This is a genomic window from Nocardioides sp., assembly GCF_014360585.1.
In the GTDB taxonomy this organism is placed as follows: Bacteria; Actinomycetota; Actinomycetes; order Propionibacteriales; family Nocardioidaceae; genus Nocardioides.
Map to the genome: position 1 here is coordinate 1 of NZ_JACIXG010000001.1, position 57,239 is coordinate 57,239.

General features: G+C 67.8%; 52 protein-coding genes, 1 tRNA gene and 2 pseudogenes (1 of these 55 running past the window's edge). 34 read left to right on the forward strand and 21 right to left on the reverse strand.

Annotated elements, in window-relative coordinates; translation table 11 throughout:
- Positions 1-92: 92 nt before the first annotated feature.
- The 8 genes from H5T77_RS00005 to bioB all read right to left on the reverse strand — a co-directional run bounded on the left by H5T77_RS00005 (position 93) and on the right by bioB (position 7,950).
- Positions 93-497 (reverse strand): Fur family transcriptional regulator, encoded by a 405-nt coding sequence (locus tag H5T77_RS00005; protein ID WP_292643723.1) that lies wholly within the window; start codon positions 495-497, stop codon positions 93-95.
- Positions 484-1,503, reverse strand: a complete 1,020-nt coding sequence (locus H5T77_RS00010; protein ID WP_292643725.1) for a metal ABC transporter permease — start codon at positions 1,501-1,503, stop codon at positions 484-486. The genes H5T77_RS00005 and H5T77_RS00010 overlap by 14 nt, the downstream gene beginning before the upstream one ends.
- A gap of 2 nt (positions 1,504-1,505) precedes the next feature.
- Complete coding sequence (locus H5T77_RS00015; RefSeq protein ID WP_292643727.1) at positions 1,506-2,330, reverse strand: metal ABC transporter ATP-binding protein; 825 nt, start codon at positions 2,328-2,330, stop codon at positions 1,506-1,508.
- The gene (locus H5T77_RS00020) at positions 2,327-3,349 is read right to left on the reverse strand and encodes a metal ABC transporter substrate-binding protein (RefSeq protein WP_292643729.1); all 1,023 of its coding nucleotides are present in this window, start codon (positions 3,347-3,349) and stop codon (positions 2,327-2,329) included. Before H5T77_RS00020 ends, H5T77_RS00015 begins: the two co-directional genes overlap by 4 nt.
- Positions 3,350-3,360: 11 nt before the next feature.
- A complete protein-coding gene (gene bioD, locus H5T77_RS00025; protein WP_292643731.1) occupies positions 3,361-4,008 on the reverse strand; it encodes a dethiobiotin synthase in 648 nt (215 codons plus the stop codon).
- Positions 4,009-4,123: 115 nt separating this feature from the next.
- Complete coding sequence (locus H5T77_RS00030; protein WP_292643732.1) at positions 4,124-5,188, reverse strand: 8-amino-7-oxononanoate synthase; 1,065 nt, start codon at positions 5,186-5,188, stop codon at positions 4,124-4,126.
- Positions 5,189-5,477: 289 nt separating this feature from the next.
- Positions 5,478-6,800 carry an adenosylmethionine--8-amino-7-oxononanoate transaminase gene (gene bioA, locus H5T77_RS00035; protein WP_292643734.1) on the reverse strand — a complete coding sequence of 441 codons (1,323 nt, stop codon included), beginning with the start codon at positions 6,798-6,800 and terminating at the stop codon, positions 5,478-5,480.
- The gene (gene bioB / locus H5T77_RS00040; protein ID WP_292643736.1) at positions 6,781-7,950 is read right to left on the reverse strand and encodes a biotin synthase BioB; all 1,170 of its coding nucleotides are present in this window, start codon (positions 7,948-7,950) and stop codon (positions 6,781-6,783) included. The genes bioA and bioB overlap by 20 nt, the downstream gene beginning before the upstream one ends.
- Positions 7,951-8,071: 121 nt before the next feature.
- Here bioB and H5T77_RS00045 point away from each other — a divergent pair, with 121 nt between their 5' ends.
- From H5T77_RS00045 to uppS, 5 genes and pseudogenes are all read left to right on the forward strand, one after another.
- Complete coding sequence (locus H5T77_RS00045; protein WP_292643737.1) at positions 8,072-9,310, forward strand: alpha/beta fold hydrolase; 1,239 nt, start codon at positions 8,072-8,074, stop codon at positions 9,308-9,310.
- Positions 9,311-9,376: 66 nt separating this feature from the next.
- Positions 9,377-9,847: a hypothetical protein gene (locus H5T77_RS00050; RefSeq protein ID WP_292643738.1), complete on the forward strand. Its 471-nt coding sequence runs from the start codon at positions 9,377-9,379 to the stop codon at positions 9,845-9,847.
- A 40-nt stretch (positions 9,848-9,887) separates the two neighbouring features.
- Positions 9,888-10,106 (forward strand): annotated as a pseudogene (locus H5T77_RS00055) (GrpB family protein); the annotation flags it as partial.
- Positions 10,107-10,300: 194 nt separating this feature from the next.
- Entirely contained in the window at positions 10,301-10,960 is a 660-nt protein-coding gene (locus H5T77_RS00060) for an HAD family hydrolase (protein WP_292643739.1), read from the forward strand.
- A gap of 33 nt (positions 10,961-10,993) precedes the next feature.
- Positions 10,994-11,692: a polyprenyl diphosphate synthase gene (uppS, locus tag H5T77_RS00065; RefSeq protein WP_292643740.1), complete on the forward strand. Its 699-nt coding sequence runs from the start codon at positions 10,994-10,996 to the stop codon at positions 11,690-11,692.
- 137 nt (positions 11,693-11,829) lie between these two features.
- On the opposite strand, the gene H5T77_RS00070 is transcribed toward uppS, so the two are convergent.
- Positions 11,830-12,699, reverse strand: coding sequence for an SCO6745 family protein (locus H5T77_RS00070; protein WP_292643741.1), 870 nt, complete (start codon positions 12,697-12,699; stop codon positions 11,830-11,832).
- Positions 12,700-12,872: 173 nt separating this feature from the next.
- Between H5T77_RS00070 and H5T77_RS00075 the strand changes: the two genes are divergently transcribed.
- The 4 genes from H5T77_RS00075 to H5T77_RS00090 all read left to right on the forward strand — a co-directional run bounded on the left by H5T77_RS00075 (position 12,873) and on the right by H5T77_RS00090 (position 17,397).
- Positions 12,873-14,273, forward strand: coding sequence for a glycine--tRNA ligase (locus H5T77_RS00075; protein WP_292643742.1), 1,401 nt, complete (start codon positions 12,873-12,875; stop codon positions 14,271-14,273).
- A 158-nt stretch (positions 14,274-14,431) separates the two neighbouring features.
- Positions 14,432-15,067 (forward strand): hypothetical protein, encoded by a 636-nt coding sequence (locus H5T77_RS00080; protein WP_292643743.1) that lies wholly within the window; start codon positions 14,432-14,434, stop codon positions 15,065-15,067.
- A gap of 51 nt (positions 15,068-15,118) precedes the next feature.
- Positions 15,119-16,255: a tRNA dihydrouridine synthase DusB gene (gene dusB, locus H5T77_RS00085; RefSeq protein ID WP_292643744.1), complete on the forward strand. Its 1,137-nt coding sequence runs from the start codon at positions 15,119-15,121 to the stop codon at positions 16,253-16,255.
- Between the two features lie 236 nt (positions 16,256-16,491).
- Entirely contained in the window at positions 16,492-17,397 is a 906-nt protein-coding gene (locus H5T77_RS00090) for a VldE C-terminal domain-containing protein (RefSeq protein WP_292643745.1), read from the forward strand.
- A 122-nt stretch (positions 17,398-17,519) separates the two neighbouring features.
- Here H5T77_RS00090 and H5T77_RS00095 read toward each other — a convergent pair whose 3' ends face one another.
- A complete protein-coding gene (locus H5T77_RS00095) occupies positions 17,520-17,750 on the reverse strand; it encodes a hypothetical protein (RefSeq protein WP_292643746.1) in 231 nt (76 codons plus the stop codon).
- Positions 17,751-17,903: 153 nt separating this feature from the next.
- Positions 17,904-18,746, reverse strand: a complete 843-nt coding sequence (locus H5T77_RS00100) for an SDR family oxidoreductase (RefSeq protein WP_292643747.1) — start codon at positions 18,744-18,746, stop codon at positions 17,904-17,906.
- Between the two features lie 95 nt (positions 18,747-18,841).
- Between H5T77_RS00100 and H5T77_RS00105 the strand changes: the two genes are divergently transcribed.
- Genes H5T77_RS00105 through H5T77_RS00125 form a run of 5 tightly spaced genes read left to right on the forward strand, consistent with a single transcriptional unit; the run spans position 18,842 to position 22,119 of the window.
- Positions 18,842-19,303 (forward strand): Rrf2 family transcriptional regulator, encoded by a 462-nt coding sequence (locus H5T77_RS00105; RefSeq protein ID WP_292643748.1) that lies wholly within the window; start codon positions 18,842-18,844, stop codon positions 19,301-19,303.
- 22 nt (positions 19,304-19,325) lie between these two features.
- Complete coding sequence (locus H5T77_RS00110) at positions 19,326-20,570, forward strand: deoxyguanosinetriphosphate triphosphohydrolase (protein ID WP_292643749.1); 1,245 nt, start codon at positions 19,326-19,328, stop codon at positions 20,568-20,570.
- Positions 20,571-20,612: 42 nt separating this feature from the next.
- Complete coding sequence (locus tag H5T77_RS00115) at positions 20,613-21,008, forward strand: ArsR/SmtB family transcription factor (RefSeq protein WP_292643750.1); 396 nt, start codon at positions 20,613-20,615, stop codon at positions 21,006-21,008.
- A complete protein-coding gene (locus H5T77_RS00120; protein ID WP_292643751.1) occupies positions 21,005-21,484 on the forward strand; it encodes an SRPBCC family protein in 480 nt (159 codons plus the stop codon). The genes H5T77_RS00115 and H5T77_RS00120 overlap by 4 nt, the downstream gene beginning before the upstream one ends.
- Positions 21,484-22,119, forward strand: a complete 636-nt coding sequence (locus H5T77_RS00125; protein ID WP_292643752.1) for a maleylpyruvate isomerase family mycothiol-dependent enzyme — start codon at positions 21,484-21,486, stop codon at positions 22,117-22,119. Before H5T77_RS00120 ends, H5T77_RS00125 begins: the two co-directional genes overlap by 1 nt.
- Here H5T77_RS00125 and H5T77_RS00130 read toward each other — a convergent pair.
- Complete coding sequence (locus H5T77_RS00130; RefSeq protein ID WP_292643753.1) at positions 22,116-23,504, reverse strand: GntP family permease; 1,389 nt, start codon at positions 23,502-23,504, stop codon at positions 22,116-22,118. The genes H5T77_RS00125 and H5T77_RS00130 overlap by 4 nt on opposite strands.
- A gap of 62 nt (positions 23,505-23,566) precedes the next feature.
- On the opposite strand from H5T77_RS00130, the gene H5T77_RS00135 reads away from it, so the two are divergent.
- Complete coding sequence (locus tag H5T77_RS00135; protein ID WP_292643754.1) at positions 23,567-24,499, forward strand: 2-hydroxyacid dehydrogenase; 933 nt, start codon at positions 23,567-23,569, stop codon at positions 24,497-24,499.
- A gap of 74 nt (positions 24,500-24,573) precedes the next feature.
- On the opposite strand, the gene H5T77_RS00140 is transcribed toward H5T77_RS00135, so the two are convergent.
- Positions 24,574-27,939 carry a phosphodiester glycosidase family protein gene (locus H5T77_RS00140; RefSeq protein WP_292643755.1) on the reverse strand — a complete coding sequence of 1,122 codons (3,366 nt, stop codon included), beginning with the start codon at positions 27,937-27,939 and terminating at the stop codon, positions 24,574-24,576.
- A 91-nt stretch (positions 27,940-28,030) separates the two neighbouring features.
- Here H5T77_RS00140 and H5T77_RS00145 point away from each other — a divergent pair, with 91 nt between their 5' ends.
- Positions 28,031-28,822: a carbon-nitrogen hydrolase family protein gene (locus H5T77_RS00145; protein WP_292643756.1), complete on the forward strand. Its 792-nt coding sequence runs from the start codon at positions 28,031-28,033 to the stop codon at positions 28,820-28,822.
- Between the two features lie 7 nt (positions 28,823-28,829).
- Here H5T77_RS00145 and H5T77_RS00150 read toward each other — a convergent pair whose 3' ends face one another.
- A complete protein-coding gene (locus H5T77_RS00150; protein ID WP_292643757.1) occupies positions 28,830-29,516 on the reverse strand; it encodes a class E sortase in 687 nt (228 codons plus the stop codon).
- 48 nt (positions 29,517-29,564) lie between these two features.
- On the opposite strand from H5T77_RS00150, the gene dnaG reads away from it, so the two are divergent.
- The 8 genes from dnaG (at position 29,565) to H5T77_RS00190 (ending at position 39,033) form a co-directional block, all read left to right on the forward strand.
- Positions 29,565-32,423 (forward strand): DNA primase, encoded by a 2,859-nt coding sequence (gene dnaG, locus H5T77_RS00155; RefSeq protein WP_292643758.1) that lies wholly within the window; start codon positions 29,565-29,567, stop codon positions 32,421-32,423.
- Between the two features lie 65 nt (positions 32,424-32,488).
- A tRNA-Asn gene (locus H5T77_RS00160) sits at positions 32,489-32,564 on the forward strand.
- Positions 32,565-32,764: 200 nt separating this feature from the next.
- Positions 32,765-33,007 (forward strand): hypothetical protein, encoded by a 243-nt coding sequence (locus tag H5T77_RS00165; protein ID WP_292643759.1) that lies wholly within the window; start codon positions 32,765-32,767, stop codon positions 33,005-33,007.
- A 38-nt stretch (positions 33,008-33,045) separates the two neighbouring features.
- On the forward strand, positions 33,046-33,948 hold the full coding sequence (locus H5T77_RS00170; protein ID WP_292643760.1) for a hypothetical protein: 903 nt from the start codon (positions 33,046-33,048) through the stop codon (positions 33,946-33,948).
- 375 nt (positions 33,949-34,323) lie between these two features.
- Entirely contained in the window at positions 34,324-35,526 is a 1,203-nt protein-coding gene (locus tag H5T77_RS00175) for an adenine-specific methyltransferase EcoRI family protein (protein ID WP_292643990.1), read from the forward strand.
- The gene (locus H5T77_RS00180; protein ID WP_292643761.1) at positions 35,523-36,695 is read left to right on the forward strand and encodes an HNH endonuclease family protein; all 1,173 of its coding nucleotides are present in this window, start codon (positions 35,523-35,525) and stop codon (positions 36,693-36,695) included. Before H5T77_RS00175 ends, H5T77_RS00180 begins: the two co-directional genes overlap by 4 nt.
- 6 nt (positions 36,696-36,701) lie before the next feature.
- Positions 36,702-37,925 (forward strand): hypothetical protein, encoded by a 1,224-nt coding sequence (locus tag H5T77_RS00185; RefSeq protein WP_292643762.1) that lies wholly within the window; start codon positions 36,702-36,704, stop codon positions 37,923-37,925.
- Between the two features lie 541 nt (positions 37,926-38,466).
- Complete coding sequence (locus H5T77_RS00190) at positions 38,467-39,033, forward strand: hypothetical protein (RefSeq protein ID WP_292643763.1); 567 nt, start codon at positions 38,467-38,469, stop codon at positions 39,031-39,033.
- A 78-nt stretch (positions 39,034-39,111) separates the two neighbouring features.
- Here H5T77_RS00190 and H5T77_RS00195 read toward each other — a convergent pair whose 3' ends face one another.
- The 7 genes from H5T77_RS00195 to H5T77_RS00225 all read right to left on the reverse strand — a co-directional run bounded on the left by H5T77_RS00195 (position 39,112) and on the right by H5T77_RS00225 (position 46,973).
- Positions 39,112-39,837: a hypothetical protein gene (locus tag H5T77_RS00195; protein ID WP_292643764.1), complete on the reverse strand. Its 726-nt coding sequence runs from the start codon at positions 39,835-39,837 to the stop codon at positions 39,112-39,114.
- A 668-nt stretch (positions 39,838-40,505) separates the two neighbouring features.
- A complete protein-coding gene (locus H5T77_RS00200; protein ID WP_292643992.1) occupies positions 40,506-41,693 on the reverse strand; it encodes an AlbA family DNA-binding domain-containing protein in 1,188 nt (395 codons plus the stop codon).
- 459 nt (positions 41,694-42,152) lie between these two features.
- On the reverse strand, positions 42,153-43,178 hold the full coding sequence (locus tag H5T77_RS00205; RefSeq protein ID WP_292643765.1) for a YdcF family protein: 1,026 nt from the start codon (positions 43,176-43,178) through the stop codon (positions 42,153-42,155).
- Positions 43,178-44,953, reverse strand: coding sequence for a lipase family protein (locus H5T77_RS00210; protein WP_292643766.1), 1,776 nt, complete (start codon positions 44,951-44,953; stop codon positions 43,178-43,180). The genes H5T77_RS00205 and H5T77_RS00210 overlap by 1 nt, the downstream gene beginning before the upstream one ends.
- A gap of 413 nt (positions 44,954-45,366) precedes the next feature.
- Positions 45,367-46,221, reverse strand: a complete 855-nt coding sequence (locus H5T77_RS00215; RefSeq protein ID WP_292643768.1) for a helix-turn-helix domain-containing protein — start codon at positions 46,219-46,221, stop codon at positions 45,367-45,369.
- Positions 46,202-46,720 (reverse strand): DUF6879 family protein, encoded by a 519-nt coding sequence (locus tag H5T77_RS00220; protein WP_292643770.1) that lies wholly within the window; start codon positions 46,718-46,720, stop codon positions 46,202-46,204. Before H5T77_RS00220 ends, H5T77_RS00215 begins: the two co-directional genes overlap by 20 nt.
- Positions 46,701-46,973 (reverse strand): hypothetical protein, encoded by a 273-nt coding sequence (locus H5T77_RS00225; protein WP_292643772.1) that lies wholly within the window; start codon positions 46,971-46,973, stop codon positions 46,701-46,703. The genes H5T77_RS00220 and H5T77_RS00225 overlap by 20 nt, the downstream gene beginning before the upstream one ends.
- Positions 46,974-47,163: 190 nt before the next feature.
- Between H5T77_RS00225 and H5T77_RS00230 the strand changes: the two genes are divergently transcribed.
- From H5T77_RS00230 to H5T77_RS00270, 10 genes and pseudogenes are all read left to right on the forward strand, one after another.
- On the forward strand, positions 47,164-47,829 hold the full coding sequence (locus H5T77_RS00230) for a TetR/AcrR family transcriptional regulator (protein WP_292643994.1): 666 nt from the start codon (positions 47,164-47,166) through the stop codon (positions 47,827-47,829).
- A gap of 927 nt (positions 47,830-48,756) precedes the next feature.
- Complete coding sequence (locus H5T77_RS00235; protein WP_292643774.1) at positions 48,757-50,484, forward strand: DNRLRE domain-containing protein; 1,728 nt, start codon at positions 48,757-48,759, stop codon at positions 50,482-50,484.
- A 158-nt stretch (positions 50,485-50,642) separates the two neighbouring features.
- Positions 50,643-51,038 (forward strand): annotated as a pseudogene (locus H5T77_RS25745) (golvesin C-terminal-like domain-containing protein); the annotation flags it as partial.
- A gap of 817 nt (positions 51,039-51,855) precedes the next feature.
- Positions 51,856-53,406 (forward strand): RHS repeat-associated core domain-containing protein, encoded by a 1,551-nt coding sequence (locus tag H5T77_RS00240; protein WP_292643776.1) that lies wholly within the window; start codon positions 51,856-51,858, stop codon positions 53,404-53,406.
- A gap of 1 nt (position 53,407) precedes the next feature.
- The gene (locus H5T77_RS00245) at positions 53,408-54,151 is read left to right on the forward strand and encodes a hypothetical protein (RefSeq protein WP_292643778.1); all 744 of its coding nucleotides are present in this window, start codon (positions 53,408-53,410) and stop codon (positions 54,149-54,151) included.
- A gap of 188 nt (positions 54,152-54,339) precedes the next feature.
- Entirely contained in the window at positions 54,340-54,723 is a 384-nt protein-coding gene (locus tag H5T77_RS00250) for an Imm1 family immunity protein (RefSeq protein WP_292643780.1), read from the forward strand.
- 846 nt (positions 54,724-55,569) lie between these two features.
- On the forward strand, positions 55,570-56,112 hold the full coding sequence (locus H5T77_RS00255) for a carboxymuconolactone decarboxylase family protein (RefSeq protein ID WP_292643781.1): 543 nt from the start codon (positions 55,570-55,572) through the stop codon (positions 56,110-56,112).
- A gap of 68 nt (positions 56,113-56,180) precedes the next feature.
- Positions 56,181-56,411: a putative antibiotic biosynthesis monooxygenase gene (locus H5T77_RS00260; protein ID WP_292643783.1), complete on the forward strand. Its 231-nt coding sequence runs from the start codon at positions 56,181-56,183 to the stop codon at positions 56,409-56,411.
- Positions 56,408-57,046 (forward strand): pyridoxamine 5'-phosphate oxidase family protein, encoded by a 639-nt coding sequence (locus H5T77_RS00265; RefSeq protein ID WP_292643785.1) that lies wholly within the window; start codon positions 56,408-56,410, stop codon positions 57,044-57,046. Before H5T77_RS00260 ends, H5T77_RS00265 begins: the two co-directional genes overlap by 4 nt.
- Positions 57,046-57,239, forward strand: the 5' end (the start) of a protein-coding gene (locus H5T77_RS00270; RefSeq protein ID WP_292643787.1) for a hypothetical protein. It continues 370 nt past the right edge of the window; 194 of the gene's 564 nt are visible here — the first part of the coding sequence; its start codon is at positions 57,046-57,048; the stop codon falls past the right edge of the window. The genes H5T77_RS00265 and H5T77_RS00270 overlap by 1 nt, the downstream gene beginning before the upstream one ends.

The following is a 57,239-nucleotide window of genomic DNA, read 5'->3' on the forward strand; positions in this document are numbered from 1 at the left end:
TCGAGACCAACACAGTCCTGTCGGCGCTCGATTCGACTGTGTTGGTCTCGACACGCCTCCGCCTAGCGGCTCCGGCGGCTCGACCAGCGACGTCAGCGGCAGTCGGTGCAGGTGCCGAAGATCTCCAGGGTGTGGGAGACCTCGGTGAAGCCGTTCTCATCCGCCATGGTCCTGGTCCAGCGCTCGACGGCGGGGCCTTCGACCTCGACGGTGCGGCCGCAGCGGCGGCAGACCAGGTGATGGTGGTGGGTGTCGGAGCAGCGGCGGTAGATGGTCTCGCCGTCCTCGGAGCGCATCGCGTCGACCGCGCCGGCCTCGGCCAGCGCGGTCAGGGTCCGGTAGACCGTGGCCAGGCCGACGGCACCGTCGAGGCGCGAGTGGATCTCCTGGGCCGAGTGGAAGCCGTCGTACGTCTTCAACGCCTCGGCCACGGCGCGCCGCTGCTTGGTGGGGCGCAGGCCGGAGGGGTCAGTCGCGAGAGGATCAGTGTTCGTCATAGTGCTCTCCCTCCGCGCCGACGTGCGCCGCGTGCCGGTGGCCGTCGTGGATGTAGTCGACGTGGTCGCCGTGCTCGACCGCGACGTGGCCGCACTTCTCGCCGTGGAGGTGCGGGTGTGCCTCGTCGACCGGCTTCTCCTCGGGCGAGGTCTCCGGGAACGGGGTCACGAGGGCTCGCCTGCGGCGCAGCCAGGCGCCGATCGGCCAGACCAGGAAGAACCCGGCGAGCGCGACCAGCACGATGCTGGGGCCAGGCTGGACGTTGGCGCCGGTGCGGGAGAGCGCGGCCGCCAACGCCAGGCCGCCGACCGAGGCGACCAGTCCGGCGCCCATCGCGCCGAGCAGCGTCATCCGGAACGACCGGGTCAGCTGCTGCACGATCGCGACCGGCACGACCATGAGAGCGGAGACGAGCAGCAGCCCGACGGTGCGCATCGCGATCACCACGCTCAGGGCGGCGAGCACGGCGACCAGGATCGAGTAGAACCGCACCGGCAGCCCGGCGACCTTGGCGTAGTCAGGGTCCTGGGAGACGGCGAACAGCTGCGGCGAGAGCCCGACGCAGAGCACGATCAGCACGACGGAGAGAGCCATCGTCACGAGCAGGTCGTCGACCGAGATCGTCAGGATCGAGCCGAAGAGGAACTCCTGGAGCCGGGAGGCGCCGGTGCCGGCGAGCCCGGTGACGAAGACGCCGCCGGCGAGTCCGCCGTAGAACAGCATCGCCAGGGCGACGTCGCCCTCGGCGTGGCCACGCTCGCGCACGACTTCGATGACCACGGCGCCGGCGACGGCCACGACGACTGCGGTCCAGGTCGGCGAGGTCTGGGTCCACAGACCGATCGCGACGCCGGTGACGGCGACGTGACCGATGCCGTCACCCATCAGCGCCAAGCGGCGTTGCACGATGTAGGTGCCGACCGCGGGAGCCGCGATCCCGACGAGGAACGCCGCGATCAGGGCCCGCTGCATGAACGGCACCGAGAAGAGCTCGAGGAGAGTCATGCCTAGAGCTCCTTCAGCGGGGTCGGGACCGCGGCGTTGGGCGCGGCGGTCGAGCCAGCTGAATTGAGCCCAGTGTCGCAGTGGACGTGGCCGGCGTCGAAGCCCTGGGCGTGGACGTCGGCGTCGGCGAGAGGAGCACCGTCGTACGCCTTGCGTCCGTCACGCATGACGACGGCACGATCGACCAGGGGCGCCAGCGGTCCGAGCTCGTGGGCGACCAGCACGATCGTGGCGCCGTCCTCCTTGAGGCGCCCGAGCGCGCGGGCCAGCGCCTGCTGGTTGGGCAGGTCGACGCCGGCGGTGGGCTCGTCGAGCAGCAGCAGCTCGGGGCGCCCGGCGAGCGCCCGCGCGATCAGCACGCGCTGGTGCTGGCCGCCGGAGAGCTGGGCGACCCCGCGGTGGGCGTACGCCCCCATCCCGACCACCTCGAGCGCCGCTCGGATCGCGGCCCGGTCGGCGCTGCGCAGCGGACGCAGCAGCTTGCGGTGGGTGAGTCGGCCCGAGGCGACCACCTCCCAGACCGAGGCGGGCACGCCGCCGGTGGCGGTGCTTCGCTGGGGCACGTAGCCGACCCGCGACCAGTCGTGGAAGCCGGACAGCGTGCGGCCGAACAGCTCCAGGCGGCCGGCCGAGAGCGGGTTGAGGCCGACCAGGGTGCGTACGAGCGTCGACTTTCCGGAGCCGTTGGCACCCATCAGCGCGACGAACTCGCCGCGGTTGACCGTCAGGTCCACCTCACGCAGGACGGGGCGGCCGGACAGGGCGACGTCCCCGTGCAGGAGCTGCACGGGGACATCGGCGGGAACGGTGCTCCCGGATTTGCTCACTGACAACCGTTGGCCGCCTTCAGGGCGTCGAGGTTCTGGCGCATGAGGGAAAGGTAGTCCTCTCCCTCGGTGTCCTTCGAGAGGCCCTCGATCGGGTCGAGCACTGCGGTCTTCAGCCCGAGGTCGCTGGCGAGGGTGTCGGCGAGCGCGGTGCTGACCAGGCGCTCGGAGAAGATCGTGGTCACGCCGTGCTCCTTGGCGTGCTCGCCGATCTCGGCGAGCTGCGCGGGGTTGGGCTCGGCGTCGGGGGTCAGGCCGGCGATCGGCTCGAACTCGAGGCCGTACTTGTCCAGGTAGGCGAAGGCGTCGTGGGAGACCACGACCTCCTTGATCTTGCACTGCGCCAGGCCGGTCTTGAACTCCTCGTCGACCTTGGTCAGGTCCTCGGTCAGGGACTTCGTGTTGGCGGCGTAGGTCTCGGCGTTGTCGGGGTCGGCCTTGCTGAGAGCGTCGCGTACGCCCTCGGCGTACTCGGCCATCAGCGCCGGGTCGTGCCAGAAGTGGGGGTCGATCTCGCCGTGGTCGTGCCCCTCCTCGGCGTCAGCCTCCCCTTCGGCGTGAGCCTCCTCCTCAGCGTGAGCCTCGTCTTCCGCGTGGGGCTCCCCCTCGGCGGCGTGCTCGTCCGCGTGGCCCTCGTCGGCCTTGCGGAGCTCGACGACCTTCTCGACATCGACGACATCAGCCTTGACGCCCTGCTCGGTCGCGGCGTCGACGGCGGGCTGGAAGCCGTGCTCGGTGAGGATCACGTCGGCACTCTGCAGCGCCGCGGTCTGGTTGATGCTCAGCTCGAGGTCGTGCGGCTCGACGCCCGGCTTGGTGAGTCCGGTGACGTCGGCGAGGTCACCCGCGACCCGCTCCGCGACGAACTCCAGCGGGTAGAACGCGGCTGCGATCTGGACCTTCTCCGAGTCGGAGCCGGAGGCGGAGGACCCGGAGTCGTCGGAGAGGGCGGCACAGCCGGAGGTGAGCAGGAGCGCGCCGGCAGCGAGGACACCGGCAGAGCGGAAAGTGGGGGCCATGAGAACCATTCTCAGTTAAGTTGAGAATGGTTGTCAATTCCTTTCGGGATGCCGAACAGCAGGGGTACGCCGGTCACCCGGGGCAGATCGACGCGGTTGCACCGCTCGGCGAGTCCCGGGTCGCCGGGCCAGGAGCCGATGATCAGCCCGTCGGGCTCGTACCCACGGGCGCGCAGCGCGGCCACGGTCAGCTCGGTGTGGTTGAGGGTGCCCAGGCCGGCCGCGGTGACCACGATGAACGAGGTGGCCGTGCCGTCGGCGAGGAGGGCGTCGGCCAGGTCGAGGAGCGTGCCGCCGTCGGTGTCCAGGCGCACCAGCAGGCCTCCTGCGCCCTCGACCAGGACGAGATCGTTGACATCGGTCAGGGTCGTGATCAGTGGTGCGTACGCAGCCACCGGCGGGATCTCCACCCCCGCCCGCCGGGCGGCGGTGTCGGGCGCGAGCGGCTCCTCGAGCCGAGTCAGCTCGTGGACCTCGACCCCGGTCAGCCGCTGGATCTCGGCGGCGTCGCAGTCGCCGTCGGCGGTTCCGGTCTGGACCGGCTTCACGACCGCGACCTTCTCGCCGTTCGTGCGCGCCCGGGAGGCCAGCGTCGCCGTCGCGACGGTCTTGCCGACTCCGGTGCTGGTGCCGGTGACGATCACCACCCGCCCACTCATGCTGCGCCCCGGGATGCTGACCGAGGTACCTCGGTGTCGATCCACTTCCTTCGTGGAGTTCCACGAAGGAACCGGGCGCTGACCGAGTTACCTCGGTCAGCATTCATCGGCGTCCTCATTCGACTTCACCCACGATCGCATCGATGGCCTTGACAGCCCGGTCCCAGTTCTCGTCGGTGACGCCGGCGCCGGCGGTGACTCGCAACCGGGAGATCCCGTCGGGGACCGACGGCGGGCGGAAGCAGCCGACGCGTACGCCCTCGGCGACCAGGCTCGCCTGTGCCGCGACCGCAGCCTCGGGGGACGGCATCGGCACCGACAGCACCGCGCCGGCGGGGGCCGGGACGCCCAGGGTCTGGGCCAGCCCGGTGACGCGAGCGCGGATGGTGGCGGAGAGGTCCGGGCGCGACCGTGCGATCCGCGCCGCGGCCAGTGCGGCGGCCGTGGAGGCCGGTGCCAGCCCGGTGTCGAAGATGAACGGGCGGGCGGTGTTGACCAGATGGTCGAGGACGGCACGCGGACCCAGCACCGCGCCACCCTGGCTGCCCAGGCTCTTGGAGAGCGTCGCGGTGACCAGCACGTCGGGCCGGCCGGCGAGTCCGTGTCGGTGGACGAGCCCCGGCCCGTGCACGCCGACACCATGGGCCTCGTCGACGACGAGCAGCGCGCCGTGCTCCGCGCACGCCTCGGCCAGCTCCGTCAGCGGCGCCTCATCGCCCAGGACGGAGTAGACCGACTCGGCCAGCACGAGCGTGCGTACGCCGGGCCGTGCCGCGAGCGCGGCCCGGACAGCGTCCACGTCGTTGTGAGGCACGACCGTCAGCTGGGCCCGAGAGAGCCGCACGGCGTCGATCAGCGAGGCGTGGATGTGTGCGTCGGAGACGACGTGAGCGGTCCGGTCCGCCAGAGCGCCGACGATCGAGAGGTTGGCGTGGTAGCCGGTCGAGAACGTCAGCGCCCCCGGCTGGCCGAGCCAGTCGGCGAGCTCCTCCTCCAGGTCGCCGTGGAGCGTCAGAGTGCCCGTGACCAGCCGGGACGCACCCGCACCGCCGCCCCAGAGCATGGCCGCCTCCGCCGCGGCGCGGCGTACGTCCGGGTCTCCCGACAGGCCGAGGTAGTCGTTCCCGGCCAGGTCGATGACGCGGTCGTCGGGCCCGCGCGGCTTCAGGGTCCGGGTCAACCCGGCCGCCTCCCTAGCTGTGGCTGCGTCCGTGATCCAGTCATCCCACATCAGCGATCACTCCAGTCGGTCCGTCGGCCGTGTCCGGCCCCCGTCGGTCGTGCCTGGCTCCGTCGGTCGAGCCGCATTCGTGAGGAACGAACGAATCCGTGTCGAGACCAGCACAGTCGAATCGAGCGCGACGCGAACCGTGTTGGTCTCGACACGCCTCCGCCCAGGGGCTCCGGCGGCTCGACCAGCGGGTGGGCGGCTCGACCAGCGGGGACGGCTCGACCAGCGGTGGCAGTCATCAGGCCACCTCCGCTGCGGCAGCGACGGCGCGGCAGATGCGGGCGAGGTCTTCCTCGCCGGTGACGTACGGCGGCATCGTGTAGATCAGGTCGCGGAACGGCCGGATCCAGACGCCCTCCCGCAGTGCGGCGTCGGTGGCCTTCGCGCCGTCGACCGGGTGGTCGAGCTGGACGACGCCGACGGCCCCGAGGACACGGACGGCGGCGACGCCGGGCGCGCCGGCGAGAGGGGAGAGGCCGGCGGTCAGGGCGGAGGAGACCCGGCGTACGTCCTGCTCCCAGCCGCGTGCGGCCAGCAGGTCGAGCGAGGCCAGCGCCACCGCGCAGGCCAGCGGATTGCCCATGAAGGTCGGCCCGTGCATGAGCACACCCGACTCGCTCCGGGAGATCGCGTGCGCCACCTCGGTGGTGGTCAGCACGGCGGCCAGCGTCAGATAGCCGCCGGTGAGGGCCTTGCCGAGGCAGAGGATGTCGGGGGTGACCTGCGAGGACACGAAGAGATCGCCGGTGCGGCCGAGGCCGGTGGCGATCTCGTCGAAGATCAGCACGAGCCCGTGCTCGTCGGCGATCTCGCGCAGCACCACCAGGCAGCGGTCGTCGTAGACCCACATCCCGCCCGCGCCCTGGAGCCGTGGCTCGACGATGATCCCGGCGAGCTCGTCGGTGTTCTCGGCCGCCAGGCGGCGTACGCCTTCGGCCCAGGCCTCCACGTCGCCACCCGGCGCCGGCGGACGCTCGGCGAAGACCTGCGGGGCCAGGACCTCGGTGAACATCGAGTGCATCCCGCCGACCGGGTCGCACACGCTCATGCACCCGAAGGTGTCGCCGTGGTAGCCACCGCGCAGGGTCAGCAGCCGCGTACGTTCCGGCCTGCCCCGGCCGCGCTGGGTCTGCAGCGCCATCTTGATCGCGACCTCGACGCTCACCGACCCCGAGTCGGCGAGGAAGACGTGCTGCAGGGGGTCCGGGGTGATCGACACGAGCCGCTCGGCCAGCTCGACCGCGGGAGCGTGGGTCAGGCCGCCGAACATCACGTGCGCCATCCGTCCGGCCTGGTCGGCGAGGGCCGCGTCCAGCTCGGGCACCCGGTAGCCGTGGATCGCCGACCACCACGACGACATCGCGTCCACGACCGACTTCCCGGTGGTCGAGCCCGTCGAGACCTGGTCGTCGAGGTGGAGGCGTACGCCCTCGGCCCCGGTGACGAGCCGCACCGGCGCCGGGTCGGTCATCGAGGTGTAGGGGTGCCAGAGGTGCTCGCGGTCGAAGGTGAGGAGAGCCGCGCCCCGGGCTGGGTCCGGATCAGGCGTTGGCAGCGACATCCGTCCCCGCTCCGCGGCGCCGGATCACCGGACCGTCCTGCTCGTCCTGCTCGCGGTGGTCGCCACAGGCGTCGCCGCAGCCGTCACCACAGCTGCTGCCGCAGCCGCTCGCCACGCGGCCGGCGGCCCTGGCGCGATGCTCCTCGATCAGCTCGTCGAACGCGCTCGCGTCCATCCCGAGGATGACGAAGCCGTTGTCGCGCAGCATCTCCAGGTCGGCCAGCGCGTCCTGCCCCTCGGAGGTCAGGTAGTCGCCGAGGAAGATCGAGTTGGCGACCTGGAGAGCGGTGGCCTGCAGTGAGCGCAGGTGCATCTCGCGCCCGGCCGCGATCCGGATCTCCTTGTCCGGGCAGACGAACCGCGCCATCGTCAGGATCTTCACGCACCGGGTGGGGGAGAGCTCCCAGGTGTTCTCGTACGGAGTGCCGTCGAACGGCATCAGGAAATTCACCGGGATCGAGTCGGCGTCGAGCTCCTTGAGCGCGAACAGCGCCTCGACGAGCTGCTCGTCGCTCTCGCCCAGCCCCGCGATCAGGCCCGAGCACGGGGAGAGGCCGGCCTCCTTGGCCTTGCCGATCGTGTCGATGCGGTCGTCGTAGCTGTGGGTCTGGACGATGTTGTCGTGGTTGGACTCGGCGGTGTTGATGTTGTGGTTGTACGCATCCACCCCGGCCGCCTTGAGCCGCTCGGCCTGGCCGTCCTTGAGCAGGCCGAGGCAGGCGCAGACCTCGACACCCTCGTGCTCGTCCTTCAGTGCGGAGGTCATCTCGACGACCTTGTCGATGTCGCGCTCGGAGGGCCCGCGGCCGGAGGAGACCATGCAGACCCGGGTGGCGCCGCCGCGCAGCCCGGCGCCCGCCTGCTCGAGGGTCTCGTCCTTGGTCAGCCAGGAGTACTTCAGGACCGGGGCCTGCGACCCGAGCGCCTGGCTGCAGTAGTTGCAGTTCTCCGGGCACAGCCCCGACTTGAGGTTGACCAGGTAGTTCACCTTCACGGTGTTGCCGAAGTGCTCACGCCGCAGCCGCCCCGCCGCCGCGACCGCGCTCATCAGCTGCTCGTCAGGCGTACGCAGCGCCGCCAGTGCGTCGTCCACGGTGGCAGCCCCGCCGGAGAGGATCCGGTCGGCTAGCTGGTCGAAGGATGTCGTCATGCGGGGCGTCTCCTCGGGGATAACAGAACTGAACGACGTTCAGGTGAACGGTGTTCAGGTTACCTCGTCGGCCGGGCTTGTCGAGACCCCTACCAGGCGACGGTCACCTAGGATCGACTCCGTGCGCATCGAGACGATCCCCGGACTGGTCCTGATCGAGCACGAGATCGAGGTGCCGCTGGACCATCTCGGCGGAGGGTCCGAGACGCTGACCGTCTTCGCCCGCGAGGTGCGCCGGCCTGGGGATCGCGACGACCGCGACGCGCTGCTCTTCCTCCAGGGCGGCCCGGGCGGGGAGAGTCCGCGCCCGATCGGTCTCCCGGCGGTGCCGGGCTGGCTGGAGAGAGCCCTTCAGGACTATCGGGTGATCCTTCTCGACCAGCGGGGGACCGGCCGGTCGACACCGCTCACCGCGATGGCCGGGATGAGCCCGCAGGAGCAGGCCGACCATCTGGCCCACTTCCGCGCCGACTCGATCGTCGAGGACGCCGAGCTCCTCCGCGACCACCTCGGCATCTCGCGGTGGTCGCTCCTGGGTCAGTCCTTCGGCGGCTTCTGCTCGCTGCGCTACCTCTCGACCCACCCCGGCTCCCTGCGCGAGGTGCTGTTCACCGGGGGAGTGCCGCCGGTCGGCCTGCCCGTCGACGAGGTCTATGCCGCGACCTTCGCCCGTACGATCGAGCTCACCGAGCGTCACTACGCCAGGTTCCCCGGCGACCGCGACCGGATGCGGGCGCTGGTCGAGCGCTGCGATTCCGGCGAGATCCGGCTCCCGCACGGCGGCCTGCTCTCGGCGCGTCAGGCGCGCTCCATCGGCAGCCGCCTCGGGATGACCGGCGGCTCCGAGCAGATCCACTACCTGCTGGAGCGCGACCCGGCGGGCCTCGGCTTCGGTCACGAGGTCGCGTCGCTGCTGCCCTTCAGCGGCCACTCGCCCCTCTACGTACTCGTCCACGAAGCCTGCTACGCCGATGCCCAGGCCACCCGCTGGGCCTCTGCGCGCGTCCAGCCCGCGGCGTACGAAACGGACCCCACCCTCTTCACCGCCGAGCACCTCTTCCCGTGGCACGTGAGCGAGGACCCGCTCCTGGCTCCCTTCGCCGAGACAGCGGATCTGCTCGCGGGGCGTGAGTGGCCGAGCCTCTATGACCCGTCGGTGCTGGCCTCGGTCGACGTCCCGTGCGCCGCCGCCGTCTACTACGACGACCCCTACGTGCTCCGCGAGCACTCCCTCGCCACCGCCGAGCTGGTCCCCACCCTGCGCCCGTGGATCACCAACGCCCACCTGCACAACGGCGTCCAGGTGGCCCCCGAGGAGGTCCTGGACCGGCTCATCGGCATGGTCCGAGGGCATGTCTGACGACCGTTCGTCAACGAAGGGCCAACAGCCGCGGCACGGTGCGGCGGCGCCGGGCATCATGGCCGCATGAGTCTGCCCGCGACCGCTTTTCGCACCGCCTCCTTCGTCGTCACGACGGTCCTCGTCGGGCTTGCCTACCCGGTGCTCGCGGGGTTGGCCTACGTCGGTCTCCTGGTCGTGTCCGCGGCCGGCGGCCAGGGAATGGGCGGGCCGTTCGCGGGCCCGTTGCTCGTGCTGCTCGGCGCCGCCTTCGGGGCGCTCTGCGTGGCCATCGCCGCACCCGCGGCGCTCGCAGCGCGGGTCAGCGGTGGACTCGAGGGAGTCCTGGCCGGCTCGGCGGTGCTGGTGTTCCTCACCGCAGGAGCCACCTGGCTGGCCTGGTTCCTCTTCGACCCGCCCGCGAGTCCGGTGATCGCCGCGGCGGTCCTGGTGGCCGCCGCGACTCCGGCGGCGCTCGTCCTCGCGCTCTCCGAGGCCGTCGCCGGGGTGGTGGTCGGTCTGCGCCGTCGGCCGCGGCCTGTTGCTGCCGAAGCCTGATTCGACCTGCGAGGCCCTGGTTCCCGTGAGCATCGAGGTGGTGGCGTACGACCCGGCGTGGCGGGACCGGTTCGAGAAGGTTGCCGCGGTGCTGAGCGGCGCGCTGGCTGACGGCCCGGAGGCCAGCGTCGAGCACGTCGGCTCGACCTCGGTCCCGGGCCTGGCTGCGAAACCCATCCTTGGCATCGACGTGATCGTCGCGCCGGAGGACGTCGCTGCTGCGGTCGCGGCGCTCGAACGCGTCGGCTACCGCCACCGCGGAGCTCTCGGCGTCGCCGGCATGTGCGGGGAAGTGATCGACCTCGTTGCTGCCGTCCCGCCTCATGCGGCACCTCCACCCCTCGCCGAGGCGGCGACGCCTGACCCTGGGGAGGGTTGTCCGAACCTGGCTCGGAAAACCCTCCCCAGGGTGCGGTCAGTTCTTGGGTGCTGCGCACTCATAGGCTGTCGGGCGTGCTGCGCGCGATCATCTTCGACCTCGACGACACCTTGGTGGACCAGGAATCAGCGGCGCGGATGGCAGTTGTCGGATGGGCGGCTGAGCACGGGATTGCTGGAGACGACGTCGTCGCTCGGTGGGACGAGGTTTCCGAGCCGCACTACCTGAGCTACCAGCGCCGGGAGATCAGCTTTCAGGAGCAGCGGCGTGCCCGGGCTCGGGCTTTTCTTGGGGTCGACGTCACCGACGCGGAGGCCGATGAGCTATTCGCCGGTTACCTGAAGAGGTATGAGGCGGAGTGGGTGGCCTTCGGTGATGCCGTCCCTACGCTGCGCCGGGTGCGTGCGGCGGGTCTCACTGCAGTGATCCTTACGAACGGTGACGAGACCCATCAGCGCCTCAAGCTCGAGGTCACCGGTCTTGCGCCGGAGGTCGATCTGCTGGTTTCCACCTCGACGCTGCCCGCGAGCAAGCCCGACCCGCGCGTCTACGGGCTCGCCTGCGAGCGCGCTGGCGTCACGCCCAGCGAGGCGCTGATGGTCGGCAACAGCCTCACCCACGACGTACTCGGCCCCATCGCGGCCGGACTCGATGCGATCCTTCTCGACCGCGACGGCGCCCACCTCGAAGCCGATGTACGTCGGATCGCCACCCTTCACGACCTGACCTGGTGACGCACCCGGGGCTCACGACCTAAGGTCGTGCCCGTGACCGTCGATACGATCGCGCCTCATCTGCTGCCGACCCACGTCGGCATGGTGATGGACGGCAACCGTCGCTGGGCGAAGAAGGCAGGCTTCGCGAACCCGGGCGCCGGTCACGACGTCGGCGCCGACCACGTCGAGGACCTGCTGGGATGGTGCACGCACTGGGGTATCGACCACCTCACCTCCTACGTCCTCTCCGCCGACAACATCCGAAAACGACCGAAGTCGCAGGTCGACCACCTCTTCGGCATCCTGGCCGAGAAGCTCCCGCAGACAGTCGTACGCAGCGACCGCTGGGCCCTCCACGTCTCCGGCGACCTCTCGCTGCTCCCCGGTGACGCCGCCGAGGCGCTGCGCGCGGCCGAGCGTAAGACCGCCGACCGCCCGGCCCACCTCACGATGGCGATCGGCTACGACCCGCACGGCGACATCGTCGAAGGCATCCGCCGCGCCATCGCCGCGGGCGCCACCGAGATCGACGAGCAGGCCATCACCGCGGCGCTGCCCGGCGGGCCGATCAAGGAGATCGACCTCGTCATCCGCACCAGCGGAGAGCAGCGCCTCTCCGGCTTCTTCCCCTGGCAGACCGCAAAGGCCGAGATCGTCGTCAGCGAGAAGCTCTGGCCCGACTTCACCGAGGCCGACTTTGCCGAAGCGCTCAGGTCCTACGCTGTCGGACGGTCGAGCGCCGCGAGCTGACCGCCCGTCCCGGCCATGCCTGGCAACTACCGCGCATATGCATGAAAGTGACGCCTCGGATCCGCCTTCGGGGCGTCAGAACCCCACATGTGCGCGCTTCTGGCGCAGGCGGCACGTGGCCCCGGCCCCGTCGCCGGTCACCCATCGAGATCGTCGAGCTTCAAGCCCATCGGTGACTGCTGAGGGATCTCCCCGGAGGCGACGACGGCCTTGGTCAGCGGCAGCAGCAGAGTGATGAGGTCGTCGACCTCGGCCGGCTCCAGGGCGGCGTAGGCAGACGCGGCGAGCGCGTCGGTCCGTGACTCGATCCACGACTTGGTGTCTTGCCCGGCTTCGGTGAGCGAGCGGCCGTCGTCGGTGACGAGCCCGCGGGAGCGCAGCGAGGAGACGAGGGAGGTCCATTCGGTCTCGTGGATGTTGCGGGAGGTGGCGTAGACCGACGGGGAGGCGCCGATGGCGAGCGCATGGAACACGTGCGACTCACGGCCACCGATGCCGGCGGCGAGCAGCGAGGCCACGTGGCCGTCGCCGCGGTGCTCGCGAAGCAGGGTGGCTGCGTCCCAGAGAGCGGTCAGCGGGTCGTCGGCGACCGGGAGCGAGCGGAGCGCGGCGTAGAGGGCGCGTCCCTCCGGCGGAGCGGCGAGAGCCGCCCGGGAGGCGAGGCCGGCAGCCCGGGCGACCTCGTCGGAGTCGGCGAGCGGGCCGAGCTGACGGCGCAGGGCCGCGACGGCTCCGGTCTGCCGGGCGGCATGCGCGACCTCGGGCGGCGCGAAGCCCCACGCGTCGGGCAGTGCCCGCGAGACGTGGGAGAACGCGAAGTTGTAGAACACGGCGTGCACGACCTCGGCCGGAACGGCCCCCAGCGGCGCGGAGCGGGCGGCGAAGTAGCCCATCCAGTAGCCGCGGTAGCCGGCCTCCTTGAGCAGCGTGACCGGTTCGGGCGAGAAGTATCCCACCGCATGGATCGGTTCGAGCAGCTTCCACAGACGACGCGCGTTGGACTCCATGCCGAGTGACGCTATCGGCACTCGCCCGATCCGCGGAGCGATTTCGGCCCGGCGAATTGGCCCAGCGGGCGGCGTACATAACAAGATGACACCGCGGATAGGATTTCCGCAGATCCCCTAGCACCGAGGCCCGGCAGCCGGCCGGGGCTCGCATCGAGCAGAGAGCATTCATCGTGGCAAAGCCGCCAGCATCCACCCTTGACCTCGTCGTCTCCCTCGCCAAGCGGCGCGGATTCGTCTTCCCCAGCGGCGAGATCTACGGCGGCACCCGGAGTGCCTGGGACTACGGCCCCCTCGGTGTCGAGCTCAAGGAGAACATCAAGCGCCAGTGGTGGAAGGCGATGGTCCAGCAGCGCGACGACGTCGTGGGCCTCGACTCGAGCATCATCCTGCCGCGTCAGACCTGGGTCGCCTCCGGCCACGTCGAGACCTTCAACGACCCGCTGGTCGAGTGCCAGTCCTGCCACAAGCGCTACCGCTTCGACCACCTCCAGGAGGAGTACGCGGAGAAGAAGGGCATCGAAGACCCTGACACGGTCGTCATCAACGAGGTCGTCGCCTGCCCCAACTGCGGCACCCGCGGCGCCTGGACCGAGCCGCGCGAGTTCTCCGGCATGCTCAAGACCCACCTCGGTGTCCTCGAGGACGAGTCGGGCCTCCACTACCTGCGTCCCGAGACCGCGCAGGGCATCTTCGTGAACTTCGCCAACGTGGTCACCTCCACCCGCCAGAAGCCTCCCTTCGGCATCGCCCAGACCGGCAAGAGCTTCCGCAACGAGATCACGCCGGGCAACTTCATCTTCCGCACCCGCGAGTTCGAGCAGATGGAGATGGAGTTCTTCGTCAAGCCGGGCGAGGACGAGGAGTGGCACCAGTACTGGATCGACGAGCGCATGCGGTGGTACACCGACCTCGGCATCAACCCCGACAACCTGCGCCTCTACGAGCACGCCCAGGAGAAGCTGAGCCACTACTCCAAGCGCACCGTCGACATCGAGTACCGCTTCGGCTTCACCGGTAGCGAGTGGGGCGAGCTCGAGGGCGTCGCCAACCGCACCGACTTCGACCTCGGCACCCACATGAAGCACTCCGGCCAGGATCTGCAGTACTTCGACCAGGCCAACAACGAGCGCTACCTGCCCTACGTCATCGAGCCCGCGGCCGGTCTGACCCGTGCGCTGATGACCTTCCTCGTCGACTCGTACGCCGAGGAGGAGGCCCCCAACGCCAAGGGTGGCGTCGACAAGCGGGTCGTGCTCCGTCTCGACCACCGGATCGCGCCGGTCAAGATCGCCGTGCTCCCGCTCAGCCGCAACGAGGCGCTCTCGCCGAAGGCGAAGGCTCTCTCCGCCGAGCTGCGCGCCAACTGGGCCGTCGACTTCGACGACTCCCAGTCGATCGGCAAGCGCTACCGCCGCCAGGACGAGATCGGCACGCCGTACTGCGTCACCGTCGACTTCGACACCCTCGAGGACAACGCGGTCACCATCCGCGAGCGCGACACCATGAAGCAGGAGCGGATCCCGCTCGAGGGCGTCAGCCGCTACTTCGCCGAGCGCCTGATCGGGGCCTGATCGGGCCCGAGGGCCAGCGCGGGCCGGCCACCGTTACCGCGTCGTAGCCTCTCATGGGACATCCTGTCGCACGATCTGAAACAGAAGTGCGGCAGGATGTCCCCATGCAACGAGCGGGGTCTCTACGTGTCGCATCCGTCACGGGTGTGGTGATGGCCATGTCACTGATGGGGTGCAGCGGCACCGCGCCGAGGACGAACGCGCCCAAGGCGTCCGAGAGCGCCTCGGCATCGGCTTCCGCCTCGCCGTCGGCCTCGGCCTCCGCCTCGCCCACCGCCGGCGCGCTCACCGAGCCCGGCGCCGACCGCAGGCTCGGCGAGACCGCGACGGTGGAGTGGACGCCCAAGGAGGGCATCGACGGCAAGCTCTCGATCACCGTCGACAAGCTCGAGTCGACCTCCTACAAGCAGACCTTCTCGGGCTGGAAGCTGGATGAGGCGACGCTGGCGCGTGCCCCCTACTTCGTCCGCGCGACCATCGAGAACGCCGGCGACACCGACCTCGGTGGCTACGACGCTCCGTTGTGGGGTCTCGACGACGAGGGCAGCCTGGTCGAGGCCGCCGCGTTCAAGGAGCCGTTCAAACCCTGCGCCGTCAAGACGCTCCCCAAGCCGTTCGCCCCCGGCGCCAGCGTCGACATCTGCCTGGTCATGCTCGTCCCCGACCAGGGCAAGCTCGTCGGCGTGAGCTTCCGGCCGTACGAGGAGTTCGACCCGATCACCTGGCAGGGAGACCTGACGCCGTACGCGGCGCCCAAGGCCTCTAGGTCGCCGTCAGCCTCGTCGACTTCTTGACGCCGACCGCTTGATTTCGTACGGCACGCGGCTGGCCGGACAATAGGGGTCATGTCCCTCCCCGGCCCCCTGAAGCTCGGCAGCCTGACCGTCGACTCCCCTGTGGTGCTCGCGCCGATGGCCGGCGTCACCAACGCCGCCTTCCGGCGCCTGTGCGCCGAGCAGGGCGCGGGTCTCTACGTCTGCGAGATGATCACCTCCCGCGGCCTGGTCGAGGGAGACCAGCACACCAAGGACATGCTCGTCTTCGACGAGGCCGAGACCGTACGCAGCGTGCAGCTCTACGGCACCGACCCGGTCTACGTCGGCAAGGCGACCGAGATCCTCTGCGGCGACTACGGGGTGGCGCACGTCGACCTCAACTTCGGTTGCCCGGTGCCGAAGGTGACGCGCAAGGGCGGCGGGGGAGCGCTGCCCTACAAGCGCGGCCTGCTCGGTGAGATCCTGGAGCACGCCGTGCGCGCGGCAGCGCCCTACGACGTACCGGTGACGATGAAGACCCGCAAGGGCATCGACGACGCTCACCTGACCTACATGGACGCCGGCCGGATCGCCCAGGAGAGCGGTGCGGCCGCGATCGCGCTGCACGGACGCACGGTGGCCCAGGCCTACTCCGGCACCGCCGACTGGGACGCCATCGCCGAGCTCGCCGCCTCGGTCGACATCCCGGTGCTCGGCAACGGCGACATCTGGGAGGCCGCCGACGCGATCCGGATGGTCGAGGAGACCGGCGTTGACGGTGTCGTCATCGGCCGCGGCTGCCTCGGACGCCCTTGGCTCTTCCGTGACCTGGTGGCCGCCTTCGCCGGCGAGAAGGTCAACGTGCTGCCCAATCTGGGCGAGGTGAGCGACATCATGCGGCGCCATGCCGAGCTGCTCTGCGAGCACATGGGCGAGGAGCGCGGCTGCAAGGAGATCCGCAAGCACATCGCGTGGTATCTCAAGGGCTTCGGAGCGGGCGGCGAGCTGCGTCGTACCCTCGGGCTGGTGAACAGCCTCGCCGACCTCGACGAGATGCTCGCCAGGCTCGACCGTAGCGAGCCTTTCCCCTCGTCACAGCTGGGTGCGCCGCGCGGGCGCCAGGGTGCGCCGCGCGACAAGGTGGTCCTTCCGGAGGGGTGGCTGGACGACGCCGACGGGCGTGGCTGCGGGTTCGCGGAGAACGTCTCGGAGACCTCCGGCGGCTGAGGCGCCGGCCCTGTCCGGATCGCCCCGAGAGGCCATCCGGCGGCGTCGGAGTCAGTCGATCGACAGATACAAAAGTACGCAAAAACTCGGTAAGGGAATTGGAATACCCCTCGGCGTGTGTGCTGTACTCATTGCCGCGCCCGGGCCCGAAGGCAACACAGTCCGACGAGTTTCACCCGCTGAAACCGTGGGAGGTGCTCGGACGCAGACCATGTAGTCGAGCAAAGGATTTGCGTGTGGCCGGCAGCCATAGAGGCGACACTCGGGCCGTCCGTAAGACCAAGTCGATAGTTGTCAGCGCAGGGGTCGCCGTTCTCGCGACCGGCGCCGCAGTCGGTGCCGGAGCCGCGTTCGCGGAGCCGACCTCGTCCTTGGTCGCCAAGAGCGCAGGCGCATCCTTGACCTCGTCCAAGGCCAACGTGCCGAGCACCCGTGACGACGCCCGCGTCGCCGGGGACCGGCGGGAGACCGTCGTCAGCCGTGACGGAGGCAACCGCGAGTCGGTCTCCTCCGTCGAGACGCTGACCAAGGGTCCCGAGCAGGTCGAGACCGGCACCGTCAAGGCGCTCAAGCGCTGGACCGAGGAGACGCTCAACCTCTGGTCGGCCTACGGCAAGCACGCCGCCCAGAAGGGCGAGATCGAGGCCGGTGAGGTGGTCTACGCCACCGGGCGCACTGAGTCCGGCCGCGACGAGATCATCTACGACGGTGAGGTCGCCTGGGTGACCACCGGCAACCTCAGCGACGAGAAGCCCGAGACGACCGGCGTCGCCGCCGGCGTCAGTGCCGCTGCGTGCGGCGACTCCTCGGTCGAGAGCGGCCTGGTCTCCGACGCCGTCACGGTCTACCGCGCGGTCTGCAACGCCTTCCCGGAGGTCGCCTCGATGACCGTAGGCGGCTGGGACGCCCACGGTGAGCACACCTCGGGCAAGGCGCTCGACTTCATGACCGGCGACAAGGCGCTCGGTGACGCGATCGCCGCCTACCTGCAGAAGCACGCCGCGGCGCTCAACCTCTACGACGTCATCTGGTATCAGCGGATCTGGACTCCGGTGCGTGCCTCGGAGGGCTGGCGTTACATGGAGGACCGCGGGTCCTCCACCGCCAACCACTACGACCACGTCCACGTCTCCACGAACTGATTCGTCGATCTCGACAGCGTTCGGCCCGGGCTCGAAAAAGCCCGGGCCGAGTCGGCTCGTCCCGAGGTTGATCCCTGCCGAGTCGGCGCGTCATGACGAGCCGACTCGGCAGGATTGACGGCTCAGAGGACCGCGCCGCGTGGCGCCACCTCCACCGCGGCGACCCCGCGCGCGTACAACAGCAGCAGCCGATCGCCGTGTCGGCAGCGGAGGACGCCAGAGTCGCTCGCCAGGACGAGGGCGACGTGGTCGATCGCCTCGGCCTCGCTCGCCGTCTCGGGGTCGTCGTAGGTGACGTCCATGCTGTCGCCGCTGACGAGCCGGACGCGAAGGACGATGCCGGCCCTGGTCACAGGCCGACCTCTCGTGACGAGGACTCGGACAGGGGAGTGGGGCTGTGTGACGTCGACATGAGGTCCGCCTCTCGACCGGGTCGAACGGCGTCCGGTTGGAGGCCTCGTCTCCGGTCAGTCACCCCAAATCTACTGCGAGCGCAAGCCTCGATGTCAGACCAGCGCGCCCAGAGGCGCCGGGGTGCGGCCACCGACCCGCTCGACGACGTCGGTGACCGTGGCGAGCTTTCCGAGGCGGGTCGCGGTGCCGAACGAGGTGAGCAACGGGGCGAGGAAGTCCGGGAGCCCGGCGGAGAGCAGCCCGGCGGTGTAGGCCTCGTCATCGACCTGGACGACCTCGACCGGCTTGCCCGACTGCTGCCCGGCGAGCTCGGCCAGGTCGGCTGCGGTGTAGGCCCGCGGGCCGGTCACGTCGTACGCCTTGCCCTCGTGTCCCTCGCCGGTCAGCACCCCGACGGCGACCGCGGCGCAGTCGGCGCGGGTGACGTAGGCGGCGCCGCCGTCGCCGACGTTGGTGACCAGCCGTCCGCTCGCGGCGGCCTGGGCGACGGAGTCGACCTGCATGTCGGCGTAGAGGTTGTTGCGCAACATGGTCCAGGCCAGCCCGCTCTCGCGCAGCGCCTCCTCGGTGGCCGCGTGGTCGGGGACGACGCCCGCGGGGTTGTCCGGGGTGGGCTCGGGCACCGAGGTGTACGCGATGTGGCGCACGCCCGCCTCGGCAGCGGCGTCGATCGCGGCGCGGTGGCCCTCGACGCGGGCGCCGACGATGTCGGTCGAGATCAGCAGCACGCGCTCGACGCCGGCGAAGGCCTCGACCAGCTCGTCGGGCTTGCCGAAGTCGGCGGCACGGACGTCGGCGCCGCGCGCGGCGTAGTCGGCGAGCTTGGCAGGGTCGCGGGTGAGGAGCACGACCTCGGCGGGGTCGACGGTGTCGAGGAGCTGGTCGGCGACGAGGCGGCCGAGCTGGCCGGAGGCACCGGTGATGGCGATGGTCATGAAGGTGGTCCTATCGATGAGCGAATTTTGTAGCCACGGTGATGACAGTTCCTCAAATGTAGCCATCGCGATGGCAATAAGGCAAGATGGGGGTTATGGCCACTCCGACGAACACCCGTTTCGCGGTGGCCGTCCACGTCCTGGCCTACCTCGCTTCCTGTGCGGCCGTGGGACGGACGAGACCGGTCAGCTCCGACGAGCTGGCGGGGAGCACGGCCGTCAACCCGGTCCACGTGCGCAAGGTGCTCGGGCCGCTGCGTACGGCCGGTCTGGTGCGGTCCCGTCCCGGCGCTCATGGGGGATGGGAACTGGACGCTGACCCGGGGGCGGTCAACCTCGCGCAGGTGTGGCAGGTGCTGCAGGGCGATGACCCGGTCCTCGGCATCCACGGACCCAATCCCGCCTGTCCGGTCGGTGTCGGCGTCCAAGGTGCGCTGACCGACCTCGACCGCCGCGTCGCCAAGGCCGTTCTGGCCGAGCTCGAGGGCATCTCGCTCAACGACGTCCTCGACGACTCCGGGTTCGATCCCGCCGCCCACACGCAGTTCCTCTGCTGACCCAGCGATAGCCTCTCGGACTGTGGAGCTATACGGAGCCGCGGACCGCGAGCGAATCGTCGCCGAGCCGCCCAAGCGGGTGGCGGCGCCGGAGCGCACCCAGTTCGAGCGCGACCGCGCGCGCCTGGTGCACGCTGCCTCCACCCGACGGCTCGCTGCGAAGACCCAGGTCGTGGGGCCGCAGGCCGACGACTTCGTACGCAACCGGCTGACCCACTCGCTCGAGGTCGCCCAGGTCGCCCGGGACCTGTCGCGGGCCCTGAACGGGCCGGACTCGCCGCAGCCCGACATCGCCGAGACCGCGGCCCTCGCGCACGACCTGGGACACCCGCCGTTCGGGCACAACGGTGAGAACGTGCTCGCCGAGCGGGCAAAGGGGATCGGTGGGTTCGAGGGCAACGCCCAGACGCTGCGGCTCCTGACCCGGCTGGAGGCGAAGACCTTCGACGCCGAGGGCCGCTCGGTCGGGCTCAACCTGACCCGGGCGACGCTGGATGCCTGCACGAAGTATCCGTGGGGATTCGGGGAGCGCGCCGGGTCGAAGTTCGGCGTCTACGAAGACGACCGGCCCGTCTTCACCTGGCTGCGTGCTGCCGGGGCCGGGCAGCGGCAGTGCGTCGAGGCTCAGATCATGGACCTCTCCGACGACGTCGCCTACTCCGTCCACGACGTCGAGGACGGCATCGTCGCCGGCAAGATCGACCTCGCCCGGCTCGACCTCGACGGTGTCGCCGAGACCGTGGCCGACTGGTACGTGCCGGGCTTCGACCGCGCCCTGGCTGAGATGGCGATCGCCGACCTCGCGGCCGCCGGCTGCTGGATCCCGGACGGCGCTGCCTATGACGCCTCTCGCCGTTCCCGCGCCATGCTCAAGAACCTGACCTCCGACGTCATCGGCCGGTTCTGTGGGGCCGTGAAGGAGGCCACGTACGCCGCCGGCGGCGGCCCCTACGCCCGCTTCGGTGCCGACCTCGTGGTGCCGGAGCAGACTCGTCTGGAGATCGCGTGGCTGAAGGGCATCGCGGCGCACTACGTGATGCGCACCGACGAGCGGGCCGCGAGGATGGATCGTCAGCGCAACCTGCTCGGCGAGCTGGTCGACCACCTCGTCGCCACCGGCCCGGACGATCTCGACCGCCAGTTCGCCGACGACTGGCGGGACGCGCCCGACGACGCGGCCCGGCTCCGCGTCGTGATCGACCAGGTCGCCTCCCTCACCGACATTACCGCGCTTGCCTGGCACGAGCGGCTCTGTCGGCGCTCCTGAGGCCTCTTGTAAGCACGTCATTTAAGCGTTACCTTAAATGACGTGACCGATGTCTGGTACGCCGTCTCCGACTCCACCCGCCGCCAGGTCCTGGCTCGGGTCGCTGCCGGGCCGTGCTCGGTGGGCGAGATCGCCGATGCACTGCCGGTGAGCATGGCCGCGGTGTCCCAGCACCTCAAGATCCTCCGCGAGGCCGGCCTGGTGTCGATGACCCCCGCCGGACGCCGACGGATCTATCAGGCCAGGCTCGAGGGCCTGGCCGAGCTGCGCGCCGAGCTGGAGACCTACTGGACCCAGGCGTTGCATTCGTTCAAGCAGGTGGCTGAGGCCAGCTACCTGGAGGAGACGACCGGAGCGAGGCCGGGCGGCGAGCTTGCTCGTCCGCACGCGCCGAGCGAGGGAGTAAGCGAGCACAGCGAGCAGAAGGAGCAGCCATGAGCATCACCCGCGAACCCACGTCCGTAGACCTCGAGATCATCGTCGAGGTCCCGGTCGAGCACGCCTTCAAGGTGTTCACCGAGGACTTCGACCGGATCAAGCCGCGTGAGCACAACCTGCTTCCCGTGGAGATCGCCGAGACGGTCCTGGAGCCTCGGGTCGGCGGCCGCGTCTACGATCGCGGCGTCGACGGCAGCACCTGCCAGTGGGCGCGCGTCCTCGCCGTCGACCCGCCCCACCGGCTGGTGATCTCCTGGGACATCGCCCCCGACTTCCGCCTCGAGCCCGATCCGGCCCGGTGCAGCGAGGTCGAGGTCACCTTCACCTCGGTCGGAGACGAACAGACCCGCGTACGCCTCGAGCACCGTCACATCGACCGGCACGGCGCCGGGTGGCAGGGGTGGCGTGACAGTGCCGCCGGCGACCGCGCCTGGGGGCTCTACCTGGCGCGCTTCCGCGAGCTCGCCGAGGCGTGATGGCTGCGAACTGTACCGCGCTCGCCACGGCCGAGCGCCGCGATCTCGCCGACTTCCTCGAGACGCTGACGCCGGAGCAGTGGGACCAACCCTCGCTGTGTCGCGGGTGGACGGTGCGCGACGTGGTCGCGCACATGCTCAGCTACGAGGAGGTCGGGCTCCGCGAGTTCGCCGGGTCCTTCCTGCGAGCCGGGTTCCGGTTCGGTGAGCTGAACGATCGTCGGCTTGAGCAGCTCGGTGGGCAGACCCCGGGCGATCTGCTCGAATACCTGCGCGCGCATGCCGAACCTGCCGGGCCGACCGCGGTCGCGGGCGCTCGGATCGCGCTGACCGACGGGCTGATCCATCACCAGGACATCCGCCGGGCGCTCGGGCAGCCGCGCGTGGTCCCGCCGGAGCGACTCGTGCCGGTGCTGGACTTCGCGCTGAAGGCCCCGCCGCTGCCGGCGAGGCGCAACGTACGCGGTTTGCGTCTGGTGGCCACCGACGTCGACTGGTCCCACGGGAGCGGTGCCGTGGTCACCGGCCCGGGAGAGGCGCTGCTGATGGCGGTCTCAGGACGCGCCGACGCGCTGCCGGAGCTCGAGGGTCCGGGGCTGGCGACCCTCGAGAGCCGGGTGCGGCGTACGAGCTAAGGGACGACCACCCAGAGGGCCCCGGCGATCGCGAAGACCGAGAGGCCGAGGGTGGTCTCCAGGACCGTCCAGGTCTTGAGGGTGGTGATGACGTCCATCCCGAAGAAGCGGCTGACCAGCCAGAACCCGGAGTCGTTGACGTGGGAGAGGACCGTCGCGCCTGCCGCGATGGCGAAGACGAGCAAGGAGATGTCGAAACTGCTCAGCCCCGCCGCGGCGACCTGGGCGGAGATCAGCCCGGCGGTGGTGGTCAGCGCGACCGTCGCGGAGCCCTGGGCGACCCGCAGCAGGGTCGCGATCAGGAAGGCCTGCACGATGAGCGACATCCCGAGGTCTGAGAGCGAGGTGGACAGCGCCTCGCCGATGCCGCTGGTGCGGAGCACGCCACCGAACATCCCGCCGGCGCCCGTGATCAGGATGATCGCGCAGATCGGGCCGAGCGCCTGGTCGACGATCTCGGTCGCCCGGCCCATGGGGAACCGCCCGGGGGAGAGTACGAGGAGGGCGAGGAGAACGGTGATCAGCAGCGCGATCGGGGTCTGGCCGATGAGCACCAGCGCGCTGGCCCAGGTGGCGTCCTCGCTGACCGTCCCGGCTGCCCTCAGCGTGGTGATGACCGTGTTGAGGCCGATCAGGATCATGGGCAGGGCGAGGAGAAGGATGACGGTCGCGAACGGCGGGGGAGTGGTCTCCTCCGTCGGGGTCTCCTCGGAGTCCTTCATCGCGAAGACGTTGAGGGGCGACGGGCTGAACCGGGCACCCAGCCGGGTGCCGGCGAGGTAGCCGCCGGGGATCCAGGCCAGGATGGCGACGGGTACGCCGACCAACAGGGTCAGGCCGATGTCACCGCCGAGCTCGGTGGCCGCGGCGACCGGGCCCGGGTGGGGCGGGACGACTGCGTGCATCACCGCGAAGCTGGCGGCCGTGGGCAGGGCGTAGATGAGGATCGAGCCGCCGAAGCGGCGCGCGACCGCGAAGATGATCGGCAGGAAGACGACCAGCCCGGCGTCGAAGAAGATCGGGAACCCGAAGATCAGCGCGGCCACGCCGAGCGCCAGCGGCGCACGTTTCTCGCCGAACGCGCCGATGAGCGTGTCGGCGAGCACTTGCGCCCCGCCGGTCACCTCCAGCAGGCGCCCCAGCATCACACCGAACGCCACCAGCAGCGCAACGGAGCCGAGCGTCGAGCTGAATCCGGTCAGCATGGCAGTCGGCACGTCGGCGACCGGGATGCCGGCCACGACCGCGGTCACCGCGCTGACCAGCACCAGAGCGATGAAGGCGTGCAGCTTGACCTTGGCGATCAGGACGAGAAGGACGGCGACCGCGGCTGCGGCGATCAGGAGCATCACCCATGTGGGGTATGCGGGTGTCAGCGGTTCCATAACGGATACCTTAATCGGCGAATGTGACCGATGGCACCCCTGGGCGGGTATGTTCTCCGCGTGTGAGCGATCCCCTCGTCTGGCTGCCCTTCGACCCGTCCGAGCTGGGCGAGGTGCCCGCGGGCCTCCGCTTCGAGCTCTTCGACCACACCCGCTTCGCGCATGCCGAGGTGGAGGTGCCGGACTCGGTCGGCGACGTGGCCTTCTACCTGCCGCCCTACATGCTCGGCTCGCGCATCTTCGATGTCGTCGACCAGATGACCTCGCTCCAGGTCGTGCAGCTGCTCACCGCGGGCGTCGACGCCGCCCGCGGGCACATCCCCGAGGGGGTGACGCTGTGCAACGGCCGCGGCATCCACGACACCTCGACCGCCGAGCTCGCCCTCACGCTGATCCTGTCCTCGCTGCGGGGCATCCCTGGCCACGTACGCCATCAGGACGAGCATGCGTGGCGGCCGGGATGGTTCCCGTCGCTGGCCGACAAGCGTGTGCTGGTCGTGGGCTACGGCGCGATCGGCCAGGCCATCGAGGCGCGGCTGCTTCCGTTCGAGACCGAGGTGGTCAAGGTGGCCCGGACCGCCCGGGAGGGCGTGCACGGTTTCGACGAGCTCGCCACGCTGGTGCCTGAGGCCGATGTGATCGTGCTGGTCACACCGCTGACCGAGGAGACCCGCGGCTTGGTCGACCGCGAGTTCCTGGGCCGGATGAAGGACGGCGCGCTGCTGGTCAACGTCGCCCGCGGCGGGGTGGTCGTCACCTCCGACCTGGTCGCCGAGCTGGCCACCGAGCGGATCCATGCGGCCATCGACGTCGCCGAGAGCGAGCCGCTCCCGGCGCAGAGCCCGCTGTGGGGCTCACCCAACCTGCTCATCACCCCGCACGTCGGCGGCGCGTCGAGCGCGATGTGGCCGCGCGCCTACCGGGTCGTCCGCGAGCAGCTCGAGCGATTCGCCGCCGGCGAGCCGCTCGCGAACGTGATGTCGGGGAGTTATTGAAAGGGGTAGTCCGGTAGCGAACTGCCTATTACTGGCGAGTATTCGGGCAGTTCGCTACCGGACTACCTCGACAGCTACCGGCGGACCGTCACCGTCTGCTCCGACTTCACGCCGTTGACCACAAGCGTCACGGTGGCCGTTCCTGGGCGGAGAGCGGTGAGTTTTCGGGTGGCTGGGTCGAGGCGTACGACGCCGTGGCCACGCTCGCCCACCACGACCCCGTCGCCACCCCAGTCCGCCGTGACCGGCCAGGCGACCGGGATGGTGGCGGTGCCCTGGGTGAAGGTGGCCTCGAGGGTCACCGCTGATCCCGCGGCGAGACTCTCCGGGGCGCCGATCGAGACGGTGTCGACCGCCGGTCGGGTCTCGGCGCGCAGCCAGCTCAGTCTCGCCCCGGGGCGCGGGTCGCTGCCGACGACGCCGGCCGACGGGTCGATGCCGACCATCGTCCAGCCCCGGAAGCCACCGCCGGCCACGTTGCCGGCCGGGTTCTTGCCGGAGTTGCCGTTGACGAGCATCGAGATGCCCTGCGCCGAGGAGCCGTGGAAGACCCCGACGTGACCGTTGATGACGGCGACAGACTTGCCCGACGACGTACGGAACCTGCCCAGCCGGTCCTCGAGCTGCCTGGCCTCGATCCGATCGCTCAACTGGCTGGCCTTGTCGGGCAGCGGGTCGTCGATGGGGTGGTGCATGGCGAGCACGACGCCGGTCACGGCCGGGTCGGCGGCCGCCGCGGTGAGCTGTGACTCCAGCTCGGTCAGCTGGGCCTTGCCGTCGTCGTTGCCGTGCAGCGTGCCGGAGGAGCTGTTGAGGGTGATGAGCTGGGTCGCCCCGATCCGGAACGCGGTGTGCGTGGGCCCGAAGACCGCCTTGAAGTTCGAGATCGGACCGCCCATGACCTCGTGGTTGCCCGGGACGTAGGTGTAGGGGACCTGGTCGCCGACCTCCTCGTCCAGGATCCGCTTGGCCAGCGCGATGTCGGCGGGGGAGGCCTCGTCGACCAGGTCACCGTCGATGATCAGGTGGTCGGGGCGGGCGGCGACGATCTCGCGGAGCGTCTCGCGGACGTGGCGCACCAGGTCGCTGTCGGGGTTGCGGGCCACGAACTGACCGTCGGACATCACCGCGATCCGCTGGGGTCGCTCGTCGACGGTGCCCTCGGTGAGGATCACCGGGTCGTGGACCGGCTCGGTCTGCGTCGGGGGAGCGTCCGGCGCGACGTTGGCGACCAGGTCGCTGATCGTCAGGTCGCCGCGGTAGGAGACGTCCGGCCGGGTCTCCAGGAACCGGATCTTGTCCACCCGGATGGGCATCGCGGTGCCCGGCGGGATCGGGTACGTCACCTGCTGCCACCCGTCCCAGGTGACCAGGTCGCCGTCGAGGTTGCTGACGGTGCCGTCACCCGAGCGGATCTGGATCCGTGGCCAGATCCCGCTGGTGTCGCCCTCGACCCACAGGGACAGGCTCAGCGGGCTGCCTGGCACGGCGAGGCCGGCAGGCGGCACGGCGTAGACGCCGCGGGTCCCGGTGCTGGTGGTGAAGTCGTGACGCAGCCGCAGCGCGTCGCCGCCGTCGTGTCCGCCACCGCTGACGCGCTGGATGGTCGCCGCCGCCCGCGCGGTCTCGACCTTCCAGGTGGCGCCGTCGGCGAAGTCGGCCAGGGTGTGCTGCTCGCTGCCGACCAGCACCGTCGAGGTCACGTGGTGGTCGCCGACGGCGAAGTCGACGACCGCGGCGCCGCTCTCCATGGTGGGGCGTACGAGGAAGCCGTTGGCGCCGTCGCGCGTCACCTCGACGCCGGGGTCGGCGTCCACGGTGACCTCGGTGGGCTCGATCGGAGCGGGGCGGCCGTCCGGGTCGTAGCCGGTGATCTGGATCGTCGCGGTCTCGCCGGCCTGCTCGATCGCCAGCTGTGACTTGTCGACCGCGAGCCGGTCGAGCGGGCCGAGGACGGTCAGCGGCATCGTGGCGCGGTGGCGGCCGGTGGTGTAGACGACATCGGCCGAGCCCGTACGCCGCCCGAGGGCCGACGCTCGGTCCTCGTCGGCGTCGACGATCCGCACGTCGGGATCCTGGGTGCGGAACCGGCCGGGCTGCTCGACGGCGGCGTAGGCCGCGTCGAGACCCGAGCCGAAGACCGTACGCCGCTGCCCCTGCAGCACGCGGTAGGCACCGGCCCGGTTGGTGGCCGGGCGGACCTGCGCCCCGGTCGCGACGCCGGTCGGCTCGGCGGAGGAGAAGAACAGGAGCGAGTTGGACACCTCGCGCTCGCTGCCGTCGGACGGGGTGTCGACGATCCTCGGGCTCACGTCGCCCGCGACCCGTGCGGCCATCGTGGTCGATCCGCCGCCGTCCAGGTTCAGCGCCTGGTAGGCACCGAGGCTGAGCATGAACCCGGCCAGCTCCGCGCGCGTCATCCCGCGGCTCGCGCCGGTCTGACCGTCGAGGGCGAGGGCGATCAGCTTCGTGCCGTCGCGGTTGATCCCGACAGCCGTACGTGAGTGGACGCCGTCGTCGCCGATGCCCGGTCCGACCTCGCCGTCGACCACGAGCTGGACGTTGCCGCTGACCGCCCAGTCGGCCTCCTCGGCCAGCCCGACGGCGACATCGACGCGGTCGCCGACCTCCAGGCCGCGTACGACCCGGGCTCCTGCCTCCCGGCCCAGCAGGACCTGCCCGCCGTCGGGGACGGCAGGTGCGCCGGCTGAGTCGGCGACCGCGGTGACGACGCCGCCGACGACGTTCGCGCGGGCGACCTCAGGGGAGACGTTGCCGGGACCACCGACCGGCCGGTCGAGGGTGTAGTCGCCCCAGGCCTGGGTGTAGAGACCGATGCCGCCGGTGGGCAGCGACGGGGTGTTGAACCCGGCCAGGTCGTGCTCGGCGCCGTCGACCGTGACGGTCCCGCCGGAGGTCAGCTCGCCGATCGCCGCCTTCGCGCCGGCCATCGTCAGGGTCGGGTCGGACCCGAACCGCGCGTTCTGCAGCCCGTCGCGGCTCTTGGCCAGACCGACCGGCGCGCCGGAGGCGTTCATGTCGTAGAAGCCGGCGTTGACCCCGGCCACCGCCCCGGTCCCGGTCATCTGGCTGGACAGGGTGCCGATCCCGGCGACCTTGCCGGTGTTGCGTACGTCCATCGACAGCGTCGGCTCGGACAGATCGGCGGTGAGGACGTTGCCGCGGTTCCAGCCGGTGTCCTCGAGCCGTTGGAAGTTGGTCAGCTTCAGACCCGGCGCGACAAGCTGCGTCGCGACGGTCGAGAGTGCCTCGCCGCCTGCGGCGAAGTCGTAGCCGTTCGACTCCTGCTGGCTCGGTGGGATCCCGCCGGGGGCGAGGGTCACCGCGGTCGGTGGCGGTGCGGGTACGTCGGCGACCGATGGTCCGGCGGTGACGAGGAGGGCAAGGGTGAGGGCGAGCGTGGGGGCGAGGGGGCGCACGCTCTCACTGTGGCGACCGCCGGGGATCCCGGGAAGCGAATTAGCGGAAACGTGCATGGCGGATCCGTGAACGGACGATACGGTCACGTGCGTGCTTCGAATAGCGGTGGTTCAGGAGTCTGCGGTGCCCGGCGAGGTGGGGACCAACGTCGCCACGGCGGCTAGCCGCGTCCGCGAGGCCGCGGCGATGGGCGCCCGGCTGGTCGTGCTGCCGGAGACGTTCACGACCTCGTGGGACCTCGACGCCTTCGACGGCCCCCTGCCGACGCTGGCCGATACCGTCTGGCTCGCCCCGGTGCAGGCTGCGGTCGACGAGACCGGCGCGGTGCTCGTGCTCAACTCGCCGCTCACCGGTGCCGGACGACGCTCGATCACCAGCCTGATCATCGCGCCGGGGGAGGAGCCGGTCGCGGCGTACGACAAACAGCATCTCTACCCGCCCGAGCGGGAGCGCTTCGAGCCCGGTGACCACGGGACGACGGTCGAGATCGACGGCGTCCGGGTCGCGCTGTCGGTCTGCTACGACGCCAACTTCCCCGAGCACGCTGCCGCGGCGGCCGCCGACGGCGCGATCCTCTACGTCAACAGCGGCGCCTACTTCCCCGGCGGTGGCCACCGGCGGGATCTGCACTACGCCGCTCGGGCGCTGGACAACTCGATGTACGTCGCGTTCGCCGGCCTCGTCGGCGGACCGCTCGGCCTGATCGGCGGCTCAGCGGTCTACGACCCGCTCGGCCGGCCGATGGAGCGGCTCGACGACGCCACCCCGGGAATGGTCGTCGCCACGCTCGACCCGGCCGAGGTCGCCAGGGTCCGAGACGAGCAGCGGATGTGGGCCGACCACCGAGCGGACCTCGGCCCGCGGCGTACGTTGCGCCTGTAGCAGGCAGTCAGGGCGTCGGTTCCTCGGAGACCAGCTTGCCGAAGGCGATCATCCGGTTGTCGGTGTGGAAGAGCTCGGAGCAGGTGGTGAGGGTGATCAGGCGCTGGCCCTCGACCTGCTCGGGCTCGACCACGCCCTTCTCCGGGTTGTCGGGCAGCGGGTCGGTGACCCAGATCGAGGTGAAGGGGACGACCAGGTCGTCGCCGTCGGTGGTGAGCTCGTAGACGTAGGTCTTCTCCATGGTCAGGACGCGGATCTCGTCGCCTTCGCGGAGCCTCGGGAGGTCACGGAGCGGCTCGCCGTGGGTGATCCGGTGGCCGGCGAGCGCGAAGTTGCCGACCTCGCCCGGCTTGGCGGTGCCGGAGAAATGGCCGAACCCGGCGCCGAGGGCCCGGTCCGAGATCCCCTCCATGACCGGGACCCGGTAGTCCTTGCCGAAGCGGGGGATCTCGATGAGGGCCTTCGCCGACCCGAAGTCGGTGGTCACCTCGGTCTGCCCCGAGTCCCAGGCGCTCTCGATCTTCGAGGCCGCTTCCTGCTGGCGCTGCTTGCTCAGGATCGTGGTGCCGTAGAGCTCCCAGGCGACGTACCCGAGGATGCCCACCCCGGCCAGAACCATCACCAGGCCGAGCCAGAAGATCACCCGGCGGACCCGCGATCGGGCCCGCGGCCGAGTCGGTGTGGTGGCGAACATCAGGTCAAGCATCTCAGCCAGATCCGCTGCCACGTAGGATCAGACGTTGTGGCGGGTCGGATCAAGGAGACGAGCATCCAAGAGGTGCGCGAGAAGGCGCGCTTGGACGACATCGTCTCCCAGTACGTCACGCTGCGCCGCTCGGGCCCAGCCTCCTATACCGGCCTGTGCCCGTTCCACGACGAGAAGTCGCCGTCGTTCAATGTGAACCCGGCCCGTGGTTTCTACCATTGCCTGGCGGGCGAGACACGTGTGCTGACCTGGGACGGCCCACGAGAGATCAAGGATCTCGCCGGTGGTACCCATCGGGTCCTGGGACGCCATGGTGACTGGTTGGATGCGCCGTTCAAGTCCTACGGCGTGCAGCGCCTCCACAAGATCGTCCTGACTCGCAACCGCCAGACCAAAGAGCTGTTCGCCACAGACGGTCACCGGTGGTTCGTGCGGTCCGGCCGGAACCGCTCGTCTGAACGAGAGGTGCTCACCTCCGACCTGAAGTCTGGCGACCGGCTGGTCTCGAAGTACCCACGCTCGAGGATCCAGCGGACGACACCGTCGCCGTTTGGGATCGCCCACGGATTCACCTTCGGCGACGGCACGCTCAACGGATCCGGGAGCGTGGCCGCGATCTGCCCGCCGAAGGACCTCGCGATGCTGAAGTTCTTCCCGCTCAGCCATACGACGACATCTGAGGCAACGCCCACGAGCCAGGGCAACGTAATTCTCGTTCATCACCTTCCGCGGTTCTTCAAGGAGGTTCCCTCCCACGATGAGGCCGTGTCCTACCTCTATGGCTGGTTGGCGGGTTATTTCGCCGCGGATGGACACGTCTCCAAGGACGGCACGGTCATGCTCCACTCCGCGCGACGCGAGCATCTGGAGCAGGTTCGGACGATCTGCACACGGCTCGGGATCGCGACGTACGGCATTACGACCCAACTTCGCAGGGGTCTACCGGGCCGCGAGGAGTCGGAGCTCCATCGGCTCCACTTCGTCAACGAAGACCTGACTGAGTCCTTCTTCCTCATCGACGAACACCGGGACCGGTTTCTGGCCGCGAACAAGGCGTTCGCGCGTCGAGGCTGGGTCGTTCAGTCCGTCGAAGAGACCGACCGCGTGGAGGAGGTCTACTGCGCCGAGGTCGAGGACGGTCACGCGTTCACCCTCGAGGACAACGTCTTGACCGGAAACTGTTTCGGTTGCGGAGCAGGCGGCGACGTCATCGACTTCGTGATGAAGCTCGAGGGGCTGAGCTTCTTCGAGGCGGTGGAGCGGCTGGGCGACAAGATCGGGGTCCAGATCCAGCGCGAGGAGGGCGACGAGGCGCCGGTGAAGCGGGGCCCGAGTCGCGGCAAGCTGGTCGAGGCCCACAAGGTCGCCGCGGAGTTCTACGCCGAGCAGCTGCTGACCCCGGACGCGGTGGTCGCGCGGCAGTTCCTCGCCGAGAAGGGCTTCGACCGCGACGCGGCGCTGCACTTCGGGGTCGGCTTCTCGCCGCGCGGGGGAGAGGACCTCTACCGCCATCTGCGGGCGCGCGGGTTCTCGGACGAGGAGGTCGTCACCGGCGGACTGGTGGCGCACGGGCGGTCGCACTACGACCGGTTCCGCGGCCGGCTGATGTGGCCGATCCGGGAGTCGGGCGGCGACGTCATCGGCTTCGGTGCGCGTCGGCTCTTCGACGACGACCGGATCGAGGCGAAATACCTCAACACCTCCGAGACTCCTCTCTACAAGAAGAGCCACGTCCTCTACGGCATCGACCTGGCCCGCAAGGAGATGGCCCGCACCCGCGAGGCGGTGATCGTGGAGGGCTACACCGACGTGATGGCCTGCCATCTGGCCGGGATCACCACCGCGGTCGCCACCTGCGGCACCGCCTTCGGCGACGACCACGCCAAGGTCCTGCGCCGGTTCATCTCCGACGATCAGCAGCTGCGCGGCGCGGTCGTCTTCACCTTCGACGGCGACGCCGCCGGCCAGACCGCGGCGCTGAAGGCGTTCAAGGGCGACGGCAACTTCACCTCGCAGACCTACGTCGCCGTCGAGCCCGACGGCCTCGATCCCAACGACCTGCGGATCAAGAAGGGCGACGAGGCGGTTCGGGAGCTGCTCGCCAACCGGGTCCCGCTCTACGAGTTCGTGCTGCGCAACATCGCCTCGAAGTACGACCTCGACCGTGCCGATGGGCGGGTCGACGCGCTTCGTGAGGCCGCGCCCTTGGTGGCTTCCGTGCGCGACGAGTCCAAGAAGATGGGCTTCACCCGAGACCTCGCTCGCTTCCTCGGTGTGGACCCCGACGAGGCGGCCAGAGAGGTACGCCGCGCCGCCGGTCGCCCCGCGCCCCAGGCCGCTCCGCCTCGGCGCGAGGCCGCGCAGACCGCCCAGGCAGGCTCTGGCGAGGCTCCCGCCGCGCCGCGCCGCCCACCCATGCCGCATCCGCGCGAGCCGCGGTTCACCGTCGAGCGCGAGACCCTGAAGCTCTTCGTACAGCACCCGGTCGCCCTGGGCCGCACCACTGGCGAGATCACCCCCGAAGCCTTCACCCACCCCATCTACCGCGCGCTGTGGGAGATCATCGCCGGCCTGGGCGGCCCTGGCGCCGGCACCGGCGACGCGAACTGGGCCCAGAAGCTCGGCGCCGCCGCCTCGGACCCGCTGGTCAGCCGCATCCTCGCCGAGCTCGCCGTCGAGCCGATCCCGTCCGCGAAGGAGCCGGATGCGGCGTACGTCCTGCAATACGTCGTACGCCTCCTCGAGCTCCTCGACCAGCGCCGCATCGCCGAGGTGAAGAGCCGTCTGCAGCGCTCCGACGGCGCCGCCGATCCTGAGGCCTACAACCGTCTTTTCGCCCAGCTCGCCGCCCTCGAGCAGCACCGCCGCGGCCTCCGCAACCTGGTCGCCGAGTGACGGCCTGCCGATTTCCGATCGCCGCCGCCGGGTTGCTAAGGTTTCACCCGCGCCGCAAGGAGCATTCCCCGATAGCTCAATTGGCAGAGCATTCGGCTGTTAACCGGAGGGTTGTTGGTTCGAGTCCAACTCGGGGAGCCAGTGAAAGGGCCGCTGACCAGGCAAAACGCCAGGGTCAGCGGCTCTCGTCATTTCGGTACAAGGTCGTTTCTCCCGGAGTTCACCCTGTTCTGGGGCTCGGTGTGAACTGTTCGAAGAATCTTTCCAAGGGTCTCGGCGGTACGGATAGACGCGGCCGCTGGGCCTCAGTGGCGTGTGCCGAAATCGACAGGTCGGCTGTTGTGAGGCTGCACCAGTACTACGCAGACGGGTTCGGCGATCACCGGCCGGTGTCCGTCGGGCTCGGCGATGCGGACATCGACCTCACGATCCTGAGCGCAGTGGAATGGGTCAGAAACTCGATAGACCTACAGGCAGACGAGGTCACCACCCGATTCGCGTACGACCACGCGGCCGTTGTCGTGCCCAGTCGGAAACGGACGCATGGCGTCGTGCCGCCGAAACCAGGCTCGCTGAATGTCTGATTCAGGAGACCCGCTTCGTCGACGGCCAGCTCGACCGGATGACCGGGTGGGAGTCGCATCCTGACGGCGTACGGACGTCCTTCACTACCGGATCGTTTGCGCAGTACGCCCTCACGATCGATCTCCTCGAAGCCGAAACATTTGCGGCGGTGCGGAGCGGGGGAGAGGCCCTCCCGCTGCGCGATCTGATAATGCCGACCGTCGAGTCTGTGCTCGCGCCTGGCGCGCGCAACTGCATGGGCGGAGCGCTCGCACTGACTGCGTTTGCCCGGCTGGCGCAAGGTGCACGCCCGGCCGATTTCGCATTGCTGATCCAAGAGCGTGGGGCGAAGGTCCTCAACGCGTCTGGGCGACTCGCCGTGATTCCGAAGTGTTTCCACGAGCCGACCTCAGAGCCGAGCTGGGAGGTCGGCGTCGAAACCTCGCTCGCGAGAGAACTCGAGGAGGAACTCTTCGGCAAGGCGGAGGTCGACACGACCCTCAACACACGCCGCACGATCGACCCCATGCACCCGGATCTCCTCGCCGGGCCGATGCGCTACCTGACCGAAGCTGGGCCGGACGTCTGGTCAATGGAGTGCACCGGATTCGGCTTCAACCTCCTCACCGGAAACTATGAATTTCCGTGTCTTGTCGCCGTGCACGACGAGGGCTTCTGGCAGCGTTGTGGAGGTGACGTCGAGAGCAACTGGGAGTCCGAGCGGATCACCTTGGTCTCCTCGCAGGACGAGGCCGGCTTGCGGGCTCTCGTTCACAACCCGGGGTGGTCAGACGAGGGCCTCTTCGCCTTCGTCCTCGGCCTGCGACGTCTTCACGAGCTGCACCCAGAGCGCGTAGCGCTGCCCCCTTCGAGATTGGATTCACCCAGTGACGACCGCCTCAGGCAACGCGTACGACGACGGCGCAGAGCGCCGCGGCTGGCTCATCGGCCACTTCATTGACCCGAATACGAGCCCGCTTCATTCGACCGACGTCGAGGTCAAATGGGGCACTCACCAGGCGGGGGAGGAGCGTCATGAGTGGACCGTTGCGGAGGAGGAGGTTCGCACGACCATGGTCATGCTCCTGCGCGGCCATTTCGCCGTCCGTCTCCCCGATGGGGACCAGGAGATGAAGAGCGAGGGCGACTTCGTCGTGTTTGGCCCTAGAACGCCGCACTCGTGGCAGGCGTTCGATGACTCGGTTGTTCTAACGGTGCGATGGCCGTCGATCGTCTGACCCTGGTTCTAGCTCGCGTGGCATACCGCACGTTGGGGATGCGTCTGCCGTAGACCCACCACCGGTGGCGAACCGCGAACATCATCGCTGGCGTGTCGATGACAGCAATCCCGACGAAGAACGGCAGCCAGAACGCTGCGAAGGCCGCGAAAGCCGATGAGTTTTACACCCAATGGGCCGACATTGAGCGCGAGATGAACGCCTACCTTGAGTTCAACCGCGACGTGTTCCGCGACAAGGTCGTTCTCCTGCCTTGTGACGATCCAGAGTGGTCGAACTTCACCAAGTTCTTCGCGCTTCACTTCACGGATCTTGGACTTAGGACGCTCATATCGACTTCCTACGCTCCCGACAGCAACCCTGCCAAGGCCAACTACCATCCAACGCTCTTCGAGATCAACAGTCCTCATTTTGATCCGACGAAGACACACACAAACGGCAAGTTGCTCACCCTTCATCGCGAGGATATCAACGGTGACGGCGTTGTCGACATCGACGATCTGCGATGGAGGTATCTGGACGGTGACGGGGACTTCCGCAGCGCCGAGGTTTCTGCGCAACGCGACGAGGCAGACATCATCATTACCAACCCGCCCTTCAGCCTGTTTCGGAACTTCATGACCTGGCTAGTCGGCGGTAACAAACCCTTCTCGATCATCGGCAACAGCAATGCAGTCACGTATGTCGAGACCTTCCCGCTTATCAAGAACAACCAACTCTGGAAGGGTGCGACGGCGAACAGCACGGACATGGTTTTCGCTGTCCCTAAGGGTGCTCCGATCAAGGAGGCCGACCGCCTCAAGGCCGAACGGCTCGGCTACCCCTCCAGTGGAGATTATGACTTCACCCGCCTCGGTAACTCCTGTTGGTTCACCAACATTGACCATGGCCGGCGTCACAAACCGTTGCAGTTGATGACTATGGCCGAAAACATCAAGTTCTCAAGACACAAGGACGTCCGCGGTCTTGGCTACCGGAGGTACTGCAACTTTGCTGAAGCCATCGAGGTCCCGTACGTCGACGCCATTCCGAGCGACTTCAACGGGCTGATGGGAGTTCCCATCACGTACCTGGACAAGCACAACCCGGATCAGTTCGAGATTGTCGCGCACGCTGACGACATGGAGGCAATGCGCCAAATCGGCGTGGAGCCCCTCGGTGCGGACTTCGTCGGGAAGTACAAAGAACAGGGCGGCACCGGGTCCAACAGTCCTGGTCACCGCAAGCTTGGACTGACCGCGCCGCGATACTACGTTCCGTTCAAGCGCATTCTGATCCGTCGTCGGACCGGTGCCTCATGAAGGCCGAGCTTGAGACGTACTCAGTGCGCGAGGTCTGTGAAGGCTTCCTTTTCAACGAGCTCGAAGCCAAGGGCCTCTACGGTCTCAGCGGGCGGCTTGTCATTCAACCCGAGTACCAGCGCAACTACATCTATGGCGACGGCAAGAAGGACGTGGCGGTTGTCGAGTCGCTGCTGAGTGGTTACCCACTTGGGCTCATCTACTTTAATGTTGACGGTCTCAACGACAGGCTTGAGGTCCTGGACGGGCAGCAGCGCATCACAAGCGTCGGGCGCTTCGTTACCGGCAAATTCGCCATCAATCTGGGTGGCAGGGAGCATGTATTCTCGTCACTGAATCCAGAACTGAGGCAGCAGATCATGGATAGCGATCTGCTCGTCTACGAGTGTGAGGGGACAGAGGCCGAGATTAAGGAATGGTTTCAAAAGATCAACATCGCCGGCCTCCCTTTGAACAATCAGGAGTTGCTGAATGCGATCTACTCCGGACCATTCGTCACGGCCGCCAAAGCCGAGTTCTCGAACTCGAACAATGCCCAGCAACAGAAGTGGGCTGCTTACGTAAAGGGCGACCCGAAGCGTCAGCAGGTGCTCGAGGTCGCGCTGGAGTGGGTCGCGTCTGCGCAGAACAAGAGCATCGATGCGTATCTCGCACTGCACCGCAAGGACGCCGTCGTCGACGAGTTGAAGTCGTACTTTGGGTCTGTCATCGACTGGGTCGGCAGCGTGTTTATGCGTTCACCCGACCCTGAGATGCGAGGCCTCCAGTGGGGCCAACTCTACGAGACGTTCCACGCCGAGCCATATGACCCCGCGACCGTAGACGCCGATGTTGAAGTCCTGCGCAGTGACGTTGCCGTTAAGAACCGCAAGGGGATCTATCAGTACCTGCTCGGGGGAAAAACCGATCCCAAACTCTTGGACATCAGGCTGTTCGACAAGAAGACGAAGGACGCAGCGTACACGCGGCAGACAGCCAAGGCCAAGGCCCGTGGCCTCTCGAACTGCCCTCTGTGTGCGGTTGGCGAGAACGCCAACAAGGCACGCGTCTACAAGCAGAGTGAAATGGAGGCCGACCACGTTGCTGCATGGTCGAAGGGCGGGGTGTCGGACCTAGCTAACTGCGAGATGCTCTGTGTGCCCCACAACCGCTCTAAGGGAAACAGGTAGAGGGACGTGACGACTGGGAGCGAGCGATACCGGCAACACACAGTCTGGGAGACGCTGCGACTCAAACAGGATGCACTCGCTGCTGCGCGGTATGACGATGCCGCAACTGAGCAATGGCGCAAAGACATAGTCGAGTGGCTAGCAGAGGCGACCAAGACTAGGCTCGCGCGTCAACCCGCCCTCTATCTGACCGCTCTGGATGACCTGAGCAACGCTCTTAACTCGCTTCCCGTGGACGTAGGTCAGTTCAGGCAGTACGTAGCAAACCGCCAGAACCATCCGCAATCGATAGGCGCTCTTGAGACCGCCTTGAGGTCGCTGCCGCTGCCGCCACCGAAGGATCTGGGCAACGCCTACGTTGAACTGCTGGACCAGGAGGTCGAGGCTCGGACTGACAGACTTGATGAGCTTGAGACCAGGGTGGCGGAGACGGAGGCTGCTCTTGCCGCCCGGCTCGATGAGCTCAACCAAGTCAGTGCGGAGGTCGAGCGTCTCGATAGGGAGATCGAGGCGCAGCGCCGGTCGATCTCAGACGTCAGCTCGACCGGCGAGGACCGGATCACGCACGACTGGAACGAGCGCCTTGCTACATGGATCGAGCGCCGCAGGGAGCTCGATGAAAAGCACAATGCCGAGTCGCTGGAGCATGTCGCTACGCTCGCCGCGATCCGACAGGCAGCCGGGGCGTTGGCCGAGCACGCAGCAGGGGACCTAAGCGCTACCGATTGGTCAGGCCGTGCCACGCGCGAGCGCAGCGCCGCGAGATGGATCCGCTTCGGTGCAATCGCGGCCTTCGTCTTCGCAGGCGCTGTCGGCTGGTTCATCGTGAACGAGGCGATCCGCAACGACTTTGAGCTCACCATCGGGGATGGAATCCTGCGCGCATCTGTCGCCGCTGTGATCGCGGCGTTCGGCGCCCTGCTTCTTCGTGAATCCGCCCGACACTTCACCGAGGCCGATACGGCCGAGGACGTGTCTCTATCGCTCCAGGCACTTGCTCCGTTCTACGCCGGATCTGACCCAGCCGTTCGTGTCGCTGCACGGGAGCAGGTGGGAGACGCTGTGCTCGTCAAGAATGTCCTTTCGCGATTCGCGAACCGAGACGCCGCTAAGCACGCTGCTGGTATCAACGCGGCGGAGCTCCCGGCGCTTGTGCGAGACGCCACGAAGGCTCTGAGTCAAGGTTCGCGGAGCCCGGGGGCGGGTATGCCGGGGGCAGGAAGCCAATAGGTGCGGCGACCCTTGCCACACTGGCGTCATGTCGACTTCCGGAATGGCCAGTTGGGACTGTGCTCCGTGCTCGCCAGCACGCCGAGGCCGTCTTGAGAAGTGAGCATGGATGGGCATTCTCTGTGTTCCTGGGCGATGGAACGTCTGAATACGACGCCATGGTCGAAGAAGCCCTCGATCTATCCGATGACACACCAGTGGAGCACGCGCAGGCTGCCGTGATCGAAATTATCCGAAGGGGAACCGGGCTGACGGTCACGGCTACATGGAACCCCCGGCCACCACCTCGAGGAAGCCACCGGGTACAACCTCGCGACCTGGCAACGTGACGCTCACGGGCACTGGCTCGGCCGCGATGCCGCGCTGCTCCTGGTCGACGCCGGCGCGAACGCTGAGCGGGACAAGGCGATCGCCGCCGAGAGGCTCCGCGGGTTCCGAACCCCTGAGCCGCCAGGCATCGGCAGCCCGTCTCCGGCCTCGTAGCCAATGTGATTTCGTCGACTTCGACATGCGTAGCGGGCGACGCTGCCACGATTGCGCCGTGGAACTTACGCAGCAGTTCGTCACTCTTGGGGCAGTAGTCGTTGGTGCCGCGATGTCGTACCTCGCAGCTACTGCGACCGAGCGCCGTCGGCATCGCAATGAAGCGGCTGCCAGATGGGAGCAGCGCCGAGTCGACCTCTACGCCGACTACGCCGAGGTCGCCAAGCGGATCCTGCGCCAGACGGAGGACGTTGGGAAGCACGATCCAGCAAGCGACGATTTTGGTGCAGCCGCGTCAAAGCTCCGGACGCTCGAAGAGGACCGCTCCGCACTCTTCGAGCGGCTGATGCTCATCGGTGATCGCGCCACGATCGAGGCGGCGCACAAGCTCAACCACGTCATGTGGACGCTTCAGAGCGAGTTGCCCGGCGCAGTTCCGTACACGCCAGAATGGCACGAAACGCCGTGGGTGGTGCCGCTGAACGACTTGCACGCCTGTGCGCGTGCTGCCGTCCTGAATCCGAAGCGTGCCGACCTCTCAACCGACTTTCCGGTCGACGTGTCTAGCACTCTGGTCCAGTTCGACCCTGGCGAGGGTACGAGTCAGCCGCGGGCCGGCTCGTGAGAGGTCATGTGTCGTCAGTAGGTTCCCGGCTCTGGCTAGGGCCAAGTCGGCTGGGGGCCGCACGTACACCCGTTCAAGCTAGGTGTTGTCCTGCTCGTGGCGCCTCGCGCGGAGAGACCGGTCCACGCGATGCAGAATGATCCGGATAGGACCAATTCTGCGTGGAGGTTCTGTGTTGGCCATGTCTTCAAGTGATCTGACAAGACTTGCACGACTCTCGGACAGTGACGCGTAGGCGTCTTTGACGCCGTTCACCGAGTACACCTGCTCCGGAGCAACGACGTCCTGAAAGGATTCGGCGTAGCCGGGCAGCGAAATCTGAGCTCTCGCTTCCATCCTTACTGCGAGAGCGTGCTGAGTAATTCCGACAAGACGCAGGGAATGGCCCAAGTGCTTGAGAATGTAGATGCGCGTATCTTGCATGCGTGGTTCAGTTGAAGGTCGGAACATCACTCGATCGGCAAGCCAACGGAAACGCGTCAGAGACTCGCCGAATGCTTGGAGCGCTTCCTTTAGATCGCTGATCTGCTCGGGCGTGAGTCGGTCTGCTATCTGTTCGCGGCTCAGAGCCGTGCCATCCGGTGACTGCACGGCTTCGTAGGTGGCTTGGAGTGCATGCCGCAAGGTGGATGCGCTCTCGTCGAAGACCAACGCGTGACCAAGATCTAGGACGGCTTGTTCCCAGCGCTCGTCATGTCGGCGGCGGTTCTCGACCTGCGGGACGAGGAGGAGTTGGACCACAAGGGAGCCGGCGAGCGCGATGATGGCGCCGACCACCACGGGTAGCAATTGGTCTATGGACATCGACTAGTCGTTGGGGGCCTGGATCAAGGTCTTACCTCTCGAGCGATCACGAGCCTGCACGCTACTGGCAATCGCTCGCGTACGTGGGCAGACATCCCCGATCCAGGTAGCCGACCCGCGATGGCCACGTTCGGTGTTTGGATGGTGCCCGCGCGTGGGCGCCGTCCTCTTTGGCGGTGTGGCGCCCCCCCTCGCGCAATAGCGAGGGGCTCGTCAGGGCTGTCCAACAGTCGCAGAACCACGAGGTCACTCGCCGCAGCGTACGTGGCGCGACCTGGACGCCCCCGACATAACGCTCTCATTATGTTGCTCACTCAAAGGACGAAGGCCTCTGGAGTCGGAGACGTCTCCACGTAGTTCGAATCGACAGTTGGCCTTGGTCGATCGCAGCCGGTGCGTCGGTGGATCTTGAGGTCACCCTCGAGGAAGCCGGAGTCCTGTTGCCCATCTGGGCAAACGTCGGTGTGACGTTCTGGGACTCGCATGGGCGGCAGTGGACGCGGGGTCTGACTGGGGCATTAGCCGAGGGGCCCAATCTGAGTTGATGAAGGTCCAGAGCGACCTTGAAGTGCTTCCCTGTCAGAGGTCACCGGGCGCGTCGGGTCGAACCACATTTCGGCCTAGGCAGCGAGGAATGCGACCACGCGGCGAGCCGGTGTCTGCGGGCGCTACTCGACGTCAGGGCTGGAAATCAGTCTGGGGTACTGGACCCCGCCTTGGTTGACGGCGTCGAGTGCGATTTCGTACATCTGCCGCTGGAGGTCGTCGCCGGCAAAGTCTGAGCGGATGCTTGTGCGCAGCGGCGTGTATCTCGCGAGCGGGATGGAGTTGTCGGTGAACCTGAAGTTGCTCTGGTCAACGGTTGTGATGAGGAGAGAATCGGAGCCGGCCCACTCGATCCCGAGTCGGAGGTCGTACTCAGCCGGTGCGCCGAGGTGGTCACCCATGGCGTGGATCAGCGACAGCAGGTCCAGCACGCAGCACTCGATCGTCTTCGAGTAGACCTCACTCCCGGGCACGGGGTTGCCGTTGGAGAAGTTGGGGTAGCCGCCCACGGCCATGGCAATGGTGACCGCGCCGGTGTCGAGGATGGACACCCAGGCTTCGCACCACTGTGAGCGCTCGGATGTCTTCGCGTTGCGTAGAACCCACCGGCGCATGCCCCGGCGTGGGTTGAGGTAGTCGACTGACTTGAACGGGTGGACCCAGTTGTCGTCGACACTTCGGGCCGTGGCCATGGCGGCGTCGACCACCGACTTGATGGCTGCCTGGTCGGGCCGCATGCCAGCACGCGGTACGCGCGGTGCAGCTACTGCGAAAAGCCATGCTCTGTCGCTGGGTGAACGGCCGTCAGCTGCTTCGCCATAGAGGTCGTCGATCGTCTGCGCCGCACGGTCCCGCGCCTCGAATCGAGCGCGGTACATCTGCTCGAGCTGTCGCTCACGCATCCAGACCGTATCGGCATGGTTCCGGATCGGCGCCCCGAAGTAGTCGTTGCGGTAGATCAGGTGTGGGCCATCGAGACTGGCCGGCACGACCACGACCAGGGCGCGCTCGCCGTCCCCGCCGACCTCGCTGAGCTCGAGCCCAAACACTGGCGGGTGGATGTGGCTGACCGCGACGCTGCGCAGCGTTCTCTCGTAGGACTCACTGACCTCACCGACATCGACACGCCCAGTCGCCCTCCGGCTGTCTTCGGCCATTCCGAAGACGAGGACTCCACCGCCGCTGTTCGCAAACGCTGCGATGTCCTTCGCCAGGTCCGACTGCGCGAGTGTCTTCTGCTCGGGTAGAGCTCGCTTGAAATCGAGGTTGTCGTCCTCCTCGACGGCCCGGGCGACAACCTCGTTGAGCATCTCCGAGGTGATCGGGCCCGGCTGGGCTCCGACTGCCTGGTGCAGGGGCGTGAAGGTCACAGGAGAACACTAACGACGAACACGGCCTATAGTCGCCGGCTGCGCGGAGCGCGGGTCAGTCTCCGAAGTCGCAGCCGACAGGACTGTCGAAGCATTCGACCGGATCTAGCGCGTATCCCGCCTTTCTCCCGCTTTGGCGGTACGACATTGGTTGACAATGGGTGCCGCTTTCGACGTTCGGGCAGGTGAGAGCGGCCGTTCGTCCGTCCACGTGCGTCAAGCGCTGTCGGCGGCCTTCCGAAACGGAGGGTTGTTGGTTCGAGTCCAACTTGGGGAGCCAAACTACTCCGCCTGACCTGGTCAAACAGGACAGGCGGAGTTCTTCGTTTTACCCGGTCCAGTGGCTTGGTCATCCCTTGTCACCCTTGAGGTCGACGCGGGCGGACGCGCCGTCGAGGGTCACCGTGTGGCCAAGGACAGCCACGTCAACACAGTCATGACGACGACGGCCGCCGCGGCAAGGCCGATAAGAGCCCGGTGCTCCACCATCACGGCGACGAACTCACGAAGGTATGCGCTGGGCCAGTAATACCAGGCTGTCCGTGCGCCGATCGCTTGAGCGTCGATGCCGAGTCGGCGAGCCAGCATCGCCGCTCGGGGAGCGTGGTAGTTGTTGGTCACGATGAGGTATGGCGTCGGTTGGCCGTGCCGCTCCAGCAGTTGGGCGCTGTAGAGCAGGTTCTCCCGTGTGGTGCGCGCACGATCCTCGACCAGGATGTCGTCGGCCGCGACTCCGCGTTGGCGTAGCCAGTCACGCATGGCCTGGCCCTCGGGACGTGGCTCGTCCGGTCCTTGGCCGCCACTGGGAACGATCACCGGCATGCCATCGGGCCCCTCGCGTTGCGTGGCGGCGTCGACGGCGTACTCGAGTCGGGCTGCGAGCAGAGGAGAGACCCCTCCTCTCACCAATCCGCTACCCAGCACGATGACGGCATGGGCGCTGGCGCGTCGCGCGATCTGGGCGTAGAGAGCTGTGTGGGCGACGAAGGCGAGGAAGCAGGCGCCGGCGCAGACCTGGGCGGTGAGCAGGGCCACGGCCACGCTGCTGGTCACCGGGTTCTCGTGGCGAAGCAGCGCGACGAGAACGATGGGAAGGAGCAGCATGGCCAGCCCGGTCAGCAGGGCCAGCGTGTTGGCGAGCGACCGTCTCTCCCGGCGCATCATCAGAATCCCGTCGGCGACCAGCAGCAGCGGTAGCGCCAGGAGGCCGAGAGCGATGACGAGACCGACCACGAGGGTGACGATGCCCATCGCTGTCGCCAACATCGTCGACGTGGAGGCGACGTAGACGAGGAGGCCCAGTAGGTAGTGGACGAACACGAGGAGCAGGAACCCGTTGCGCAGAGAGCGGGGGTCCCGCTTCAGTGACCAGAGCAGCAGCCCTCCCCAGACGAGGACACCCGAGCAAGCGGCGAGCACCCCCATCAGCCCACCGGCGCCGAGCAGCTGGGGGCAGCGGGCACACCGGCGAACCGGTCGAGGGTCCACAGCTCGAGGTCTCTCGACAACGGTGCTTCGGGCTCCAGCACGCTCATGTGCGTGCCTGCCTCGTACGTCGTGAACGACAGGTTCGCGCCGCTTGCGCAGGTCCGGAGGACCCAGGCCCGGGTCAGGCGTATGGGGATCACTTCGTCGGCGGTCCCCTGGGCCACGAACAGGGGAGCCGACCACGGCCCCGTCGGCACGTTCTCGGAGAGTCGGTCGGCCAGCGGTCCTCGGCCGGGCGGTTCGCGCAGGATGGGTTGGTCGCGAGCGATCGCGAGGCCGGCGAGGATGGTGAACAGGGTGCCTGCTTGGCTGGTGCACCGGGAGGCGGCCTCGCGGACGATGGTCCGTGCCGAGGGCGCGACCAACGTATCGAGACCGACGTCGTAGGTCCTCGCGTAGGCGTCGGCCACGAATGCGATGCCCAGGCTGGCCCCGGGAACCCCCGGGTCCTCGGTGACCACTTCGGCAAGGCCGAGAGGGTCGGCCGCCGGCGAGAGCGCGGCAGTTCCCACGACCCCCGCGTCGGGGGCGTACGACGAGGCGAGCTGGCCCGCCCACAAGGCTGCGTGGCCGCCCTGGGAATGCCCCCAGACGACGGTCTGCTCGGCCAGCTGGACTCCGGGTACCTCGCGCGCAGCCCGCACGGAGTCGAGGACGGAGTACGCCTCACCGGGGCCGATCAAGTAGGGGAAATCACCATCCGCGCCCATCCCGCTGTAGTCGGTCGCCACCATCGCCCACCCGTGCTCGGCGAAGGCACTCATCGCCGGCATCCCCTCGGTGCTGATCGCGTCCCGGCCGAGGCTGGGGGCGCACGCTCGGGCGACGCCGACGGTGCCGTGGGCCCACGCGACCAGAGGGGTCGGCTCACGAGCGGAAGTGCCGGACGGCTCGTCGGGCACGGCCAGCACCCCGCTCGCCATCGCCGGCGAGCCGTCGGTCGCGGTCGTGGTGTACAGAATCCGATACGCCTTCAAGCCCGCGGGCAGGTCACCGTCGTACGGCTCGCTCCGCACCAGCCGACCGGCCTCCGCCGGGACCCGGTCCGGGACGTCGTAGAAGTCGTCCACGACCGGTACGCCGCTACGGAACTGGTCACTGAGCACGAGGCCGGCGACGGCGACCGCCGCGATCAGAACAGCGCTGGTCAAGCGCACACCCGGGAGCCACCGCCGAGCCTGGCGCCGTGCCGGAGCGTCCCCTCGGGCTCCGTGCCACACCAGGGCGACCCCGAAAGCCGCTGTGCGGACGCCGAACAACACGGCGATGACCAAGAGGGTCACGTCTGGCCACCACAGGGCCATCACGCCCCAAGCGATCTCCGAGACGCCGAACAGAGCGCGAAGCACCCCCGCACTGGTCCGGGTCCACAGGAGCGACAGCACCGAACCTGCCCCCGACACGATCAGGAGCACCGCGACGGACGGGCCCAGCAGCTCGATGCTTCGGCCGATCCAGACCACGATCGCCAGACCCGCGACCGCCCAGGCGACCCCTCGCACCAGAACGATCCGGTCGCGATTGCCTTGCCGCCAACCGACCACATCGCCTAGCCCGGACAGCACGCAGCTGGCGCCGACGTAGTAGCCGAGGACCTCCAGCGCGCTGAGCGGTCGGGTCAGGAGATTGACACCCAGAACCGTGACGATCAGCCCGACGAGCACGAGAACGTACGCCGGGGCATCGGCCAGCAGGCCCGGAAGGGCCCGCACACGCCGCCACCTCATCGGACGGCAACTCGCAATGCCCCGCGACGACGGATGCTGCAGCGATCTCGAGAGATGTGGTGCACACCCCCAGTCTTGTCTCTGCGTCGACGACCCGCCATCACCGCGCGTGCTGTCACCGAGAAATTTGGGTCCGTCGGCCCTGGAATCGAGCAAGACAGGACGCGCTGTGCCGGGAGCAACATGGGCCTTGACGAAGCCCCCCAAGCAGACAGCAGAGGGTTGTTGGTTCGAGTCCAACTCGGGAGCCAGATAGCTCCGCCTGACCTGGTCAAACAGGACAGGCGGAGTTCGCTGTTTACAGGGGGTGCTGTCGATGGCGTACCAGCGCCGCACTTTGAGCGGAGCGCGGCAGAAGGGGCGCCTTCATCGCTGAGTGTCCTGAACCAGGACTCGAGTCATGTTCGCGATGGGATTGCTGCGCGGATGAGGTCGCGTGCGTCGGAGCCGTGCGTGGCACTGTTCATGAGGACGTTGAACATGCGTGTGTAGAGATGGATCTCTTGAGGCTGGGTGACCTCGATGCTGGCGGTGGGGGTCTCGAGAGCGACGAGGGTGTCGTCGAAAATCCAGAAGCCTGCTGAGGCAACGGCTTGGCGTTCGGTCATGAGAGGGATGACGCCGAGGGATACGTTGGGCTGGGTACTGGTCTCGATGAGGTGCTCGAGCTGGTCGGCTTGAGTCTCGGCGGTACCGAACCAGGTGCGTAGTGCTTGTTCCTCGATCAGCACTGAGAAGCGTTTGCGAGGGTCGTTGAGGACCTTCTGCCGTTGGATGCGGATGGCGACGGCATCGTCGACGTCGTTGGGGGTGTCGAGGAAGCCGATCCAGAACTCCAACATCGCGGCTGCGTAGCTCGGGGTCTGGAAGAGTCCAGGGATGACGTTGTGCTCGTAGATGCGGAACACCGTGGTCTGGTCATAGCGGCTGAGCGTGTGTGCTCCCAGGACCCGTTTCATGCCAGCGCGGCTTTGGCGTCGGTACTCGAGGTAGGCCGTCTCCACTGCGCGGAGCGTCGCGATCAGATCGGCCGTCTGGTCCTCGGCGCCACAGGCGGAGCACCAGTCGCGGATGTCTTGGTCGGTGGGGGACTGGACGCCGTTCTCGATCTTGCTGATCCGGGTGTAGTGCTGGGTGGTCAGCTCGGCAAGCGCTCGGGCGGTGAGGCCCGCGTCCTTGCGGATGTCGCGTAGCCGTTGGCCGAGTGCTTGCCGAGCTTGTTTGGCTGCTGAGCTAGACAGGTTGGTAGTCACGGTGAGGGATGGCGTACTTCCAGACGTCCTCGAATGCTGTGCGGCACAGCTGGATGTCGTGCTGGTCGGTGGAGATGACCTTCTCGACGCCGAGTCCGTTTCCGGCGTAGCTGAGGAAGACCACCAGCTGGTTGTCGAACAGGTAGAAGTCGTTGCCCGGGATCGCGACCGACGAGACGGCGCGGCGGGGAACCCAGCGGATGTCCTCGCCGGCGTCGACCATCGGCTGGGCGATGCTGTAGGACCAGCGCTGATAGTCGCTCAATGGCTCAGACACGATCCGGGCGCGACGTACGGTCTTGCCGGCGTTGGTGTGTCCCTTGAGGGTGGTGCACCAGTCGTTGAGCCAGGAGAGGTCGTCGTGCTCGCCGGCGGCCCACTTCGCCATGTAGGGCAGCTCTATCGCGGTGCCGTAGGCGTCGCGGGTCTCCAAGTGGACGGAACTGTCGACGAAGTTGCGAAGCAGGTCGTCGAACTCGTCATCGGTTATCGAAGCCACTGTCTCCCTGTCCAAAGAACTGAAGCATTCTGTCGGGGATCTCGACGCAGGTCTCGCCCTCGGGGATGGTCATCTGGGTGAGTGCGTCGGCGTCGTCGACGACCCAGCCCTGGACAACCCATGATCCCGTCTCCGTGCGGTAGATCGTCGGCGACCCGGTCGGGTTCGATTCCGGATCCTTGCCGATGAACGTTAGCTGCATGGTCTTCCCGCCTGTCTGGTTGGTTGTGATCTGTTGCTCGATCTCCTTCATCCTCGGGGTGCGTTTCAGGGTGCGTCAATACATTCGCGCACGCAACATTTCGCAACATTCTTTCGGCGTGAGCCCACCCAGACCTAGCGTCACGGGCATGATCAACGCGACCGAGAGCGCAGAGAATTCGACCATTCGACGGGGCGAGCTGATCTCCCGTCGAGCAGGTCGGCCACGAGTCTTGCCCCAGATGGTCGGCGGGCAGCGGTCGTGGATAGCGCCGCGGGAGGAGATCCTCGACGTCGCCGCTGGTCTGTTCGTGGAGCGGGGCTTCGCTGCGACCTCGACCCGGGACATCGCAGAGGCGGTCGGGATCAGGCAGGCCTCGATCTACTATCACTTTCCATCGGGCAAGGAGGAGATCCTTGGCGACCTGCTCCAGCGCTCGATCCGGCCCACGCTGGACCGGATCGAGAAGATCGAGTTCTTGGGTGCCGAGACCGGTGCCGCACCCGGGGTGCTGTTGTATGTGCTGGTCGTGCTCGACGTACGCACCCTTGCCAGAGCACCACGCAACGCCGGTGTGCTCGCCCGGCTCCCGGAGGTGCAACGTAAAGAGGTCTTCGGGCCGTTCGGTGCGGCACGTGACGAGCTCAAGGCCGCATACGCACGACTGGGAACACAGGTAGCTGCAACTCATCCGAACGCGGCGATGACTCCGGACAGCAACCTGCTAGGCACGTTGCTGCTCCAGTTGGTCGAGGTCGTGATCGGCATGCGCTCTGACGGGCACCGGATCAACCAGACCATCGAGGCGACTGTCGCCGCGTCATGCCTGCGGGTCTGTCTGGCCGACCAAGCACGCATCGATGACGTCGCCACACGTGCGGTCGATCTGATCGGCGCCCTCGAATAGCCACTTGTCCCGCGAACCTGGCACTGACGCACTACGCCTGTTGGTCGACGGCGGGCTGCAGGTCGGGCGTGGCGCAAGACGGCTCTTGAGCCATCTGTACTGCCTGGCTCTGGACTCCAGCCTGCCATGTAGCGGTTTCGGTGGGTCGCCGGAACTGTACTCTCCGGCCAGATCAATCTGCGCCCACCGCAACGTGGATTCCCTGCTTCCCTGCCGTGCTGGGCTCGATTGGTTGCCACGGGGACGAGTCCGCCTGGTGGAACAAATGCAAGGCTGGCGCGCCGTGAATCTCCGTTTTTCGTGAATGTTTTCCGGGTTGCTCCTGTGCGGCCGTGCCCGAGGGGATATCTCTTTGGGGTTGGCTTCACGGCATCGGGTCGTGTCGCTTCGCCCCCGGAGGCTGCTGTGAAGCATTACTGGGCTCGTCGGTTCGTGCCGATGGTCGTCATCGCTGTTGGTGTTTCGATGGGATCGGTCGTGTCGACCGACGTCGGTCTGGCTGACAGTGCGTCAGCGGCCCCGGCCCAGTCTTCGAAGACCCTGGCGGCGCCACGTCCGGCGGTGGCTGCGAAGTCGTCGCGTACGGCGGCGTCGCTGCGGGCGGCTGGGCAGGCTGATCGTCGCAAGGCTGGCAAGCGGGGGTCTGGGCAGCCGTATCGGGTCCGTGAGCTGACGGGTAAGCGTAGTGAGTCTTCGGCGTCGTATCTGATGTCGGATGGCACCACGCAGATGGTGTTGTCGACGTCGCCGCTGCATTACCGGACGAGCTCGAAGGACAAGTGGCACCCGATCGAGCCCGCCGTCGAGCCCGGGACTGGCGCGACAGCCTTTGAGAACGATGCCAACGTCTTCTCGACCCGGTTCGGCGAGTCCCGCCATGACCTGGCCTCGCTGAGCGGCGATGGATGGGCAGTTGGCCTTGGCGCTGTGGGTGAGGACAAGAAGCTCGCGCCGAAGGCGAAGGGCTCTCGGGTCACGGTCGCTGACGTCTTCGGTGATGCTGACCTGGACTACTCGGTGGGCGCGGGGGTGTTGAAGGAGGACATCGTTCTCCCCAACGCGACCGCGGCCCCCGCGGACGGGTTCACCTTCACCTTGGACACCAAGGGTTTGGTCGCCAAGCCACTCGCGGAAGGCGTCAAGAAGACCGGGGAAGCCACGGGTGGGGCGATCGGGCTGTTCACGAGCGAGAAGGCGAAGCGGCCGCGGCTGGTGTTGCCGGCGCCGTACATGACGGATGGATCCGATGAACGATCAGATGCGGTCTCGCAGGTCCTGGGGCAGACCGCTGATGGCACCACGACGGTGACGATCACCCCGGACGCCGATTGGCTGCAGACGAAGGGCCGTCGCTTCCCGGTCCGGGTCGACCCCACGATCGTGTACGCCCCGGACGCGACTGACGGGAAGGACGCCGCGATCTATTCGGGCGACACTCTTGCGCGGCCGGCGGACCCGACGATTCCGGTCGGGGTGGCCAACGGTGGTCTGTGGCGGGGGTTGTTCCAGTTCGATACTACGGCGATCCCGGCGGGTTCGACGGTGTACGGGGCTCAGTTGCGGTTGTACATGTCGGCGCCGCACACCAACCAGGGGTCTCCGGTCAAGATGAATGCCTACCCGATCGCGAAGGAGTGGGACGAGGCGACCGCGACCTGGGCGAACATGGGGACCGACGGTCATGACGAGACGCCTCCACGGGTCTCGGAGCCGTTGCATTACAACTGGTTCACCGTCGATGACGGTGATGCTGGGGCGACGTCGTTCACGGGGCCGTGGAAGGAGATCCATGATGTTTCGTCTTGGGGTCAGAGCTACTCCTCGCCGACCTCGGGGACCACTCCGGACACCTTCGACTGGAACGCACGGCTGCCGTGGGCGGGCTCGTTCGATGTCGACGCACGGGTGCCCCCTCGGACTGGGCAGGGGAGCCCGACCTATGAGGTGACCGGTGATCAGCCTCCGACGGTGTCGACGACGGTGAACCAGACCCAGGGGGGCTTGTACAAGTCGTTGTCGAAGGCGCAGCACTTCTCCCCGGGCGCGACCGCACGGGTCCGGTTGATCCGCCAGAGCGGTACGGGTGCGCCGGCGACGACGCCGATGGCCGATGCGATCCGGTGGATGGAGTATGCGACCGCGACCAAGGGCGCGACTCAGTATGACGCCTGGCAGACCTACGGGCTGGGGTCGATGGTGCAGAAGTGGATCGACTCACCGGCCACGAACTACGGCGTCTTGGTCAAGGCCGAGAACGAGGACCGAGCCACCGCACCCTTGGGCGGCCCGAACTACCACTCCTCAGATGCCCCGTTCGCCAACGGCACCGAGAGCGACACCCGCCCGCAGCTGGTCATCGTGCTGGGGAAACCCGGTCCGACCCAGGACGTCCCCACCACGGTGCACGCCGATGGCCCGGAGCTGTCATGGTCCCAGGCGGTGGAGACCACCTACGCCCAGGGCGATGATGTGGCCGAGTACCAGATCTTCCGCGGCTGCGTGTCCCTGCCGCAGGCCGCGTGCACGACGCCGGTGGGGGAGGACTTCACCACCGAGTACGCCCGCAACGGCGCGTTGAAGCTGGTCGGCACGGTGCCCGCGGACACCACTACCCCTCAGGTGAGATCAAGACCTCGGTCGACCCGTTCCAGCTGACCACCACCTACGCCTACAACGAGCTCGGGAAGCAGACCGAACGCGCGTTCAAAGCCGCCGGCAACCCTGGCGATGACGAGACCACCCGCACCCAGACCAACACCTACTACCCCGACGGATCCCTCAAGTCCCGCTCCGAGGGCGGCGCAGCCCAGCTGATCGGCAACTACGACAACGCCCACGGCTGGATCACCTCCTCCACCGGCACCTGGGCCACCGTCACAGGCGGCACCAACACCTACGGGGCCAACTACCGCACCCACGCCGCCGCCGCACCCGGATCAGCCGGCGCCAGCGACACCTTCACCTGGAAGGTCACCCCCGACAACACCGACACCTACAACGTCCGGATCTCCTGCCCGGTCCGCACCGACACCTCCACCGCAGCCACCTACACCATCAACCACGCAGGCGGCACCAGCACCGCCACCGCCAACCAGCGCACCTGCACCGCCGGACAGAAATGGGTCTCCCTCGGGACCTACCAGTTCACCGGCGCCACCACGAAGAACATCGTCCTCAAACCCTCCGCCGACGGCGTCGTCATCGCCGACGACATCCAGCTCCTCCCCACCGCGCCGGCGCCGACGAAGGACTACACCTACGCCTACGACCGCAACGGACTCACCACCCGGGTCGAAGACCGCACCCCCGCCGCGAAGACCGACGCCTACGAGACCAGCTACGACGGCCTCGGCCGCGCCGCGACCGCCCGCGAACTCATCGGCACCACCGAGCGCCGCTCCACCACCTACACCTACGACCTGAACTCCAACATCACCAGCACCCACGCCCAACGACCCGCCGACCCCAACCAGACCACCGGCAACCTCGACGCGTCGCGCTACACCGCCTACACCTACGACGTCCGCGACATGGTCGCCACCGTCCGCACCGGCACCACCCCCACCACCGCGAACTCGACCTACACCTACGAATACGACTCCCGCGGCCTGACCACCTCCCTGACCAAACCCAACGGCAACAAGGTCGGCTACTCCTTCTACGAAGACCGACTCCTCCGCACCACCGACGAACGCAGGAACGCCGACGGCGGCAAACAACTCGTCGCCGCCCACACCCTCGACTACGACGCCGACGGCCAAAAGACCTACGACCTGGCCAAACTCGACCAACCGGGCCCCACCGGAACCATCGACCAACGCTCCACCTTCGGATACACCCCCACAGGCCAGGTCGCCTCGGTCACCAAGGCCGGCGCCGACAACGGCGAGAACGAGACCTACAAGTACGACGCCGCCGGCAACGTCATCGACCAAACCATCGGCACCACGACCACGACCTTCACCTACGACCGCAACCGGCTCACGACCACCAAGGTCGGCACCGCAGCCACGGTGACCAGCCGCTATGACGTCTACGGCCGAATGGCCTCGGTCGACCAGTCCAACACCGTGCTCGAGCGGTACGCCTACGACGGGTTCGACCGCACCACCCGCGAACAGCGCTACAACACCGCGGGCGCCGCTCACCAAGACCCAGACTTTCGACCCCTTCGACCGCACCACGACCCAGACCACCGCGATCACCGGGAAGCCCACCAAGTCGCTGCGGTTCACCTACCTCGGCACCAGTGACCAGGTCGCGGTCGATGAGGAGAAGAACACCCTCGGGGCATGGGACGTTGCGAAGACCTACGCCTACGGTCCCGACGGCTCCAAACTGCAGCTGACCGACACCCCTGTCAACGGGACTTCAAACAAGACCCAGTACTACGGCACCAACCCCCACGGTGACGTCGAGACCCTCACCGGCACGGACGGGACCACCGCCTCGACCTACCGGTACACCGCCTACGGGCTGCCGGACAAGAAGGGCACCACCGGCGAAGACGCCTACTCAACAGCATCCTCCGAGACCGACCGGCTGGCCGCAGACACCGAGGTAGTCAACCCCTACAGATTCTCAGGGAAACGGATCCACGGTGGCTTTGGAACCTACGACATCGGGTTCCGTGACTACAACCCAGGCATCAACCGCTACCTCACCCGCGACCACTACAACGGCGCCCTCGACGACCTCGCCCTCGGCACCGACCCTTGGGGCGCCAACCGGTACGCCTACGCGGGCGGCAACCCCGTCGGGATGATCGACCTTGATGGCCACCGGCCAATCGACGCCAACGGCAACGAACGCCCCGACCTCGACTCCCGCGTCAACCAGCCGTCCGCCAGCGGGGCCGACGACGACGGCGGGAGCGGCGGCACAAAGTACGGATGCGACAACCAGCCGACCGCTCCAGGATGCATGAACTATGGCGACCCCGTAGAACTCTCTGGGGACAACGGAGACGTCGTCGGTGGCGCAGCGAACGCAGCGATCGAGGTCACAGAATTGACCCCGTTTGCAGGGCTGTACAACGTGCTAGGCATCACCGACTACGCCCGAAACACCGTCAACGACACGCTGGACGTCGACACCACCAGCGACAAGTACTTTGCTGGCGAAGTCCTGTTCGCCATGATCACACTCTTCGCCGGCGGCGGCGCCGGAGGAACCAAGGCCATAGCCACCGGTACGTCAAAACTCACAAGAACCGGAGCCGCCACAAGCACAGGGCCGTCGGCACAGGAGATCATCCAGGGGACGGCGCGTGTTCAGGCTGGACGTGGCGAGGAGGCGCTGAAGGGGTCGCTCTCTGCGGCTGAGAGGGCTGCGATGGAGGCCGAACCCTCGTTGACGGCTCGGATGCTCGGCCAGGCGGTTCACCGGAACACGGCGGAGGCACTGGAGCAGGCGTATCCAGGGCGCTTCATCTACCGTACGCGCGGGCCGGATTTCGTTGACACCACCACCGGTGAGATGCTCGAATTGACGACGCCCGGACAGGTCGGCTCGCATCTCGCGCGACCCGGCTACGCTGACGTCACGATCTGTACCTACGTTCTCCCGACCTGCTGACATGGACTTTCGCGCACGCCGAACTGGCTACACGCAGATTTCTGACGACGACCGCATGGTGCTCTCGCGTCAGCAGCTCGTGGGAGCCGATTTCTCAGGCCGACACCTGACGCAGTTCTCTGCTGAAGGGTCGAGGTTCGAGCAATGCCGTTTCGACAGGACGGTCATCGAGTCGGGGTCATTTGGCGCTGGTCGCAGCGTCTCGGAGTACGTCGGCTGCAGCTTCGACGGAGCAAGAATTCGAATGGGGCCGGGCGGCTATGCCCGGTTCATCGACTGCTCATTCGACAAGGCGAACATCGAGCACTGGGTCTGCTTCGCTGTCGAGTTGGTCGGCTGCACGTTCTCTGGCCGGCTGGACAAGGTGGTCTTCAACGGCACTCCTCGCCCCGAGGACGTCGATGTCACCGGCAGCCCAGTCAACCGATTTGAGGGCAATGACTTCGCGCGGGCCAAACTGGTCGATGTTGGGTTCAGGACCGGGATCGACCTGGCGAAGCAACGGCTCCCAACCGGTGATGAATACACCTTGCTAGAGGACGCCAAGACCGCTGTCCGCCGGGCCAGGATTGCGTTGAACGCTTGGGAGGACCCTGAGTCCAAGAAGCGTGCACGCGGCGTGCTGGCGGTCATGGAGCAGGACGCTTCCGCCGGCCAGAGCCAGTTGCTTATCCGGGTCGACGATTACCCGCGCCCGGCGCGCCCGGCAGTCCAGGCACTGCTCGACGCGGCCCAGGCGGGGTAGACCTCAACTGGTGTGGCCAAGTCGGCGGTCTTGGTGGCGCAGGAGTACGCCTTCGATGGGTGCGTGGCTGTATTGAATAGACTCGAGCATGATCACCTGCACCCAGCAGGCGACCGGGCGCCGTTGGTGATTCGCCCCGGGATTCGTTCCTATCGGCTGGGTTCCCTCAGCAGCCTCATCCTGTTCCCATGAGTGACGTTGTACTTGCCTGGGATGAGGGCGACGAGGAGAGCGAAAGCGTAGGGCCGTCAAGTGAAGAGGTCTCTGCGTGCGTACAAGCGTTGGACGGCGCGTCCCGGACGTTGGTGACCATCTATCGTGGCGAGGCTCATCTGGCGGTGGGTGGTGGAGCAAGCAGCGGCATGGTGGTCTACTGCACGTCTGACAACGAGGTGTTTTGGCAACTGGTCGGTGACCCTGGCGCACAAGGCGTTGTAGTCGTGACGGCAGGTGGCCAGGAGGGTGTGTACGAAGCTCGGTTTCGGGTGCGGGTCGCAGCGGCGACCGAGGCTGCGGTTGAGTTTTTGGCGACGGGGAACCGCAGTGAGCGCGTGACCTGGGAGCAGTCCTGATCCCTGTCAGATGAGGGCGTCAGGGCCTGATCATGACGCCGTCATCTGTGCGCGTGGCTCTGTGTGGGAGTTCGGGCTCGGGATGACCCGGATCCTCTGTCTCATCCATGATGACATGATAAGAGTCATTATCCTGTCATCGTGAGCGGGTTCGAGAAGGTCCCAGAGCCGATGGTGTAGGCGTTCGGGCCAGACTCCTGCTCGGTCGGGGCCGAAACATGCGAGTCGCGTACGGCCGAGCCTTGACTGACTCAGCCGGCGCAGCGAGTTCTGAGGGCGCTGCCCTGCGGCAAGCCGCGACCCGGCTGGTTTACCGCCACCATATTGAGCCCGCGAACTGCAATCGAGACGTCGAGCATCGCCCGCCGGGTCTCAGCATTGCCCGGCTCCTACAGGCAAGCGCTCGCCGACGGCTTCCTCGGCTCGAGCATGTGAAGCAAGGGTCGACCGTGTTCAGGTCGGGCCAAGCAGTCCGAGCAGACAACGAAGGGTTGTTGGTTCGAGTCCGATCCGGGGAGCCAGATCACGCCGCGTGACCGGGTTGAACAGGTCAGGCAGAGCGTTGTGCCTCCGCCCGGCCAGCCTCAGACGCGCCGAGACGTCTCCTCACGCCGTGACGGAGGAGCGAGCGCCTCGCGTCCTTCGTGACGATCTCGACCTTCGCGCTGCGGTTCGGCCGTGCGTTCCCGTGTCCGCACCGATCTGCGGCCGCCGACCCGTGCTCAGCACGGGGTCGGCAGAAGTTTCTTGCGGAATCGGGAATGCTCGGCCATGTCTAACGATTAGAGTGTGCGTAACCATTAGCCATGGCCTGAACATCTGGCCCCACCGAAAGGTAAGAACACGATGAACCGACTGCCCCTGATCGACGCGACCTCCGCACAGCCCGCCGCCAAGGACCTGCTGGCCGGCGTACAGGCCGCTCTGGGTGTCACGCCCAACATGGCCAAGGCCCTGGCCAACAGCCCCTCCGCGCTCAAGGGCTGGGTCCAGCTCAACTCAGCCGTTGGCGAGGGCGTCCTGCCCGCATCGGTTCGTGAGCGGATCGCGATCCTGGTCGCCCAGGAGAACGGCTGCGACTACTGCCTCTCGGCCCACACCTACCTGGCGACGAACGTCGCGGGTGTGTCGGCGGACGAGGCCGGCGACGCGAGGGCGGGCAAGTCGGCTGAGCCGACGGCGGCAGCCGCGCTGACGCTTGCCGCCGCGATCGTGAAGGACCGCGGAGACGTCGACGACTCGGAGCTCGCGGCCGCCCGTGCCGCCGGGCTGACGGACGAGGAGATCGCAGAGGTGGTGGCCAACGTGGCCCTCAACTTCTTCACCAACATCTTCAACCGTCTCGCGCACACCGAGATCGACTTCCCGGCCGTACGCCACGCCGAGTAGTAGTCCCTCAGCGCGCGGCCGTGGCCACTGGCCGCGGCCGCGCGCGTCCCCCGGAAGAAAGGAACGCCATGAAGACTTCGATGACCACGCCGGTTCCGCGTATGCAGCAGGCGCTGATGATCTGGCTGGGTGTGTTCCCGACGCTGGCCCTGCTCGACCTCGTGCTGGGCGGCGTGCTCGAGCCGCTCCCGTCTCTGGTGAAGACCCTGGTGCTGACCGGCATCACCGTCCCGATCGTCGTGTACCTGGTCCTGCCGCGGATCCAGCGGGCCCGGGCTGCCCTGGTGCGCCAGTCATGACCGGGCACTATGCGCAGGTGGCGTTCACGCCCCTCGTGACCAGTCATCAGGCCGCCCACGGGAGCGCCGAGGCCTATGCGCGGATGGCTGCCTTCGGGGACGGCCCCGATCGTCTCGGCGCCGACGAGGCGGACTTCATCCACTCCCGCGACAGCTTCTTCATCTCGTCGGTCAGCGAGACCGGCTGGCCCTATATCCAGCACCGCGGTGGTCCGCCCGGATTCCTCCGTGTGCTCGACGAACGGACCCTGGGGTTCGCGGACTTCCGCGGGAACCGGCAGTACATCACTCGGGGCAACCTGGACCACGACGAGCGGGTCTCGCTCTTCCTCATCGACTACCGGCTCCGGGCCCGGATGAAGATCTTCGGGCGAGCGCGTGTCGTCGAGCCCGAGGACGATGCCGCGCTGGTCGCCTCGCTCGCCCCACCGGACTACCCGGCCAAGGTGGAACGGGCGATGCTGATCGAGGTCGAGGCGCTGGACTGGAACTGTCGCCAGCACATCCCGGAGCTGGTTCCGCTGGACGTGGTGAGACGGACGATGGAGGAGCTCGCCGGAAAGATCACGCAGCTCGAGGCGGAGCTCGCCGAGGCCCGGACGAGCGGGGCAGCCAGCGTCCGGACGGCACCATGATGAGGACGACCGAAAGCGGGACGTCGTTCCTGAAGGATGCCGCGAAGAGTCCTGATGGTGCCGCTCCGCCCCCGCGCTGGGCGATCAGGGCGGCGCACGTCGCCTCGCTGACCACGCTGCCGTCGGGTCTGTGGCGAGTCGCTCTGGCGATCGGTCTACCGGTCGGCTACAGCGAGGCCTCGGCGCGAGAGCT

Excerpts from the sequence above, each read along its gene's own strand:
- H5T77_RS00005 (WP_292643723.1), bottom strand. The coding sequence starts at position 497 with ATGACGAACACTGATCCTCTCGCGACTGACCCCTCCGGCCTGCGCCCC.
- H5T77_RS00010 (WP_292643725.1), bottom strand. The coding sequence starts at position 1,503 with ATGACTCTCCTCGAGCTCTTCTCGGTGCCGTTCATGCAGCGGGCCCTG.
- H5T77_RS00020 (WP_292643729.1), bottom strand. The coding sequence starts at position 3,349 with ATGGCCCCCACTTTCCGCTCTGCCGGTGTCCTCGCTGCCGGCGCGCTC.
- bioD (WP_292643731.1), bottom strand. The coding sequence starts at position 4,008 with ATGAGTGGGCGGGTGGTGATCGTCACCGGCACCAGCACCGGAGTCGGC.
- bioA (WP_292643734.1), bottom strand. The coding sequence starts at position 6,800 with ATGTCGCTGCCAACGCCTGATCCGGACCCAGCCCGGGGCGCGGCTCTC.
- bioB (WP_292643736.1), bottom strand. The coding sequence starts at position 7,950 with ATGACGACATCCTTCGACCAGCTAGCCGACCGGATCCTCTCCGGCGGG.
- H5T77_RS00050 (WP_292643738.1), top strand. The coding sequence starts at position 9,377 with ATGAGTCTGCCCGCGACCGCTTTTCGCACCGCCTCCTTCGTCGTCACG.
- H5T77_RS00070 (WP_292643741.1), bottom strand. The coding sequence starts at position 12,699 with ATGGAGTCCAACGCGCGTCGTCTGTGGAAGCTGCTCGAACCGATCCAT.
- H5T77_RS00080 (WP_292643743.1), top strand. The coding sequence starts at position 14,432 with ATGTCACTGATGGGGTGCAGCGGCACCGCGCCGAGGACGAACGCGCCC.
- dusB (WP_292643744.1), top strand. The coding sequence starts at position 15,119 with ATGTCCCTCCCCGGCCCCCTGAAGCTCGGCAGCCTGACCGTCGACTCC.
- H5T77_RS00100 (WP_292643747.1), bottom strand. The coding sequence starts at position 18,746 with ATGACCATCGCCATCACCGGTGCCTCCGGCCAGCTCGGCCGCCTCGTC.
- H5T77_RS00105 (WP_292643748.1), top strand. The coding sequence starts at position 18,842 with ATGGCCACTCCGACGAACACCCGTTTCGCGGTGGCCGTCCACGTCCTG.
- H5T77_RS00120 (WP_292643751.1), top strand. The coding sequence starts at position 21,005 with ATGAGCATCACCCGCGAACCCACGTCCGTAGACCTCGAGATCATCGTC.
- H5T77_RS00125 (WP_292643752.1), top strand. The coding sequence starts at position 21,484 with ATGGCTGCGAACTGTACCGCGCTCGCCACGGCCGAGCGCCGCGATCTC.
- H5T77_RS00130 (WP_292643753.1), bottom strand. The coding sequence starts at position 23,504 with ATGGAACCGCTGACACCCGCATACCCCACATGGGTGATGCTCCTGATC.
- H5T77_RS00150 (WP_292643757.1), bottom strand. The coding sequence starts at position 29,516 with ATGTTCGCCACCACACCGACTCGGCCGCGGGCCCGATCGCGGGTCCGC.
- H5T77_RS00170 (WP_292643760.1), top strand. The coding sequence starts at position 33,046 with ATGACCGGGTGGGAGTCGCATCCTGACGGCGTACGGACGTCCTTCACT.
- H5T77_RS00175 (WP_292643990.1), top strand. The coding sequence starts at position 34,324 with ATGACAGCAATCCCGACGAAGAACGGCAGCCAGAACGCTGCGAAGGCC.
- H5T77_RS00180 (WP_292643761.1), top strand. The coding sequence starts at position 35,523 with ATGAAGGCCGAGCTTGAGACGTACTCAGTGCGCGAGGTCTGTGAAGGC.
- H5T77_RS00195 (WP_292643764.1), bottom strand. The coding sequence starts at position 39,837 with ATGTCCATAGACCAATTGCTACCCGTGGTGGTCGGCGCCATCATCGCG.
- H5T77_RS00200 (WP_292643992.1), bottom strand. The coding sequence starts at position 41,693 with ATGCTCAACGAGGTTGTCGCCCGGGCCGTCGAGGAGGACGACAACCTC.
- H5T77_RS00205 (WP_292643765.1), bottom strand. The coding sequence starts at position 43,178 with ATGGGGGTGCTCGCCGCTTGCTCGGGTGTCCTCGTCTGGGGAGGGCTG.
- H5T77_RS00225 (WP_292643772.1), bottom strand. The coding sequence starts at position 46,973 with ATGAAGGAGATCGAGCAACAGATCACAACCAACCAGACAGGCGGGAAG.
- H5T77_RS00230 (WP_292643994.1), top strand. The coding sequence starts at position 47,164 with ATGGTCGGCGGGCAGCGGTCGTGGATAGCGCCGCGGGAGGAGATCCTC.
- H5T77_RS00240 (WP_292643776.1), top strand. The coding sequence starts at position 51,856 with ATGACGTCTACGGCCGAATGGCCTCGGTCGACCAGTCCAACACCGTGC.
- H5T77_RS00245 (WP_292643778.1), top strand. The coding sequence starts at position 53,408 with ATGGACTTTCGCGCACGCCGAACTGGCTACACGCAGATTTCTGACGAC.
- H5T77_RS00250 (WP_292643780.1), top strand. The coding sequence starts at position 54,340 with ATGAGTGACGTTGTACTTGCCTGGGATGAGGGCGACGAGGAGAGCGAA.
- H5T77_RS00255 (WP_292643781.1), top strand. The coding sequence starts at position 55,570 with ATGAACCGACTGCCCCTGATCGACGCGACCTCCGCACAGCCCGCCGCC.
- H5T77_RS00260 (WP_292643783.1), top strand. The coding sequence starts at position 56,181 with ATGAAGACTTCGATGACCACGCCGGTTCCGCGTATGCAGCAGGCGCTG.
- H5T77_RS00265 (WP_292643785.1), top strand. The coding sequence starts at position 56,408 with ATGACCGGGCACTATGCGCAGGTGGCGTTCACGCCCCTCGTGACCAGT.